The sequence below is a fragment of the Tibeticola sediminis genome, from assembly GCF_003843835.1.
GTDB classification, from domain to species: domain Bacteria; phylum Pseudomonadota; class Gammaproteobacteria; order Burkholderiales; family Burkholderiaceae_C; genus Tibeticola; species Tibeticola sediminis.
Genome location: NZ_RKQL01000004.1, coordinates 117,943 through 172,229, shown reverse-complemented (window position 1 = coordinate 172,229; position 54,287 = coordinate 117,943). Strand labels below are relative to the sequence as shown.

58 protein-coding genes (2 of these 58 only partly in view) are annotated in these 54,287 nt (G+C 68.1%); 33 read left to right on the top strand and 25 right to left on the bottom strand.

Features of this window, described 5'->3' with window-relative positions; genetic code table 11:
* From leuS to gshA, 6 genes are all read left to right on the top strand, one after another.
* A protein-coding gene (gene leuS / locus EDC62_RS09425) for a leucine--tRNA ligase (RefSeq protein ID WP_425469994.1) crosses the window boundary here: on the top strand, positions 1–1,806 show its 3' portion. The gene continues 927 nt to the left of window position 1, outside the view; the window shows 1,806 of its 2,733 coding nt (coding positions 928–2,733); its start codon lies off the left edge, out of view; it ends in the stop codon at positions 1,804–1,806.
* A 3-nt stretch (positions 1,807–1,809) separates the two neighbouring features.
* Positions 1,810–2,319: an LPS-assembly lipoprotein LptE gene (locus EDC62_RS09420; protein WP_124222996.1), complete on the top strand. Its 510-nt coding sequence runs from the start codon at positions 1,810–1,812 to the stop codon at positions 2,317–2,319.
* Between the two features lie 19 nt (positions 2,320–2,338).
* Positions 2,339–3,415, top strand: a complete 1,077-nt coding sequence (gene holA, locus EDC62_RS09415; protein WP_124222994.1) for a DNA polymerase III subunit delta — start codon at positions 2,339–2,341, stop codon at positions 3,413–3,415.
* 72 nt (positions 3,416–3,487) lie between these two features.
* A complete protein-coding gene (locus EDC62_RS09410; RefSeq protein ID WP_124222992.1) occupies positions 3,488–4,780 on the top strand; it encodes a glutamate-5-semialdehyde dehydrogenase in 1,293 nt (430 codons plus the stop codon).
* Entirely contained in the window at positions 4,777–5,166 is a 390-nt protein-coding gene (locus EDC62_RS09405) for a hypothetical protein (protein WP_124222990.1), read from the top strand. The genes EDC62_RS09410 and EDC62_RS09405 overlap by 4 nt, the downstream gene beginning before the upstream one ends.
* Before the next feature lie 150 nt (positions 5,167–5,316).
* Entirely contained in the window at positions 5,317–6,612 is a 1,296-nt protein-coding gene (gshA, locus tag EDC62_RS09400) for a glutamate--cysteine ligase (RefSeq protein WP_124222988.1), read from the top strand.
* Here gshA and EDC62_RS09395 read toward each other — a convergent pair.
* The 4 genes from EDC62_RS09395 to EDC62_RS09380 form a co-directional block, all read right to left on the bottom strand.
* Entirely contained in the window at positions 6,603–7,403 is an 801-nt protein-coding gene (locus EDC62_RS09395) for a ChaN family lipoprotein (RefSeq protein WP_170159048.1), read from the bottom strand. The genes gshA and EDC62_RS09395 overlap by 10 nt on opposite strands.
* A gap of 221 nt (positions 7,404–7,624) precedes the next feature.
* Positions 7,625–7,906, bottom strand: coding sequence for a BTH_I0359 family protein (locus tag EDC62_RS09390; protein ID WP_124222984.1), 282 nt, complete (start codon positions 7,904–7,906; stop codon positions 7,625–7,627).
* Positions 7,907–8,126: 220 nt separating this feature from the next.
* Positions 8,127–9,332 carry a DUF3108 domain-containing protein gene (locus EDC62_RS09385; RefSeq protein WP_170159047.1) on the bottom strand — a complete coding sequence of 402 codons (1,206 nt, stop codon included), beginning with the start codon at positions 9,330–9,332 and terminating at the stop codon, positions 8,127–8,129.
* A gap of 17 nt (positions 9,333–9,349) precedes the next feature.
* The gene (locus EDC62_RS09380) at positions 9,350–10,198 is read right to left on the bottom strand and encodes an IclR family transcriptional regulator (protein ID WP_245968838.1); all 849 of its coding nucleotides are present in this window, start codon (positions 10,196–10,198) and stop codon (positions 9,350–9,352) included.
* Between the two features lie 147 nt (positions 10,199–10,345).
* On the opposite strand from EDC62_RS09380, the gene EDC62_RS09375 reads away from it, so the two are divergent.
* Both EDC62_RS09375 and EDC62_RS09370 read left to right on the top strand, forming a co-directional pair.
* Positions 10,346–11,356, top strand: coding sequence for a fumarylacetoacetate hydrolase family protein (locus EDC62_RS09375; protein WP_124222978.1), 1,011 nt, complete (start codon positions 10,346–10,348; stop codon positions 11,354–11,356).
* Positions 11,357–11,492: 136 nt separating this feature from the next.
* The gene (locus EDC62_RS09370) at positions 11,493–12,689 is read left to right on the top strand and encodes a rhodanese-like domain-containing protein (protein WP_124222976.1); all 1,197 of its coding nucleotides are present in this window, start codon (positions 11,493–11,495) and stop codon (positions 12,687–12,689) included.
* An 18-nt stretch (positions 12,690–12,707) separates the two neighbouring features.
* Here the strand turns inward: EDC62_RS09370 and EDC62_RS09365 are convergent, their stop codons facing one another.
* Together EDC62_RS09365 and EDC62_RS09360 are read right to left on the bottom strand one after the other, a co-directional pair.
* Positions 12,708–13,304, bottom strand: coding sequence for a MarC family protein (locus EDC62_RS09365; protein ID WP_124222974.1), 597 nt, complete (start codon positions 13,302–13,304; stop codon positions 12,708–12,710).
* Between the two features lie 37 nt (positions 13,305–13,341).
* Positions 13,342–13,722, bottom strand: a complete 381-nt coding sequence (locus EDC62_RS09360) for a TraR/DksA family transcriptional regulator (RefSeq protein ID WP_124222972.1) — start codon at positions 13,720–13,722, stop codon at positions 13,342–13,344.
* A gap of 142 nt (positions 13,723–13,864) precedes the next feature.
* Here EDC62_RS09360 and EDC62_RS09355 point away from each other — a divergent pair, with 142 nt between their 5' ends.
* The gene (locus tag EDC62_RS09355) at positions 13,865–14,008 is read left to right on the top strand and encodes a hypothetical protein (protein WP_245968827.1); all 144 of its coding nucleotides are present in this window, start codon (positions 13,865–13,867) and stop codon (positions 14,006–14,008) included.
* A gap of 90 nt (positions 14,009–14,098) precedes the next feature.
* Here EDC62_RS09355 and EDC62_RS09350 read toward each other — a convergent pair whose 3' ends face one another.
* Positions 14,099–14,746, bottom strand: a complete 648-nt coding sequence (locus EDC62_RS09350) for a glutathione S-transferase (RefSeq protein ID WP_124222970.1) — start codon at positions 14,744–14,746, stop codon at positions 14,099–14,101.
* 128 nt (positions 14,747–14,874) lie between these two features.
* On the opposite strand from EDC62_RS09350, the gene EDC62_RS09345 reads away from it, so the two are divergent.
* From EDC62_RS09345 to EDC62_RS09310, 8 genes are all read left to right on the top strand, one after another.
* Entirely contained in the window at positions 14,875–15,234 is a 360-nt protein-coding gene (locus EDC62_RS09345; protein ID WP_124222968.1) for a DUF2946 family protein, read from the top strand.
* A gap of 75 nt (positions 15,235–15,309) precedes the next feature.
* On the top strand, positions 15,310–15,954 hold the full coding sequence (locus EDC62_RS09340) for an SCO family protein (RefSeq protein ID WP_124222966.1): 645 nt from the start codon (positions 15,310–15,312) through the stop codon (positions 15,952–15,954).
* A 129-nt stretch (positions 15,955–16,083) separates the two neighbouring features.
* Entirely contained in the window at positions 16,084–16,599 is a 516-nt protein-coding gene (locus EDC62_RS09335; protein ID WP_124222964.1) for a copper chaperone PCu(A)C, read from the top strand.
* A gap of 53 nt (positions 16,600–16,652) precedes the next feature.
* Positions 16,653–17,081, top strand: coding sequence for a DUF2946 family protein (locus tag EDC62_RS09330; RefSeq protein WP_124222962.1), 429 nt, complete (start codon positions 16,653–16,655; stop codon positions 17,079–17,081).
* A gap of 209 nt (positions 17,082–17,290) precedes the next feature.
* Positions 17,291–17,956, top strand: a complete 666-nt coding sequence (locus tag EDC62_RS09325) for a Crp/Fnr family transcriptional regulator (protein WP_124222960.1) — start codon at positions 17,291–17,293, stop codon at positions 17,954–17,956.
* Between the two features lie 44 nt (positions 17,957–18,000).
* Positions 18,001–19,527, top strand: coding sequence for a TonB-dependent receptor plug domain-containing protein (locus EDC62_RS09320; protein WP_124222958.1), 1,527 nt, complete (start codon positions 18,001–18,003; stop codon positions 19,525–19,527).
* Positions 19,528–19,662: 135 nt separating this feature from the next.
* Entirely contained in the window at positions 19,663–20,484 is an 822-nt protein-coding gene (locus EDC62_RS09315; protein WP_124222956.1) for a TonB-dependent receptor domain-containing protein, read from the top strand.
* 232 nt (positions 20,485–20,716) lie between these two features.
* Positions 20,717–21,517: a PhaM family polyhydroxyalkanoate granule multifunctional regulatory protein gene (locus tag EDC62_RS09310; protein WP_124222954.1), complete on the top strand. Its 801-nt coding sequence runs from the start codon at positions 20,717–20,719 to the stop codon at positions 21,515–21,517.
* Positions 21,518–21,559: 42 nt separating this feature from the next.
* Here EDC62_RS09310 and tgt read toward each other — a convergent pair whose 3' ends face one another.
* Positions 21,560–22,732 (bottom strand): tRNA guanosine(34) transglycosylase Tgt, encoded by a 1,173-nt coding sequence (tgt, locus tag EDC62_RS09305; protein ID WP_124222952.1) that lies wholly within the window; start codon positions 22,730–22,732, stop codon positions 21,560–21,562.
* Positions 22,719–23,825, bottom strand: coding sequence for a tRNA preQ1(34) S-adenosylmethionine ribosyltransferase-isomerase QueA (gene queA, locus EDC62_RS09300; RefSeq protein ID WP_211330975.1), 1,107 nt, complete (start codon positions 23,823–23,825; stop codon positions 22,719–22,721). The genes tgt and queA overlap by 14 nt, the downstream gene beginning before the upstream one ends.
* Before the next feature lie 236 nt (positions 23,826–24,061).
* On the opposite strand from queA, the gene EDC62_RS09295 reads away from it, so the two are divergent.
* The gene (locus tag EDC62_RS09295) at positions 24,062–25,213 is read left to right on the top strand and encodes a spherulation-specific family 4 protein (protein WP_170159046.1); all 1,152 of its coding nucleotides are present in this window, start codon (positions 24,062–24,064) and stop codon (positions 25,211–25,213) included.
* A gap of 28 nt (positions 25,214–25,241) precedes the next feature.
* Here the strand turns inward: EDC62_RS09295 and EDC62_RS09290 are convergent, their stop codons facing one another.
* Positions 25,242–25,682 carry a hypothetical protein gene (locus EDC62_RS09290; protein WP_124222948.1) on the bottom strand — a complete coding sequence of 147 codons (441 nt, stop codon included), beginning with the start codon at positions 25,680–25,682 and terminating at the stop codon, positions 25,242–25,244.
* A 119-nt stretch (positions 25,683–25,801) separates the two neighbouring features.
* Here EDC62_RS09290 and EDC62_RS09285 point away from each other — a divergent pair, with 119 nt between their 5' ends.
* The 4 genes from EDC62_RS09285 (at position 25,802) to EDC62_RS09270 (ending at position 28,901) form a co-directional block, all read left to right on the top strand.
* A complete protein-coding gene (locus EDC62_RS09285; protein WP_124222946.1) occupies positions 25,802–26,785 on the top strand; it encodes a LysR family transcriptional regulator in 984 nt (327 codons plus the stop codon).
* 85 nt (positions 26,786–26,870) lie between these two features.
* Positions 26,871–27,716 (top strand): metallophosphoesterase, encoded by an 846-nt coding sequence (locus tag EDC62_RS09280; RefSeq protein WP_124222944.1) that lies wholly within the window; start codon positions 26,871–26,873, stop codon positions 27,714–27,716.
* 131 nt (positions 27,717–27,847) lie between these two features.
* On the top strand, positions 27,848–28,393 hold the full coding sequence (locus EDC62_RS09275; protein WP_245968826.1) for a fasciclin domain-containing protein: 546 nt from the start codon (positions 27,848–27,850) through the stop codon (positions 28,391–28,393).
* 85 nt (positions 28,394–28,478) lie between these two features.
* Positions 28,479–28,901, top strand: a complete 423-nt coding sequence (locus EDC62_RS09270) for a universal stress protein (RefSeq protein ID WP_124222940.1) — start codon at positions 28,479–28,481, stop codon at positions 28,899–28,901.
* Between the two features lie 18 nt (positions 28,902–28,919).
* Here the strand turns inward: EDC62_RS09270 and EDC62_RS09265 are convergent, their stop codons facing one another.
* Both EDC62_RS09265 and EDC62_RS09260 read right to left on the bottom strand, forming a co-directional pair.
* Positions 28,920–29,549, bottom strand: a complete 630-nt coding sequence (locus EDC62_RS09265) for a TetR/AcrR family transcriptional regulator (RefSeq protein WP_245968825.1) — start codon at positions 29,547–29,549, stop codon at positions 28,920–28,922.
* A 61-nt stretch (positions 29,550–29,610) separates the two neighbouring features.
* Positions 29,611–30,522, bottom strand: a complete 912-nt coding sequence (locus EDC62_RS09260) for a LysR family transcriptional regulator ArgP (RefSeq protein WP_124222938.1) — start codon at positions 30,520–30,522, stop codon at positions 29,611–29,613.
* Positions 30,523–30,575: 53 nt separating this feature from the next.
* On the opposite strand from EDC62_RS09260, the gene EDC62_RS09255 reads away from it, so the two are divergent.
* Both EDC62_RS09255 and EDC62_RS09250 read left to right on the top strand, forming a co-directional pair.
* Positions 30,576–30,767 (top strand): hypothetical protein, encoded by a 192-nt coding sequence (locus EDC62_RS09255; protein WP_124222936.1) that lies wholly within the window; start codon positions 30,576–30,578, stop codon positions 30,765–30,767.
* 111 nt (positions 30,768–30,878) lie between these two features.
* On the top strand, positions 30,879–32,195 hold the full coding sequence (locus tag EDC62_RS09250) for a D-amino acid dehydrogenase (RefSeq protein WP_124222933.1): 1,317 nt from the start codon (positions 30,879–30,881) through the stop codon (positions 32,193–32,195).
* A gap of 25 nt (positions 32,196–32,220) precedes the next feature.
* On the opposite strand, the gene mnmE is transcribed toward EDC62_RS09250, so the two are convergent.
* From mnmE to EDC62_RS09220, 6 genes are all read right to left on the bottom strand, one after another.
* The gene (mnmE, locus tag EDC62_RS09245; protein WP_245968824.1) at positions 32,221–33,621 is read right to left on the bottom strand and encodes a tRNA uridine-5-carboxymethylaminomethyl(34) synthesis GTPase MnmE; all 1,401 of its coding nucleotides are present in this window, start codon (positions 33,619–33,621) and stop codon (positions 32,221–32,223) included.
* A gap of 56 nt (positions 33,622–33,677) precedes the next feature.
* The gene (locus tag EDC62_RS09240) at positions 33,678–34,331 is read right to left on the bottom strand and encodes a thiol:disulfide interchange protein DsbA/DsbL (protein WP_124222931.1); all 654 of its coding nucleotides are present in this window, start codon (positions 34,329–34,331) and stop codon (positions 33,678–33,680) included.
* Positions 34,332–34,581: 250 nt separating this feature from the next.
* Entirely contained in the window at positions 34,582–35,250 is a 669-nt protein-coding gene (locus EDC62_RS09235; RefSeq protein WP_124222928.1) for an SPOR domain-containing protein, read from the bottom strand.
* A gap of 4 nt (positions 35,251–35,254) precedes the next feature.
* Complete coding sequence (locus EDC62_RS09230) at positions 35,255–35,443, bottom strand: hypothetical protein (protein WP_124222926.1); 189 nt, start codon at positions 35,441–35,443, stop codon at positions 35,255–35,257.
* A gap of 55 nt (positions 35,444–35,498) precedes the next feature.
* Entirely contained in the window at positions 35,499–37,181 is a 1,683-nt protein-coding gene (argS, locus tag EDC62_RS09225; RefSeq protein ID WP_124222924.1) for an arginine--tRNA ligase, read from the bottom strand.
* Between the two features lie 47 nt (positions 37,182–37,228).
* Complete coding sequence (locus tag EDC62_RS09220) at positions 37,229–37,729, bottom strand: GNAT family N-acetyltransferase (protein WP_124222922.1); 501 nt, start codon at positions 37,727–37,729, stop codon at positions 37,229–37,231.
* Between the two features lie 39 nt (positions 37,730–37,768).
* On the opposite strand from EDC62_RS09220, the gene EDC62_RS09215 reads away from it, so the two are divergent.
* A complete protein-coding gene (locus EDC62_RS09215) occupies positions 37,769–38,770 on the top strand; it encodes a glycosyltransferase family 2 protein (RefSeq protein WP_124222920.1) in 1,002 nt (333 codons plus the stop codon).
* Positions 38,767–39,135 (top strand): GtrA family protein, encoded by a 369-nt coding sequence (locus EDC62_RS09210; RefSeq protein WP_124222918.1) that lies wholly within the window; start codon positions 38,767–38,769, stop codon positions 39,133–39,135. The genes EDC62_RS09215 and EDC62_RS09210 overlap by 4 nt, the downstream gene beginning before the upstream one ends.
* On the opposite strand, the gene EDC62_RS09205 is transcribed toward EDC62_RS09210, so the two are convergent.
* The 5 genes from EDC62_RS09205 to EDC62_RS09185 form a co-directional block, all read right to left on the bottom strand.
* The gene (locus EDC62_RS09205) at positions 39,076–40,659 is read right to left on the bottom strand and encodes an ArnT family glycosyltransferase (protein ID WP_124222916.1); all 1,584 of its coding nucleotides are present in this window, start codon (positions 40,657–40,659) and stop codon (positions 39,076–39,078) included. The genes EDC62_RS09210 and EDC62_RS09205 overlap by 60 nt on opposite strands.
* A 25-nt stretch (positions 40,660–40,684) precedes the next feature.
* Positions 40,685–41,548, bottom strand: coding sequence for a ChbG/HpnK family deacetylase (locus tag EDC62_RS09200; RefSeq protein ID WP_124222914.1), 864 nt, complete (start codon positions 41,546–41,548; stop codon positions 40,685–40,687).
* Positions 41,538–41,990 carry a DUF2214 family protein gene (locus EDC62_RS09195; protein ID WP_124222912.1) on the bottom strand — a complete coding sequence of 151 codons (453 nt, stop codon included), beginning with the start codon at positions 41,988–41,990 and terminating at the stop codon, positions 41,538–41,540. Before EDC62_RS09195 ends, EDC62_RS09200 begins: the two co-directional genes overlap by 11 nt.
* A 94-nt stretch (positions 41,991–42,084) precedes the next feature.
* Positions 42,085–43,614, bottom strand: coding sequence for a glycosyltransferase family 39 protein (locus EDC62_RS09190; RefSeq protein WP_124222910.1), 1,530 nt, complete (start codon positions 43,612–43,614; stop codon positions 42,085–42,087).
* A 68-nt stretch (positions 43,615–43,682) separates the two neighbouring features.
* Positions 43,683–44,606 (bottom strand): LysR family transcriptional regulator, encoded by a 924-nt coding sequence (locus tag EDC62_RS09185; RefSeq protein WP_124222908.1) that lies wholly within the window; start codon positions 44,604–44,606, stop codon positions 43,683–43,685.
* A gap of 209 nt (positions 44,607–44,815) precedes the next feature.
* On the opposite strand from EDC62_RS09185, the gene EDC62_RS09180 reads away from it, so the two are divergent.
* The 7 genes from EDC62_RS09180 to EDC62_RS09150 all read left to right on the top strand — a co-directional run bounded on the left by EDC62_RS09180 (position 44,816) and on the right by EDC62_RS09150 (position 53,334).
* Positions 44,816–46,768 carry an AMP-dependent synthetase/ligase gene (locus tag EDC62_RS09180; RefSeq protein WP_124222906.1) on the top strand — a complete coding sequence of 651 codons (1,953 nt, stop codon included), beginning with the start codon at positions 44,816–44,818 and terminating at the stop codon, positions 46,766–46,768.
* A gap of 17 nt (positions 46,769–46,785) precedes the next feature.
* A complete protein-coding gene (locus tag EDC62_RS09175; protein ID WP_124223257.1) occupies positions 46,786–47,571 on the top strand; it encodes an ABC transporter ATP-binding protein in 786 nt (261 codons plus the stop codon).
* 15 nt (positions 47,572–47,586) lie between these two features.
* On the top strand, positions 47,587–48,516 hold the full coding sequence (locus tag EDC62_RS09170) for a branched-chain amino acid ABC transporter permease (protein WP_124222904.1): 930 nt from the start codon (positions 47,587–47,589) through the stop codon (positions 48,514–48,516).
* A gap of 66 nt (positions 48,517–48,582) precedes the next feature.
* Positions 48,583–49,659, top strand: a complete 1,077-nt coding sequence (locus EDC62_RS09165; RefSeq protein ID WP_124222902.1) for a branched-chain amino acid ABC transporter permease — start codon at positions 48,583–48,585, stop codon at positions 49,657–49,659.
* Positions 49,660–49,703: 44 nt separating this feature from the next.
* A complete protein-coding gene (locus tag EDC62_RS09160) occupies positions 49,704–51,041 on the top strand; it encodes an ABC transporter substrate-binding protein (RefSeq protein ID WP_124222900.1) in 1,338 nt (445 codons plus the stop codon).
* A 149-nt stretch (positions 51,042–51,190) separates the two neighbouring features.
* Entirely contained in the window at positions 51,191–52,000 is an 810-nt protein-coding gene (locus EDC62_RS09155; protein WP_124222898.1) for an ABC transporter ATP-binding protein, read from the top strand.
* 77 nt (positions 52,001–52,077) lie between these two features.
* Positions 52,078–53,334 (top strand): phenylacetate--CoA ligase family protein, encoded by a 1,257-nt coding sequence (locus tag EDC62_RS09150; RefSeq protein ID WP_124222896.1) that lies wholly within the window; start codon positions 52,078–52,080, stop codon positions 53,332–53,334.
* Between the two features lie 218 nt (positions 53,335–53,552).
* On the opposite strand, the gene EDC62_RS09145 is transcribed toward EDC62_RS09150, so the two are convergent.
* Together EDC62_RS09145 and EDC62_RS09140 are read right to left on the bottom strand one after the other, a co-directional pair.
* Positions 53,553–54,161, bottom strand: coding sequence for a Tll0287-like domain-containing protein (locus EDC62_RS09145; RefSeq protein ID WP_211330973.1), 609 nt, complete (start codon positions 54,159–54,161; stop codon positions 53,553–53,555).
* A gap of 27 nt (positions 54,162–54,188) precedes the next feature.
* On the bottom strand, positions 54,189–54,287 hold the end of the coding sequence (locus EDC62_RS09140) for a DUF1840 domain-containing protein (RefSeq protein WP_124222894.1). Its footprint extends 228 nt past the window's final position; the window shows 99 of its 327 coding nt (coding positions 229–327); its start codon lies beyond the right edge, outside the window — the gene reads right to left on this strand; the stop codon is at positions 54,189–54,191.

Sequence of the window (54,287 nt, the reverse complement as noted above, 5' to 3'; positions counted from 1 at the left end):
GAGGAATGCAAGAAGGGCGGCACCACCGAGGCCGAGCTTGCGCTCAAGGAAAAGGAGGGCATGCACACGGGTCTGGTGGTCACGCACCCGCTCACCGGCGAGGCGGTGCCGGTGTGGGTGGGCAACTACGTGCTCATGAGCTATGGCGACGGCGCCGTCATGGGCGTGCCTGCGCACGACGAGCGCGACTTCGCGTTTGCCAAAAAATATGGGCTGCCGATCAAGCAGGTCATCGCGGTCGAAGGCCAGACCTTTTCGACCGAGGCCTGGGCCGACTGGTACGCCGACAAAGAGCACGGCGTGTGCATCCATTCGGGCGTGCTCGACGGCCTGGGCTACGCGGCGGCGGTGGACAAAGTGGCGGCCTTGTTGGCTGAAAAAGGCCTGGGCGAAAAGAAAGTGACCTTCCGCCTGCGCGACTGGGGCATCAGCCGCCAACGCTACTGGGGCACGCCGATTCCCATCATCCACTGCGAGCACTGCGGCCCGGTTCCCGTGCCCGAGAAGGACTTGCCGGTCGTGCTGCCCGAGGACTTGGTGCCCGATGGCAGCGGCAATCCGCTGGCCAGGTGCGAGGCGTTCCTGAACGTCGACTGTCCGCAATGCGGCCAACCGGCTCGGCGCGAGACCGACACCATGGACACCTTCGTGGACTCGTCCTGGTACTTCATGCGCTACACCTGCGCCGACAACCGCGACGCCATGGTCGATGCGCGCACCGATTACTGGATGCCGATGGACCAGTACATCGGCGGCATCGAGCACGCGATCCTGCACCTGCTCTACGCGCGCTTCTGGACCAAGGTGATGCGCGACCTGGGCCTGGTGAAGGTCGACGAGCCTTTCCAGCGCCTGCTCACGCAGGGCATGGTGCTCAACCACATCTACTCGCGTCGCACCGAGAAGGGCGGCAAGGAGTATTTCTGGCCGCACGACGTCGAACATGTGCTCGACGAGTCGGGCAAGATCATCGGCGCGCGGCTCAAGCACGCCGTGGGCGACTTGCCCGCAGGCACGTCGATCGACTACGAGGGCGTGGGCACGATGTCCAAGTCCAAGAACAACGGCGTCGACCCGCAGGACCTGATCGAAAAATACGGCGCCGACACCGCGCGGCTCTACACCATGTTCACCGCGCCGCCCGAAGCGACGCTGGAGTGGAACGACGCCGCGGTCGAGGGCAGCTTCCGCTTCCTGCGCCGCGTCTGGGCCTATGGGCAGCAGCTGTACGCTACGAAAAACGAAGCACAAGGCGACCATTTCACGCTGGCTTCCGGCCAGAAAATGCCCGAACTCTCGCCGGCGGCGCGTGCGCTGCGGCTCGAGATCCACACCGTGCTGCGCCAGGTCGATTTCGACTACCAGCGCATGCAATACAACACCGTGGTGTCGGGCGCGATGAAGATGATGAACGCGCTCGAAGCCTTCCGCCCTGCCGCGGGCGACGCTGGCGACGCGTGGGCGCAGGCCGAGGGCTTCGGCATCCTGCTGCGCGTGCTCTACCCGGCGACGCCGCACATCACGCATGCGCTGTGGACGGCGCTCGGCTTTGATGCACAGTTGGGCGACCTGCTTGACGCGCCCTGGCCGCGGGTCGATGAGGCGGCGCTGGTGCGCGACGAGATCGAACTGGTGCTGCAGATCAATGGCAAGCTGCGCGGCGCCCTGCGCGTGCGCGCCGATGCCGACCGCGCGGCCATCGAAGCTGCCGCGCTCGCCAGCGCCGAGTTCGCCCGCCACGGCGAAGGCCGCACGGCGAAGAAGGTCGTCGTCGTGCCCGGCCGGCTGGTCAACATCGTCGTCTGAGCCATGCCCCGCCGCCGCACGCTCGTCCAAACCTTTGCGCTGGTGCCGGTGCTCGCGCTCGGGGCGTGCGGGTTCCGGCTGCGGCAGGCGCCGCAGATGGCGTTCGAGCGGCTGTTTCTCGATGCGACGGCGGCGTCGGCGCTTGGCGGTGAGCTGCGCCGCGCGCTCGCCGAGGTGCCGGGCCTGGCGCTGCGCACCGCTGCTGCCGAGCGCGCCGACAGCGACGCCATCCTCGAGGTGTCGCGCGAAACCCGCGAGCAGGTGGCCGTTGGGCTCAACATCTCGGGCCAGGTGCGCGAATACGAGTTGCGCCTGACGCTGGTGTTTCGGCTCCAAACCCCCAAGGGCCGCATCCTCATCGCCGATACCGAGCTGCAGCAGCGTCGCGAGCTGAGCTACACCGAAACCACCGCGCTGGCGAAGGAAGCCGAGCAGGCGCTGCTGTTCGCCTCGATGCAGCGCGACCTCGCCCGGCAGGTCGTGCAGCGGCTGGCCGCGGTGCGCCTTTCCTGACGCGGCCCGGGGTCGCGCGATGCAACTGGCCGCTGCCCAATTGCCCGCCCACCTGGGTCGGGGCCTCAAACCGCTCTACACCGTGCATGGCGACGAGCCGCTGCTGGTGCAGGAAGCGCTCGACGCCTTGCGGGCGGCGTCGCGCGCGCAGGGCTACACGGAACGCACCGTCTTCACCGTCTCCGGCGCGCATTTCGACTGGAGCAGCGTGCTCGCCGCCGGCAACGCGCTGAGCCTGTTTGCCGAGCGCCGTATCGTCGAGCTGCACATCCCCTCCGGCAAGCCCGGCAAGGACGGCGGCGAGGCGCTGCAGCAGCTCGCGCGCAACAGCGCCCAAAGCAGCGACACGCTCACGCTCGTCGTGCTGCCGCGCCTGGACAAAGCCACGCGCTCGAGCGCCTGGTTCGCCGCGCTCGAGCAGCACGGCGTGAGCGTGCCGATCGACCCGGTCGAGCGCGCGGCTTTGCCCGAGTGGATCGCGCAGCGCCTGGCCGCGCGGGGCCTGCGGGTCGAACCCGGAGAAGCCGGCCAGCGCACGTTGCAGTTCTTTGCCGACCGCGTCGAAGGCAACCTGCTGGCCGCGCATCAGGAGGTCGAAAAACTCGCGCTGCTGTATCCGGCTTCGGCCGAGGCGCCGGTGGTGCTGAGCTTCGAGCAGGTCGAGGCCGCCGTGCTCAACGTCGCGCGCTACGACGTGTTCAAGCTGTCCGAGGCGGTGCTGGGTGGTCAGCTCGCGCGCGTGCAGCGCATGCTCGAGGGCTTGCGCGCCGAGGGCGAGGCGGCGGTGCTCGTGCACTACACCCTGGCCGAAGACATCCGCGCCTTGAAGCGCGTGAAAGACGCGCTCGAAGCCGGTCGCCCCTTGCCGGTGGCACTGCGCGAACAGCGCATCTGGGGCGCGCGCGAGCGGCTGTTCGAGCGTGTGCTGCCGCAGCTCAAACCAGCAGCACTCACGCAACTGCTGCTCGACGCCCACACCGTCGACGGCATCGTCAAGGGCCTGGCCGCCCCCGACTGGCCGAGCGACCCCTGGCAGGCGCTGCAACGCCTGGCGCTGCGCCTGGCGCGGCTGTGCATGGCGCCGCGCCGCCGCTGAGGCGCAGAGGCGCTGCGGCTGGGGTCGACGTCCCCGGCGCGCGGGTTCGGGTTTCGCCGGACAATACAGGGCATGAACGCTTCGACCTCTGCCGTATCGATCAACGAACTCATGCACACGCTCGGCCAGCAGGCCCGGGCGGCTTCGACCCTCATGGCCAAGAGCAGCACCGCTGCGCGCAACGTGGCGCTGCGGCGTCTCGCCGCGCTGCTGCGCGAGCACCGGGCACCCTTGCAGGCCGCGAACGCGCAAGACCTCGAGCGCGCGGCGGCCGCGGGCCTCTCCGGCCCCCTGCTCGACCGGCTCAAGCTCAGCGACTCGGCCATCGAAACCTGTGCGCTCGGCTGCGAGCAGCTCGCGGCCATGCCCGACGTGATCGGCGAGGTCATCGGCCTCAAGCAGCAGCCCAGTGGCATCCGCGTCGGGCAGATGCGCGTGCCCATTGGCGTCTTCGGCATGATTTACGAGAGCCGCCCGAACGTGACCATTGAGGCCGCGAGCCTCTCCATCAAGAGCGCGAACGCCTGCATCCTGCGCGGGGGCTCCGAGGCCATCACCTCGAACACGGCGCTCGCGCGGCTCGTGCAGCAGTCGCTCGCCGATGCCGGCTTGCCCGCCTTGGCCGTGCAACTGGTGCCCACCACCGACCGCGCCGCCGTCGACGCGCTCATCACCGCGCCGCAGTACGTGGACGTCATCATTCCGCGCGGCGGCAAGGGCCTCATCGAGCGCATCGCAGCGTCGGCCAAGGTGCCCGTCATCAAGCACCTCGACGGCAATTGCCACAGCTACGTCGACGACCCTTGCGACCTGGCGATGGCGCTCGAGGTCGTGGACAACGCCAAGACGCAGAAATACAGCCCCTGCAACGCGACCGAAAGCGTGCTCGTCGCGCGCGGGGTGGCGGCTGACTTCCTGCCGCAGCTCGGCGCGCGCTGGGCGGCCAAGGGCGTCGAGATGCGCTGCTGCCCCGAGGCACGCGCGCTGCTCGCCACGGTGCCCGGCGCGCGGCTCGCCGACGCCAGCGAGGCCGATTGGGCCACCGAGTACCTCGCGCCCATCGTGAGCATCAAAATCGTCGCGGGCCTCGAAGAGGCGATCGCGCACATCAACCGCTACGGCAGCCACCACACCGACGCCATCCTCACGCGCGACCACATGCACGCGCAGACCTTCTTGCGCGAAGTCGATTCGGCCAGCGTCATGGTCAACACCAGCACGCGCTTTGCCGACGGCTTCGAGTACGGCCTCGGCGCCGAAATCGGCATCAGCACCGACAAATTCCACGCCCGCGGCCCGGTCGGCGTCGAGGGCCTGACCTCCCTCAAGTACGTGGTGCTCGGCCAAGGCGAGGTGCGCACATGAGCCTCACGTGGCATGCAGGCCCGGGACCGGGCCGGCTGCGATGGTCCCGGGCGGCAGCGCTCGCCTGGGGGCTGGCTGCCGCGCTCGGCATCGCCCCGGTCGCATGGGCCGCCCCGGATGCGGCGCTTGCTGCGCAGGCTGCGCAACTGGCGCTGGACAAGGGGTGCTACGGCTGCCACGGCGCGACGCCGCGCGGCAGCGCGCCCAGCATGAAGGCGCTGTCCGAGAAGCTGGGGCGCCAGCCCGGCGCAGACCCCGCAGCGCAGCAAAGCTACGCCCAGCGCCTCGTGCGCTGCGACGGCATGAGCCGCATCGGGGCCCACCAGCAACTCACACTCGAAGAAGCCACGCTGCTCGTGGGCTGGCTGGCCGCGGGCGGGCATTGAGGCTGGGGGCGATGGCCGCGCGCGGCTCGGTGGGCGGCGCCGATCCTTCGTTGGCCGCAGCCAGTTGAATCCAGTGGGTCGCGCCCCATCCACTGTCACCGTGCGTGCCTACAATCTCCGCCACACCCGCACACGCTTTCAAGGCCGCCCATGGTTCCCCATCTCGTCACCGCCCTGACCGGGCCGATCAACGAACTCGAGCAACGCATCCTCGACTCCATGCCCGCGATCGAGCGCTGGTTCCGGCTGGAGTGGATGGAGCACACGCCGCCGTTTTACAGCTCGGTGGATGTGCGTAATGCCGGCTTCAAGCTCGCGCCGGTGGACACCAACCTGTTCCCCGGCGGCTGGAACAACCTCACGGCTGAAATGCTGCCGCTGGCGGTGCAGGCCGCGCAGGCGGCGATCGAGAAGATCTGCCCCGAGGCGAAGAACCTGCTCATCATTCCCGAGAACCACACGCGCAACTTGTTCTACCTGAGCAACGTGGCGCAGCTGCGGCGCATCTTCTACATGGCGGGGCTGAATGTGCGCATCGGCTCGATCAACCCCGACATCAAGGAGACCACGGTCATCGAGCTGCCCACGGGCGAATCGCTCACGCTCGAGCCGGTCATCCGCACGCCGCGGCGGCTCGGGCTCAAGGATTTCGACCCCTGCACCATCCTGCTCAACAACGATCTGTCGGCGGGTGTGCCGGGCATCCTGGAAGACCTGCACGAACAATACCTGCTGCCACCGCTGCACGCGGGCTGGCATGTGCGCCGCAAGAGCAACCACTTCCGCTGCTATGAGGAGGTGGCCAAGCGCTTTGGCAAACTCATCGGCATCGACCCTTGGCTCATCAATCCGATGTTCAGCCAGTGCGGCGAGGTGGATTTTTCCGAGGGCACGGGCATGGAATGCCTGCGCAGCAACGTCGATGCGCTGCTCACCCGCATCCGCCGAAAATACAAGGAGTACGGCATCCATGAAAAGCCGTTTGCGGTGGTGAAGGCCGACAACGGCACCTACGGCATGGGCATCATGATGGTGCGCGACGTCAAGGAGCTCGAGGCGCTCAACCGCAAGACGCGCAACAAAATGAGCGTCATCAAGGACGGCCAGTCGGTGAGCGACGTCATCATCCAAGAAGGTGTCATCACCCATGAGCGGGTGAACGAAGCCGTGGCCGAACCGGTGGTCTACATGATGGACCGTTACGTCGTCGGCGGCTTCTACCGCGTGCATGCCGAGCGCGGCGTCGACGAAAACCTCAACGCCCCAGGCGCGAGCTTCGTGCCACTGGCGTTCGAGCAGAGCACCCATTTGCCGCAGCCCGGCATCAAGCCCGGCGCCAGCGCGCCCAACCGCTTCTACATGTACGGCGTCATCGGCCGCCTGGCCATGCTCGCGGCGAGCTACGAGCTCGAGGCCACCGACCCCGAGGCCGAGATTTACGACTGATGGCCTTGCTGCCCCCAGCGCTCGCGCAGCGCGGCGCAGGGGTCGGCTTCGGCACGCGGCGGGGTGATCCACACCGCATCGACGTCGAGCTCGGGCGGCGCATCGCCCGGCTCCGACGGTGCATAGAGCGCGATCGAGCGCACGCGCTCCGCGCCATCCAGATGCCCCGGCACGCCGAGCCGCCGGTCCACATGCGCGGACCCGGCCAGCAGCACCACGACGCGGCCCGGGGCTGCCGCTGCGCGCAGGGTTTGCGCCATGGCCGCATCGCGGGCGGTCTGCACCCGCAGCATCGGAAGCCAAGCCCGCTCGGGCAGCAGGTCGCAATGCCCCTCGCGGATCTTTTGGATCTGTTTTTGCCGGTTTGCCGGCGTCAAATGCTCGTCGAACGCTCTGTTTTTTGAAGTGATCCCGATCGATGCATCGGGCAGATTCGCGCCCACGACCGGCACGCCGGCGCGCACCGCCGCGCGGATCGCCGGGGCATAGAGCGGCCAGGGCCAGCCTGCGTCGTTCCAGGCCAGGGCCAGCCGCAGGGCATCGTCGTCGGCGTCGCGAGGCAGGCCTGCCGTGCTGCGGCCGCGCTCGGCCATCTCCAGCGCCAGCGCGGCAAGCCGCTGCTCCTGCGCCAGTACCTGCACGATCGTGGCTTCGAGCGCCTGGTGCTCCGGCGCATCGTGCCGCTCCCCCACGAGCAGCAGATCGAACGGCTCCAGAGACCGCAATGCCGGACGCACCCGCGCGACCCGATTCGCCGGGTCGTCGGCCCACGAAACGTCGAAGCGTCGCACGACCGCTTCCGGGCCAGGGCGCGATGGCGCCGGGTTGCCGCACCCCGCGAGCAGCGCTAGAGACGCGAACGCCGTCCAAAGGACGGCGTGGCGGAGGCTACGCGGGCCGCTCGCGCGCATGATCGGAGCTCACCCAAGCGCTGAACGGCCTTTGCACCCAAAACGGTTCAAACATGAACACCTTGCATTCAGCTCAAAGCGGTCAACTGCCTGATTTAGGCTCAGTGCACGACGACCGGTTGCTGGGCCAGTGCAGCGTAGCGTTCGAGCGTGTCTTCGACCTCTTCCTGGGTGGGCGTGCTGGCCTGCCAGGCGGAAATTTGCTGCTGGAACAGCTCGGCCCAGGAGCCGTCGAGGTAAATCTCCTTGCCGTGCCGCTTGTCGACGATTTCGAAGCCGTGGCGCGCCAGCACCGGCTCGCCGGGCTGGGCAGCATCGGCCGCCTCGGCATTGGCCAGCAGATGCATCACCGCAAAGCTGTCAGAGTCGTAAAGCAGGTTCATACGCGCATTCTCCTTCAAGTCGGGCACCTCGGGCGCCCCTGGTGCCCCATATTGCACCAAAGCCCCCGGGTTCAAGGCCGGCAGGGGTATTTTTGCAGAAACGGAGTGTGCACTAACTTTCCATCGAAGCCGCGCCGCTTCGGCAGGAAATCCGTCGCCCGATCGGGAAGATGGAGGGGTGCGCCGCGCGCCCGGCGGGCGCCATCGGTCGGCCGCGGCCTTACTGCGGCTCGGGTGCGCTGTCGATTTCCTGGATGAGCAGGTCGACGAAGTCGCCGTTGGCTTGCGTGAGCCGGATGCGGATCGGCAGGCCGTGCACGGGCGGCGGGCCGAGCCAAAGTTCGGCCTTGAGGTCGTAACGCCCCGAACCTTCGCGCAGCACCCGCCGCGCGCTGAGCGCGCCCAGAGGCGTGTCGAGATGCTCATCGGCGCCAAACACGAAGCGCCAGGGCTCGGCGCTGCGCGGCCCGACGACCTCGAGCGTGAGTTCGGTGCCCGGTTCAAAGCGCTCCGGCGCTGCGTTCCACCAACCCGCGAGCTGGAGGAACAGACTCAGCCGGTCCTGGGCCAGCGGGTAGAGCGGCGCATCGGGCGTATTGGCGCTGAAGACGACGCGACCCTGGGCGCGATCGAAATGTGCGGCGACCTCGCTCTTGGTGCGGTCGGCATAGCGTTCCGGGGCGAGCCCCTCGGCTTGCAGCAGGCCTTCGCTGGTTTGCACGCGCGCGCCGAGGAACAGCGCGCCGATTTCCTGCCGCGCGCGGTAGCGTCGCCCGTCGTGCTGCCAAAGAATCTCGGCCCGCGCATGAAACGGCAGGCCGCGGACCCGCGCCTCCACCGTGTAACGCGCGCGCAGCGGTGGCACGAGCTTGAAGGGCCACGGGCCCGGCGCGCCGGCACGTGCGACCGCGCCCGCCAGCATCGGCCCCTGGCGCACCGTATCGAGCGGGTCGGCCGGCGGGCGCGCCGCGCTCAGGTCCGTCGAAGGCTCGTCACGCGGCGACGCTGCCGCCACCACCTCCGAGGCCGCGCTGGCGGCGGGCACGGCAACCGGGGGCGCAGCCTCGGACGCGGCGACGGCCTCGATCGGGGGGGGCGTCGGCCCGGCATCGGGGGTGTCCGCCGCCGCAGGCTCGGGCGCCGCTGCGTCCGCAGGCTCGGCCTGTGGGGCGGGGCGGGGGGCAGGCGCCCGGGCAGGCGCGGCAGCCTTCGGCGGGGGCGCGGCCGGCGCAGCCGTCGGTGGTTGCGCGGACAGCAGGCGGGTTTCGAGCGCGACCGGCGCGGCGGTCGACGGCGCGGGACTGGGGGGGCGCGCCCCGAAGCCCATGAGCAGCGCGAGATGCGCCACGACCACGAACACGATGGCCCAGGTCGGTGGGCGGGCGCGGTCCGCCGCATCGCTTGCTGCGCGGGGGGCCAGTGGCATGGGGGGGACGCCGGCGCTCATGGGCGGGCCGCGTCGCTTGCTGCGCCCGGCCAACCGAGCTCGGCGCTCAGTGCCTGGGCTTGGGCCCGCAGCGCGCGTTCCACGGCACCGCCCCATTGCGCGTCGAAAGCGGGAACCGGCCCGAGTGCGACCATGCCCAGCGCCAGCCGCCCGTCTGCATCGAAGACCGGGGCGCAGAAGCCCGCCACACCGGGCAGCAAGGTGCCGACGACCCGCGCCATGCCCTGCTCGCGCACCCGCTGCAACAAGGCGTGCACCTCGGCGCGGGTCAGCGGCAGTTCGCCGCGGGCGTCGGGGGGCAGCGCACGGATGCGTCGCAACTCGGCGTCGATCATCGCGTCGAGCGCGCGGGCTGCGGCGCCGCGTGCCCTCGGGCGCAGCCAGGCGGCAAAACACTGCCCGGTCGCCGACCCCAGCAAGGGCATGACGTCGCCGAGGCGCAGCGTGACCGGCCGCGCGAGGGCCGATTCTTGCCAGTGCACGATGGTCGGGCCGTGGTTGCCCCAGACGGCGAGCGCCACTGTGTGTCCGAGCGTGGCGGCGAGTTCGGCGGCGCGCTCGCGCGCGAGCCGCACGGGGTCGAGCTGATGCAAGGCGGCCAGGCCCAGCCGCAGCGCCATCGGACCGAGCGCGTAGCGAGCGTTGGTCGGGTCCTGCGTCACCATGCCCAGGCGCTGGAAGCTGACCAGATACCGGTGCGCCTTGGCCGCGCTCATGTCCGCGGCGCTGGCGAGGTCGCGCAGCATCAAGGGCGCCGTGGCGCGCGCGAGGACTTCGAGCAAAGCGAAGCCAACCTCGACCGACTGGATGCCGGCACGGTCGCGGGCCGCGTTTTCGGCGGCCAGGGCGGAGCTGCTGGGGTCGTCTTCAGGGACGGGGGCGGACCGACGGCGCTGCAATAGAATCCTCGCAGATTTCGTTAGGATAAATTCGTTTACCCATTCGTAACGCGAACACCGAGCCTCGGCGCGGTGCAACCCGGAGGCAGGTCGATGAAACTGGCGACGTATCGGGACGGTTCGAGGGACGGCCAACTGGTGGTCGTCTCGCGAGACTTGAGCATGGCGCATTATGCGACGGGCATCGCCGAGCGGCTGCAGCAGGTGCTCGACGACTGGGGGTTCCTGAGCCCGCAGTTGCAGGACTTGTACGAAGCGCTCAACGGCGGCAAGGCGCGTCATGCGTTTCCGTTCGACCCAAAGATGTGCATGGCGCCGCTGCCGCGCGCCTACCAGTGGGCCGACGGCTCGGCCTACATCAACCATGTGGAGCTGGTACGGCGCGCACGCGGAGCCGAGGTGCCCGCGAGCTTTTACGAAGACCCGCTGATGTACCAGGGCGCGAGCGACGAGCTGCTCGGCCCCTGCGACGATGTGGTCGTGCCCAGCGAAGACTACGGTATCGACTTCGAGGCCGAAATCGCCGTGGTCACCGGCGACGTGCCCATGGGCAGCACGCCCGAGCAGGCGCTCGAAGGCATCCGGCTGCTGATGCTCGCCAACGACGTGAGCCTGCGCAACCTCATCCCGGCCGAACTGGCCAAGGGTTTTGGCTTCTTCCAAAGCAAGCCCGCGACCGCTTTCAGCCCCGTGGCCGTCACGCTCGACGAACTCGGAGCGGCCTGGGACCGCGGCCGCGTGAACCTCACGCTGCAATCGACCTGGAACGGGCGCAAGGTCGGCCAGTGCGAGGCCGGGCCGGAGATGACCTTCCATTTCGGCCAGTTGATCGCCCATATCTGCAAGACGCGCAACGTACGCGCGGGCTCCATCGTCGGCAGTGGCACGGTCAGCAACAAGGGGGTCGAGATCGACGGCCGGCCGCAGTGGCCCAAGGGCTACAGTTGCATCGCGGAAAAGCGCGCCATCGAAACCATCCTCGACGGCGCGCCGAGCACCGGCTACATGAAGTTTGGCGACACCATCCGCATCGAAATGAAGGGCCTCGACGGGCTGAGCCTCTGCGGCGCCATCGACCAGCGCATTGCGCCGCTGCAGCGTTGAGGGCAACGCTGAACAACTCCCTCGCGCGCGCCATCACGGGAATCTATTCAGCGTTGCCTGAGCGACGGCAAACCGATGGCCGTGGGCTTGGCCGGTGGTGGGTGACGGGCGCCAAATCTTCGATCAGAATACGCGCATGAAACCATTCGATACTTTTCATGCGCTCGGTCACCACGCACGCCGGCGCGCGCTGGTCGCGGTTTGGGTGGTGTTTGGCGCGGTGGCCGGTGCCCAGGGTGCGGATCTGCGCGGATTCATCAACCCCGGTGACCAGGGGGAACAGGCTCGTTATTCGGTCTATCAGGCCTGGAAGGCTGCGCTCGAGTCGGCGCTGAGGAAGGACAAGCTCTCGGCCGATTTGAAGCTCTCCACGGACGCGACCGCCGATCTCTCCGCGGTGCGCACTCGCATTCCTGATTTGGTGGTGGGGCCGGCGCATGTCATTGGGAGTGCGGTGCGCTACGGCTACCAGCCGGTCGTCGGCGTGGATCGCCCGGTGCGCGCGGTGCTGGTGGCACCGAAGGACAGCGCGGTCGGCAGCCTCGCGCAGGCGCAAGGCAAGAAGCTCGGCCTGCCCGCGCAGGACAGCCTCGTGACCTATCTGGTGCGCGGTGAGGTCAATGCCGCCAACACCACGCTGAAGCGGCATTTTTCAGCGATTTACGACACGCGCTATCAGGACGCGCTGCTGCTGTGTCTGCAGGTCAAGCGCTGTGACGTGGTGGCTGTGGAGCGCGCGGTGTTCGACCGTTGGGTGGCCGCGGGCGAGCCGGTGAAGCTCGTGCTCGAGTCCAAACCGGTGCCGGGCTTGGCCGTGGCGCTCAAAGACGGTGCCAAGCCCGGTGCGGACGCGCTGCGCGCGGCGCTCTCCGAGTCGCTCGGCGCGGCCGAAGGCGGCAAACCGGTCACTCTGACCAAGGCTGACTTCGATTATGTCTCCACCCTCGGCTACTTCACGCCGCGCAGTCTTGCTGGTGCGACCGTGGTCGATGCGGCGGCCGTCGCCAAGCTCGCTGCGGCCGGCGCTCACTTGATCGACACGCGCAACGCCGAAGAATTCAAGGCCGGCCACCTGCCCGGCGCGAAGCTCGTGCCCTACGTCGAGCACAGCGCCAAAGACGCCGATTTTGATGCCAGCAAAGACCAGTTCGACCTGAACCAACTGCCCGCAGACAAGAGCGCCGCGCTCGTCTTCAACTGCAACGGCCCGGAGTGCTGGAAGAGCTACAAGGCCAGCGTGGCGGCGCTCAAGGCGGGCTACAGCCGCGTGCACTGGTTCCGCGGCGGCTTTCCCGAGTGGCGCGCCGCCGGCCTCAAGGTTGCGACCGACTGAGCAAGGGGCGGCGGTCCTTCAAGCGGCGCGGAGCACGGCCTTGAAGCCGCGCAACAGCATCTCGACCGAAATGGCCACGAGGATCAGGCCCATGAGGCGTTCGAACGCCATGACCACGCGCTCGCCGACGAGCCGCAGGATGCGCTCGGCCAGCACCAGCACCACCGCGCAGACGAGCATGGTGACGGTGAGCGCCGCCACCCACTCGAGGCGGCGTTCGGGCGCCTGACTCACGAGCAGCAACACGGTCGCGAGCGCCGAGGGGCCGGCCAGCGCAGGCACGGCCAGCGGCACGATCAGCGGTTCGTGGGCGTCGGACACCTGCTCCTCGAAAGGCGGCGGGAAGATCATGCGCAGGGCAATCAAAAACAGCACGACCCCGCCCGCGATCTGCAGCGACAGGTCCGACAAATTCATCAGGCGCAGGAAACCCGCGCCCATGAACATGAAGGCCAGCAGCAGCACGAAGGCGATGAGCACCTCGCGCAGGATCACCCGCGCCCGCCGCGCAGGCTCCACCCGCTTCAGCGCATTGGCGAAGATGGGGATGTTGCCCAGCGGGTCGGTGATGAGCAGCAGCAACACCGTCGCGGAGGCGAAGTTGTACTCATTCACGACTGCCTCCCGCTTCGGCGCCGCGACGCCAGACCGATCATGCGCGGGTGCCGTGCCGGCGTTCGTAGGCTTCCTGGCACGCGACGCAGCGAGGGGTTTCGGGAGCGGCCTGCAGGCGCGCGGCGGGAATTTCGACCCCGCAGTCGATGCACGTGCCGTATTCGCCGCGATCCATGCGGGCCAGGGCGGCGTCGATGGCGCTGAGTTCGGCCAGCTCGTGTTCTTCGAGAGCGAATTCGGTTTCGCGTTCGGTCTCGCGCTGAGCGGGCGAGTCGTCCACGGAGTCGGGCTCGAAGTGCTCGGCGGCTGCTTCGACGCGGCTCTTGGTGCCGCCACGCTGGGCGCGCACACGCTCGAGCAGGTCTTCACGCATCCGCAGCAACTGGCCGCGCAGGGCTTGCAAGGTTTCGGGGTTCATTCATCGTTCTCCAAAAAGGCGAGTCCACAGGTTTGTATGCATCATCCGCGCCTGCGGCCCGAGCCGTCTTGACGGCGGTCAAGGTTGGCGCCTCCAGGACGGCACGAAAAGCCGATTCTGCACGGAACCCAAGGAGGCCCCCATGATGGCGCCCCAGCCCGACGACAGTCGCCATCAAACGCTCATCATCACCCGCCGCGGTGCGGACGGGTGCGTGCTCGACCGCTGCATACGCGCTCCCAACGGCAAGCTGCCCACCGCCGGCCACGAGGGGCACTGGGGCTGACCGAGATCTGGCGCGACGATCGCGTGCCGCGGCGCCGTGCTGCGCGGCGCGCGAGGGACTCGTGCAGCGTTGCCCGAAAAGGGTCGCCCCTCACTGGGCCTTCATGCGGGCCATCATCTGCTCGGTGTTGGTCTTGCGGTCGGCATGGACTTGTTGCACCGTGGGCCGCTCGTTCAGGCGCTTGAGGTAGTCGCGCACGGGCAGGTCGGCGAGTAGGTCGCGGCCATAGATCGTCTTGGTGGCCCCGGAGACCAGCGGCAGATGCACCGCCGCGGCGCAATCGGCCAGCGTGAAGCGCTCACCCGCAATGAAGGGGGAAAACCGGGCCAGCGTTGCGAAGGCCGCGATGTTTTTTTCGAGCTGCTCGAGCGTCTTTTGCTTCAAGCCGTCGCTGACCTTGCCGCCGAAGAAGGCCTCGGGGTAGAGGTTGCGCGCGACGAGTTCGAGATGCAGCTCGATGTAGCGCAGCAGCTCACGCACTTTGGCGGCGGCGTAGGGTTCGGCGGGCAGCAGCGGCACCTCGGGGTAGGCGGCTTCGAGGTACTCGAGGATCACGGTCGATTCGCTGATCGGCCCGTGCTCGGTGCGCACATAGGGCACCTTGCCCAGCGGGCTGGCGCTGCGGTCGGTTTCGCCGACCCAGGCCAGTTCTTCCTGGAACGGCACGCCTTTTTCGAGCAGCGCGAGCTTGACCTTGTTGTAGTAGTTGCTGGCGGCAAAGCCACAAAGGGTGAGCATGGTCGGTCTCCAAAGGGGTTGAGAACGGCCGCATCGTAGGGGCTGGCGCGGCGGCGCGGCGTCACCGGGCGGACATGCGGCGTTGATCAGCATCAATCGCTTCGGCGGAAAATGGCGATAATCCGCGGATGCTTTCGCGCCTGCGCCATGCCCGCCACCTCGCCCGCTTCGTGCTGGCGTGGTTCGTGCTGTCGCTCGGTGTGGCGGTGGCCTCGCCGCTCGTCGCGCCCAAGGCCATGCAACTGGTGTGCTCAGGCCCGGCCATGAAGATGGTGGTCGACGACGGCGAGGGGGGCTGGACCGATGTCGGCCACAACAGCCTCGACTGCCCGTTGTGCGCCACCGTGTCGGGCCCACCGGCGCAGCCCGTGCTTGACGTGCCGGCGCTGTTGGCTTTGACGCAGGTGCTGCGGCCCGTGGTGCCCGCGGGCGTGGACCTGGCCGCCTGCAGCGCCTGGCAGGCCCGAGCCCCGCCCTGCCACTCCTGAACCTCAAATTTGATAGCGGTCCAGCGCCGATTGGCGCCGGGGCCCGCCGATTTTGATGCGTATTCGGGAGCAAACATGGCTTTTTCCTCAACCATTGCGGCGACGCGCCGCCATGTCCTGAAGCTGGGCCTGCTGGCGACTGCAGCGGCGGCTTCGCCGCTGCTGGTCGGCTGCCAAAAAGTGGGCGAAAAGGCGGGCGAGGAGGCGCCGAGTTTCAAGGGCATCGACCTCACCGGCGCCCCCTACGGCAAGGACTTTCGGCTGACCGACCCCGACGGCAAAGAGCGCACGCTGGCCGACTTCAAAGGCAAGGTGGTGCTGCTGTATTTCGGCTTCACCCAATGCCCCGATGTGTGCCCGACCGAACTCACGCGCGACGTCGAGGTGCTGCGGCTGCTCGGGCCCGACGCCGATCGGGTGCAGGTGATCATGGTCACGGTCGACCCGGAGCGCGACACGCCGCAAGTGCTGCGCAACTACACGGCGGCCTTCCACCCGAGCTTCCTCGGCCTCTACGGCGACGCGCAGCGCACGCGCGAAACCGCCGACGCGTTCAAGGTCTATTACAAAAAGGTGCCCACCGGCGGCTCCTACACCATGGACCACTCCACCTTGACCTACGTCTTCGACCCCGAAGGCCGACTGCGGTTGGCGCTGCGCCACGAGCAAAGCGCGGCCGACGTGGTCCACGACCTCAAGCAAATCCTCGCGGGCAAGTAAGGGCAACGTTGAACAAGTCCCTCGCGCGCCGCGCATCCCGGCTGCGGGCGGTCTGCGTCCTTGGCTTTCCCTCTCGTCCTCGGGCGAGCCGATGCTCGCCTCCGATCCGATCTTCCATTGGAGTTCATCATGAAACGCAATGCTCTCGTCTCTTTCTTCGCCCTTCTTGCCCTGGCCACGACCGCGCACGCGGACGTCAAAGTGCAAGAGCCTTGGGTACGTGCCACGGTGCCGCAGCAGCAGGCCACCGGGGTGTTCATGACCCTGACCTCGGACAAGGACGCCAAGTTGGTCGAGGCCCGCTCGCCCGTGGCCGGGGTGGTCGAAATCCATGAAATGGCGATGGAGGGCGACGTGATGCGCATGCGCGCGCTGCCCCAGGGTTTGGAATTGCCTGCCGGCAAGCCGGTCGAGCTCAAACCCGGCGGCTACCACGTCATGCTCATCAACCTCAAGCAACCAGTCAAAGCCGGTGACACCGTGCCGGTGACCTTGGTTGTCGAGGGCAAAGATGGCAAGAAGGCGTCTATCGACATCAAGGCGCAGGCGCGCCCCCTGGGTACCGCAGCCGGTGCCAGCGCGGGTGCGCCCATGGGCGCAGGCGCTGGCATGGGCATGCAGCACCAACACGGCATGAAGCATTGAACCTGAGGCACGGCTCTGCCACCCCTCGCCATCCCTGAGCCCACCCCTTTTCCATGGTTGAGCGCAGCCGTCTGAACCGCCTGGCCGCATGGTTCGCCCTGCTGGCCATCGCATTGGCTGCGCTCATGCCGACGGTGTCGCGCACGCTGCAGTGGCGCGCCGCGGCCCACGCACCGTCGGAGTGGATGGAGGTGTGCTCGACCGCGGGCATGCAGTGGGTGTCGCTGCGCACCGGTGAGGTCTCACCGACCGACCCCTCGCGCGGCAGCACGGGCCGCCCCACGCTCGAGGCCTGCCCCTACTGCGTTTTCACCGCCGACCGGCTGGGGCCGCCGGTCGCTGCCCATCCCCCCTTGCCCGCCCTCGGCCGCGCCGTCGCGCCGGCGCTCACCCCGCCGGCCCAAGCCCTGTGGCTGGCCGCCGCCCCGCCGCACCAACGCGGCCCCCCGATCTCCGAAACCCCCGCGCCCTTGCCTGCGTAAGGCGCGCGGCGTTCGCCGGATGCGTTCCGCGTGGCTGAAGGCCCGCTGCCGTGCGGACCTGGCCGCCGCGCCGCTGCTGTCGAGTGCGCGCCGCCGCTGACCGCCCGCAGGTTTTCGCAGCACGGCGCCGGCGCCGGCGCTGGCGCGCCGCTGTCCTCGGACGGCATCCCCCCTGTTCTTGCCCGCCCCGGCGGGTTCGGAGACCTTGCATGAAACTCGTTTCTCACACCAGCCTGCATCCAGGCGGCAGCGCTGCGCTCACCCCGGCACCGCGCCCCACCGAGGGCGATGAATGGCACCTCGACGTGTCCCGCGGCCGCGCCCTGCTCGAACCTGGCCAGCACGCCACGCTGTGGCGCATCTGCAGCGGCGCCTTCCTGGTCGAGCGGCCCACGCGCGACGGCCCGGACGTGGTGGCGCTGGCGCTGCCGGGCGACCTCGTCGGCCTCGAAGCCTTGCTGGGTGAGCCCTGCACCTTTGGCGTGAGCGCCCTGCTGAGTGGCCGCGCGCGGCCCGAGTCGCTCGGCGGCGACGCCGGGCTCGCCCGCGCCCTGGGCGACGCGGTGCGCCAGCAACAGCGCCAGGCGCTGGAAATGTCGCAGCTGCGCAGCGGGCCGGTGCTCGAGCGGCTGCAGCACCTGCTGCACATGCTCTCGCGCGAGCGCGGCGGCGCCATCGAGCGCAAGGACCTGCCCACGCTCAAGGCCATCGCGCGACTGGTCAATTCCGCGCCCGAGACCGTCTGCCGCGAACTCAACCGCCTGCTGCCTGCGCGGCCGCGCGCCGCGCAACGCCGTGAGCGCGCCGCGGGCAACGCCTGGACGCTCATCGCCAGCGCCGCCATGCCGTCGGGCCGGATGGCCCAGGCCGCCTGAGGCGGCTCATCCAACGCTTTCCTCAACTCATCAGGAGACTTGCAATGAACCAAAGAACCCGATGCCCGAGCGCACGCACGCGCGTGGCCATCGCCCTGGCCCTGGCCTTGCCCGCCTGGGCAGCGCAGGCGCAGAGCACGGCCACCGTGCAGCTCCGCGACGTGAACGTCAGCGGGGACGCGGACGCACGGCTGCCGCGCGCCAGCGGCCGGCTGGACCTCAACAGCCTGGTCGGCAAGCCCAGCTATTACACCGACACCGCGCAACTGCTGGCCGAACTGCCGGGCGTGTCGGTCTATGGCGCGGGCGGCGTTTCGGCGCTGCCGGTGATCCGCGGCCTGGCCGACGACCGCTTGCGCATCACCATCGACGGCGTCGATGCGATTGCGTCATGCCCGAACCACATGAATGCGCCGCTGTCGTACATCGACCCGTCGCAGGTCGCCTCGGTGCGGGTGTACGCCGGCATCACCCCGGTGAGCGCGGGCGGGGACTCGATAGGCGGCAGCATCATCGTCGAGAGTGCAGCGCCGCAGTTTGCCGAGCCCGGGCAGAGCGCGCTGGTCAGTGGCGAGGCGGGGGCCGCGGTGCGCAGCTTTGGCGGCCAGAGCCTGCATCTGGCGGCCAGCTATGCCACCGAAAACCTCGCGCTAAGCTACCACGGCGCGACCAGCCAGGCCGACAACTACAAGGCCGGCGCCGCGTTCAAAACCTCAGACGTGACCGGCAACATCGGCCACACGCTGCCGCTCGACGAGGTGGGCTCCACCGCTTACGAGACGCGCAACCACCAGCTCGGCCTGGCGTTCAAGAGCGGCGCCCACCTGTTCGAGGCGCAGGCCAATCTGCAAGACCTGCCCTACCAGCTCTACCCGAACCAGCGCATGGACATGCTGGACAACCAGATGAAGCGCTTCACGCTGCGCTATCAGGGCCGCTACGACTGGGGCACGCTGTCGGCGCGCGCCTGGCACGAGAAGGTCGACCATTACATGGATTTCGGCCCCGACAAGCGCTATTGGTATGGCAACGGCGCGCCGCCCACCGGCTCAGGCGGCCCGATGGCGCTCAACGGCAGCCCCTGCGCGCCGCTGTCCATGACCTGTGCGGCCGGCATGCCGATGTACACCGCCAGCCGTACCGACGGCGCCGCGCTGCAGGCGGTGGTGCCGCTGCGCGAGGGTGAACTGCTGCGCGCGGGCTTCGACTTTGTGAACTACCGGCTCAACGACTGGTGGCCGCCCTCGGGTGGCGGCATGTGGCCCGGCACGTTTGAGAACATCAAGAACGGCCGGCGCGAGCGCAGCGCGATCTATGGGGAGTGGGAACGCCAGCACAGCGCGCAATGGATGACGCAGCTCGGCCTGCGGGCCGAGCGCGTGCAGATGGACGCCGACCCGGTGCGCGGCTACAGCACCGCGCCAAACGCCATGGGGATGCAGGCGCGCGATGCGGCGGCGTTCAATGCGCTCGCGCGGGGCCGCACCGACCACAACTGGGACTTCACCGCGCTGGCGCGCTACAACCACAGCGAGGCGCTGGACGCCGAGTTCGGCTTTGGGCAACGCTGAATAAGTTCCCGTGATGGCGCGCGCCCGGCCGCGGGATGGGATGCGAGGCGCAAACCGCAGCCATAGCCGAAGCTATGGCGAGGATTTGCAACGACGCAGACCGCCCGCAGCCGGGATGCGCGACGCGCGGGGGACTTGTTCAGCGTTGCCTTTGCGCACAAGACGCGCTCGCCCAATCTCTACGAGGTCTATCCCTGGTCGACCTGGCAGATGGCCGCGCTGATGAACAACTTCGTCGGCGACGGCAATGGCTACATCGGCAACCCCGCGCTCAAGCCCGAAAAGGCCAACACCCTGAGCGCCACCTTGGACTGGCATGCGGCCGACCGCCAGGCCTGGCAGCTCAGCGTGACGCCGTATTACACCCGGGTCGACGACTACATCGATGCGCAGCAGTGGGACGCCACCGCCAACGCGCCGCGGACGACGCTGCTGAAAAACCAGTTCACCGTGCTGCGCTATGTCAATCAGACCGCGCGGCTGCAAGGCGTGGACGTGGCCGGCCAGATGGCGCTCGCCAAGAACGATTGGGGCGCCTGGTCGCTTGCCGGCAAGGCCAGTTACACCCAGGGCAAGAACCTCACCACCGGCGACCACCTCTACCAAATCATGCCGCTCCATGCGCGGCTCGCGCTCACGCAAGCGCTTGGGCCCTGGCGCAACGCGGTCGAGTGGGTGGCGGTAGCGGGTAAGCGCGACGTCAACGCCATGCGCAACGAGATCGAGACGCCGGGCTACGCACTGGTCAACCTGCGCGCGAGCTACACGCACAAGAGCCTGCGCGTGGATTTCGGCGTAGAGAATCTGTTCGACCGTTATTACGTGCTGCCACAAGGCGGCGCCTACGTCGGCCAGGGCACGACCATGACCACCGGTGGCGCCAGCTCGCCCAAATGGGGCACCGGTGTGCCCGGCCCCGGACGCGCGCTGTATGCCGGCGTGACCTACAAGTTCTGACGCACCACGGCCTTCGGAGGGAGGCCAGGGGCCGGCACGGGCGTTGCAGGGCAGCCCGGGTCGGCCCTATTTACTTCCAAAAAAATAGCACTACCAGACCGGATCACGCTGGCATTCCGGCGTTTTTCTCCAATTTCGGCCGCGCCGGCCGCCGCGGGTGCGCCCCCTGCTCAAAAGTGCCGGGCTGGGGTATTCTGAGCACCACGCTATTCACCCGCGCACAGGAGCAGCCATGAACCCAGCCACCCCGTTCGAGTTCGCCAAGTTCGTCCCCGGTTTCGAGTTTCTGCAAAACCTGGCCAAGGGCGCGACGCAGAACATCCCGCAGTTGCCCAACCTCGGCAACTGGGTGGCGCCGACGATCAACGTCGAGGAGCTGGAAAAGCGCATCGAAGAGCTCAAGGCGGTGCAGTTCTGGCTCGACCAGAACGCCGCGGCGCTCAAGGCGACGATCCAGGCGCTCGAGGTGCAGAAGATGACGCTGGCCACGCTGCAAGGCATGAACTTCAACATGGGCGATGTGGCCAACGCCTTCAAGCTCAAGGCCGCCGACACGGTGATGAGCGGCGTGCAGAAGGTCACCGAGACCGCCGCCGGCGCGGCCGGCACCGCAGCCGGTGTGGCCAGCGGCGTCGCCTCGGGCGTCGCCAACTTGGCGTCCGATGTGGCGCAAGCCGCGACGGGGGGTGGCAAGAAAGCCGCGGCCAAGCGCTCGGCCAGCCGGGCGAGCACCGCCAAAAAAAGCACGCCGGCGCCGACGGCGCCCGCTGGAGGCGTGATCGACCCGATGCAGTGGTGGGGCGCGCTCACCCAGCAGTTCCAGCAGATCGCCGCCAACGCCATGAAAGACGCCGCGCGGCAGACCGCGGTCGACACGACCAAGAACATGGCGACCGGATTGGCGCGCGAAGCCGTCAAGGCCGCCACCGCGCCGGCCCGCGCCGCCACCGCGGCCGTCAAAAAAGCCACCACGGCCGCGCGGCCGCGCAAGACGCCGGCGAAAGCCGCATCCCGTTCCAGCACGCGACGCTGAGTTGGCGAACAGCGGCGCGCGCTGGGGGCCGGCCGCCGCCAGTCAGATCCCGCGGGCGCGGTCGGCGGCGAAGCGCTGGCGGAATTCGGTGTAGCCTCCGGCGTCGAGCGCCGCACGGATTTCGCGCATCAGGTTCAGGTAGTAGTGCAGGTTGTGCACCGTGGTCAGCATGGGGCCGAGCATCTCGCCGCAGCGGTCGAGGTGGTGCACATAGGCGCGCGAAAAGCCTTCGCGGCCGCCTGCCTCCCAGGGCACGCCGCTCGCGCCCGCGCAGGCGTAGCAGGTGCACGAGGGGTCGATCGGCTGTGGGTCGGTCTTGTGGCGGGCGTTGCGGATCTTGAGGTCGCCGTAGCGCGTGAACAGCGTGCCGTTGCGCGCGTTGCGCGTGGGCATGACGCAGTCGAACATGTCCACCCCGCAGGCCACACCTTCGACCAGATCCTCGGGCGTGCCGACACCCATCAGATAGCGCGGCTTGTGCGCGGGCAGGCGGTGCGGGGTGTGCGCCATGATGCGGCGCATCTCGTCTTTGGGCTCGCCCACGCTCACGCCGCCGACGGCGTAGCCGGGGAAGTCCATGGCCACCAGCGCTTCGAGCGATTCCTGCCGCAGGTGCTCGAACATGCCGCCTTGCACGATGCCAAAGAGCGCGTTGGGGTTCTCCAGCCGTTCGAATTCGGCCTTGGATCGCGCGGCCCAGCGCAGGCTCATCTCCATGCTGGCGCGCGCCTCGGCCTCGGTGGTGACGTGGCCCGAGGTCTCGTAGGGCGTGCATTCGTCGAGCTGCATGACGATGTCGGAGTTGAGCACCGTCTGGATCTGCATGCTCACCTCGGGCGACATGAAGAGCTTGTCGCCGTTGACGGGCGAGGCGAAATGCACGCCTTCCTCGGTGATTTTGCGCATCGCGCCGAGGCTCCAGACCTGAAAGCCGCCGCTGTCGGTGAGGATGGGCCGGTGCCACTGCTCGAAGCGGTGCAGCCCGCCGAAGCTGCGCACCACATCGAGGCCCGGGCGCATCCACAGATGAAAGGTGTTGCCCAGGATGATCTGCGCGCCCATCTCGTGCAGGCTGCGCGGCATCACGCCCTTGACCGTGCCGTAGGTGCCCACCGGCATGAAGATGGGCGTTTCCACCACGCCGTGGTTGAGCGTGAGGCGGCCGCGGCGCGCGTGCGAGGCGGGGTCGGTGGCGAGCAGTTCAAACGTCAGCATGGGCAGCAGCAGGTTCGGGTGGGCGCGCGCGCTCGAGCAGCATCGCGTCGCCGTAACTAAAAAAACGGTAGCGCTCGGCGATCGCATGCCGGTACAGCGCCCGGATGTGCTCGTAGCCCGCAAAGGCGCTCACCAGCATCATCAGCGTGCTTTTTGGGAGGTGGAAGTTGGTGATGAGCCGGTCCACCACGCGAAAGCGAAAACCCGGGGTGATGAAAATCGTGGTGTCGCCACGGGCTTGGCCGCTCGCCGCCCAGCTTTCGAGCGTACGCACCGTCGTCGTCCCCACCGCCACCACCCGGCCGCCGCGGGCGCGGCAGGCGGCGATGGCGGCCTGCGTGGCTTCGGGCACGTCGTACCACTCGGCGTGCATGCGGTGCTGCGCGAGGTCCTCGGTCTTGACCGGCTGGAAGGTCCCTGCGCCCACATGCAGCGTTACGGCGGCGCGCGCGACGCTGCGGGCCTCGAGTGCGGCCAGCAGCGGCTCGTCGAAGTGCAGCGCGGCGGTCGGCGCGGCGACCGCGCCCGGCGTGCGCGCGAACACGGTTTGGTAGCGGCGCTCGTCCTCGGCGCTGTCGGCGTGGGTGATGTAGGGTGGTAGCGGCACATGGCCGTGGCGCTGCATCAGCGTCCAAGGGTCGTCGGAGAAGCGCAGGTGAAACAGCGCGCCCTCGGCGTCGGGCCAGCGCCCGAGCAGCGTGGCGGTAAAGCCGCCGCCCTCGATGCCGCCGGCCATGTGCAGCACAGCGCCCAGCGGCGGCTTCTTGCTGACCTTCATGTGCGCGACCACCTCATGGCCGCCGAGCACCCGCTCGATCAGCAGTTCGAGCTTGCCGCCGCTGGCTTTTTCGCCAAACAGCCGCGCTTTGACGACCTGCGTGTCGTTGAACACCAGCAAATCGCCGGGTGCGAGCAAGGACGACAGATCGCGAAAAATCCGGTCCACCGGCGTGGGCCTCGTGCCGTCGAGCAGCCGCGATGCGCTGCGCTCGGGCGCCGGGTGCTGGGCGATCAGCGCCTCGGGCAGCGCGAAATCGAAATCAGAAAGCGTGTAGCGCCGTGGCGAGGCGCCGGAGGCTGAAATCACAGTCATGGCACTGGGCTGGACAGGCCCGGGTGAGGGTGAAGCAAGTGGCGCGAAAGCGCCCCTCATGGACGCGGCGGAGCCGGCGTGGGAGGCCGCATTGTTTCATAAGCCGACGGGGGGAGGGGCCCTGTGGAGGTGGGTAGGGATGCCTTGCGCTTTCGATGCCTCAGAGGCTGAGAGGGAATTGGGCGTGCCCGAAGGGGCGCCCAATTCCCTCTAAGCCTCTCAGGCACAATCGCGGCATGAACACGAGCGCGCCACGTTTTGCGATTGTCGCAGCCCTCGTCGCCAGTCTCATGGCTTGTGGCGGCGGCTCGGACAGCCCGCCGCCGCTGACCCTGACCATGGTGATGCCCGCGGCGCAGGATGAGATTTACACCGTTGGCGTGCCTGTGTCTTTGGCCGCACAGGTGTCGCTCGGCGAGCAGCCGGTACCCGATGGCACCACCGTATCTTGGCAGGCGGCACGAGCGGTTTTTTCTCCAACGGCCAGTCCGACCCTGAAGGGGCAGGCACAGACCCGCATGACCGCCACCAGCCCTGGCGTGGTTTCGCTGACGGCCGGCGCGAGTGTGGGGCTTCGGAGTGTTGCGGCGAGCCAATCGCTGACGTTTCGACCGCCCCCCGAACCGATGGCGGTGTTGGTGCCGGCGTATTTCTACCCACTGGCGGAGGGGTCGCCCTGGGATGATCTGATTGACGGGGTAAAGAGCCATCCCGAGGTTCGGGTGGAAGCCATCTTCAACCCGGACGATGGCGCATTGACCTCGGTCGACCCCTACGAGGTCGAAGCCTTGGGGCGCTTCGTCGCAGCCGGAGGGCGGGCACTGGGCTATGTCGCGACGGGTTACGGGAATCGTTCGCTCGACGCGATCAAGCTCAACGTCGACCGCTATTTGCAGCTGTACGGACGAGGCCTCATCAGCGGCTTCTTCTTGGATGAGATGGCGGACGGCTCAACGTCGTTACCGCTTTATCAAGCGCTGGCCGCGTACATCCGCAGCATCGATCCGACACTGCGCGTGGTGGGCAACCCGGGTCTCTTGCCAGAGGCGGGCTACGCAAATGTCGCAGACACCTTAGTCGTTTACGAAGGGCCGCTCAGCACGTACGCGGGCTTCGATCCGCGAGCCTCTGCGCCCTGGGTTTATGAGCGCACGAACAGCGGTTTGGCCATGCTGGTGCACGACAGCGTCGGCTGCGCCACCATGCAACGCGCCCTTCAGTCGGCGGCAACGGCCCGCAACAACACGGGCTGGGTCTACGTGACGGATTTGCAGTACGACCCCGTGACCGATACGGGCAACCCCTGGGCGCGGTTGCCCATTTATTGGGGCAGCCTGTTGGACACCGTGGCGGCACTCAATCGGGGCGCGCCTCTGCCAGGCTGTTGAGCGCCCCGCGCGCCTTCCGCTCGGTGACTCAGTAGTGCGGAAACGGCGTCCGATGCGGCTCGGCGCCGGTTTCTTTGCGGGCGTAGGCTGCTTGCAGGTCGGCCATGATGCGCGGGTCGCGCTGGGCGATAGCCCACAGGCGGGCGTCGGCGCGGCGCTGCGCGCGTGCGCGGGCCCATTCGTCGAGCAGTTCGGTCAGGCGCTGCGCGAAGCGCCGCACGGTGCCGCCCAGCAGCACGATGGCGGCAAAGCCGAGTGCCCACAGGCCCGCCCAGGCGAGCAACAAATGGCCGTCAGACCAGGTTTCGATGATCTGATCGGCGACGACCAGCATGGCGGACACGATGGCCGCGAGCAGCAGCGCCGCCAGCGCCCGAGCGGTCGTGCGGCTTGCGGGCAGCGGTTCGCGACTTTCGGGCAGGTCAGCGGTCGAGCGCAGGGTCAGCGGGGTGTCGGGAGAGGGACTCATGATCTTCATCCTTGAAAAGCCCGGTAGGGCTGGAGGCGAAGATTAGGGTTTCCACGGGTGTTTTTCTACTTTATATTGATGATGTTGAACATTCATCATCGTGATGATGTAATGGCGTGATGAGCCCTGCCGACAGCACCGTCAACTTCCGCACTTTCGACTTGAACCTGCTGCGGGTCTTTGACGAAGTCATGGCCGAGCGCAGCCTCACGCGCGCCGCGCGCAACCTGGCGTTGACGCAGCCGGCGGTCAGCAATGCCTTGCGGCGGCTGCGCGATGCCTTGGGGGACGACCTCGTACGGCGCAGCGGGGCGGGGGTCGAGCCCACGCCGCGCGCGCTCGCCCTCTGGCCCGGCGTGCGCGAGGCGCTGCAGAGCCTGGAGCAGACGCTCGCCCCGAGCCGCTTCGACCCGGCGGCGGCGCGGGACCAGTTCGTGCTGGCCATGGCCGACGCGACCGCTGCAACGCTCGCGCCCGAACTGGAGCGGCTCGCCTCGGTCGAGGCGCCGGGTGTGACCCTGCGCATCGTGCCCTTGACCACCCGCGATCCGCGGCGCTGGCTCGAGGAAGGTCAGGTCGATCTGGCGGTGGGCTATTTCCCCGCGGTGCTGGCCGACCTGACGGCGCGCACCCAGGCGGCCGAGGCGGTGGCATACGCGCACCAGCGGCTCTATACCGGCAGCTATGTCTGCGTCATGCGCCGCGGGCATCCGCTGGCGAAAGGGCCGCTCACCTTGTCGCGCTATTGCGCGGCGCGCCATTTGCTCGTGAGCTTTTCGGGCCGACCCTGGGGCTTCATCGACGAGGCGCTGGCCGCGCTGGGGCGCAGTCGGCGGGTGGTGCTGACCGTGAACCAGTTCTTCACCGCTGGCCGGGTCGTGGTTCAGTCGGACCTGCTCACCGTGCTGCCGCGGCATTTCGTGCCCCAAACCGGCATGGCCGATGAACTCGTGATGCGCCCTCTGCCCTTCGAGGTGCCGCCGGTCCATGTCGAAGCGCTCTGGGCCCGTCGCAGGGACCGCGATGCGGCGCACCAATGGCTGCGCAGCAGCGTGCTGCGGGCGGCCGAGGCCGTACAAGAGTTCAAAAATGAGAGCGATTGAGCGCCATTTCCTGCCGGCAAGCGCCCACTTTTTTAAAAATGATCCGGATTTGGGTTGAAGCGGGCCCGCCATCCACCCAGCCCCGATGAAGATCCAGCTGCTCTCCGACCTTCACCTCGAGGCCGACCCGGGCTTTCAGCCGCAGCCCTCTCCCGGCGCCGACGTGCTGGTCCTGGCCGGCGACATCGGCTCGTACCAGCGCGGCTCCAAGCTCCCGCTCCAGGCCGATGCCGATTTCGGGCTCGCGCGCTTTAGCCCGCAGCACGGCTGGCCCACGCCGGTGGTGTTCGTGCCCGGCAACCATGAATACGACGGGCTGGACTTCGACGCCGCCCACGCCCGCCTGCAAGCCACCTGCGAACGCCTGGGGCTGATCTGGCTCGAACGCCGCAGCGTGCGCATCGGCGGCGTGCGCTTCATCGGCACCACCTTGTGGAGCGACTTCGACGCGCTGTTGCCCGAGCGCGCGTCACGCGGCCACACGCGGACCCAAGCCCGCGCGCAAGCCCGCCAGAAAGCTTTTCGCGCCGCCGACTTCTACCTGTGCAAGACCGGCACCACGCGTGGCGGCGCACCGTTTCTGTCCGAGGCCGTGCGTGGCCAGGCGCTGGTGTGTGAGCAGTGGCTGCGCAGCGCACTGGCGCAGCCCTTCGATGGGCCGACCGTTGTGGTCACTCACTTCGCCCCAAGCCTGCGCAGCGCCGACCCGCGCTACGGCCTGGTGCCGGGAACCGCCGGTTTTTGCAATCGCCTCGACGAGTTGCTGGGCGCCGCACGGCTGTGGCTGCATGGCCATGTGCATTGCCGCGTCGATTACACCGAAGCCGGCTGCCGCGTGGTGGCCAACCCGCGCGGCTATGCGCACAAACACGAGCAGGAGGGCTTCGATGCGCAGCGGCTGATCGACTTCAAACCCGCAAATTCAAGCTGAAGAGTATCCATGGCGAACGAATGGATACACAAGCAATACCGCAAAGACCTTATAGTGACTCTGCAGTCACATCGCAATCTTTCCGGTCTATGCGTCTTGCTGCGGTCGCCCCGGATCTTCAGGAGAGTCCCATGGATCAAGCCGACACGTCCTGGTTTCATGCTGCCTTGCCCAAGCGCAGGTTTCTTCAATGGAGCGCGGCCGCCGTCACGCTCGCCGCGTTGAGCGCCTGCGGCGGTGGCGACGACGACCATCCGCCCGACATCGTCGAGCTGGCGAAATCCGAGGCCGACCTGAGCATTCTCGTCGAGGCGGTGGTTGCCGCGGGCCTGGTCGACACGCTCAAAGGCCCCGGCCCGTTCACCGTGTTCGCGCCGACGAATGCGGCGTTTGCTGCGCTGCTGGGCGAGCTCGGCGTCACCCAGGAGGCGCTGCTGGCCAACAAGCCGCTGCTCACCGCGGTGCTGACTTACCATGTGGTGCCGGGCCGTGTGCTCAAGGCCGACGTGCCGATCAACACCGCCATCCGCACGGCGCAGGGCCAGACCTTCAGCATCGACGCCATGCTCAGGATCACCGACCAGCGCGGCCGCATGGCCAGCATCGTCGCGACCGACGTGTTCACCAGCAACGGGGTGATCCACGTCATCGACAAGGTGATTCTCCCGTCCGCTTGAGGAAAAACCGGCGCAGCAGGGGCTGCCGCGCGACCATGTGCCGCTAGACTGTGCGCCACCATCCCAACCCACGAGGAGAGGCGCCATGAACATCCTGCTCGCCGTCGACGGCAGCCCCTACACCAAGAAGATGCTGGCCTACCTGGTCACGCACAACGAAATCTTCAACGCCAGTGCGCAGTACACCGTGCTGACGGTGCAGCCGCCACTGCCGCCGCGGGCGCGGGCCGCGGTCGGCAAGGACGTGGTCAACGCCTATTACGCCGAGGAGGCGGAAAAGGTGCTCGCGCCGGTGCGCAAATTCCTCGAGCGCCACGGCGTGACGGCTCAGTCGACCTGGAAGGTTGGCCCGGCGGGCGAAACCATCGCCAAGTTCGCCGAAGACGGCCAGTTCGACCTCATCGTCATGGGCTCACACGGCCACGGCGCGCTGGCGAGCCTGGTGCTCGGGTCGGTGGCCACCCAGGTTCTCGCGCACTGCAAAGTGCCCGTGCTGCTGGTGCGCTGAGCTCGTCGCGCGCACCGCTCAGCGCGCTTCGAGCCCTTCGAAGCAGGTGCTCATCACCAGTTCGATGATCTGCGCGTCGCTGAACTGGCCCGAGGCTTTGAGGAACTCCAGCACCGGGTCGCAGGCGCGCGCATAGAGCGTGTAGAGCACGGCCAGCGGCGGCAGCGCGGGGTTGATGCTGCCTTCGCTCTGGGCCGCTTCGATCCAGCGGCCCAGGCGGTCGCTGATCTCAATGAGGCCGTTCATGTAGTCGGCGCTGTTCATCAGCGTTGCGCGCAGGCTGGAGTTTTGGCTCGGCAGCGAGGGCATCTCACCGGCGAGCTGCAGTTCCATGGTCCAGCGCGCCACCGCTTTGATCTGCTCGAGCGGCCGGCCATCTGCGGGCAAAGACGCCAAGAAAGCCTGGGCGCGGCGCATCACACGCACCATCGCGGCGCAGGCCAGATCCTCCTTGCTGGGGAAGTGCTTGTAGAGGCTGGCCTTGGCGATGCCCACCTCGGCGGCGACTTCGTCCACCGTCATGGCGTCGAAGCCTTTTTCGGCCAACAGCCGGTTCACGGCGGCGATGATGGCGTCCTCGCGCGCCTGCAGCATCTGTGCCTTGAACGAGGGTTTGGTGCGCACGGGCGCAAGAGCGGTTTCGGTCATGATGACCTCATTCTAGAACCGCGCGTATAACCCTTGTTTGATCCGGCCAAAACGCGACCCATCAGTCACCCGCTGGGGCCAGCACTCGGGAAGCGGCGTCGACGATGGCCTTGGTGAGCGCGTCCAGCACCTCGGAGGCAAGGTTCCAGCAATGCCAATACAGCTGCACCGGCAGGCTCCGGCCCGGCAGCAGATCCACCAGTTCCCCCGCGGCGAGCGCCTCACGCACCAGCAGTTCCGGCACCACGCTCGCGCCCCAGCCCGAGCGCACCGCGCGCACCTGGCCTTGCGAGCTCGGCACGAAGCTGCGTCCCACGGCCACGCGTGATAGGCCGAAGGCCTGCTGCACGAATTCGGCCGGGATGTCGTCCTTGCGGTTGAAGGCGACGAAGGGCAGGCGGCTGAAGTTGTGCGGCGTGAGCCCTTGTGGGGCGTGGGTGCGCGCGTAGTCGCGCGACGCCACGGCCACGTAATGCATGGCCCCGAGCGGCACGAGCTTGCAGCCGCGCAAGGGCTGCGCGAGCGTCGTGACGCACCCGAGCACCTGGCCCGAGCGCAGCCACTCATGGGTGAAGTCCTGGTCGTCGGTGATGATCTCCAGCGCCAGGCCCTCGCGCACGAGCGGCCCCAGGGGATCGAGCGCCCAGGTCGCGATGCTGTCGGCGTTGATGGCGATGGCCACGCGCTCGTGCTCGCGGGCGCCGGCGCGGTTGCCGGGCGCGAGTTCGCGCAGGTCGCGCTCCAGATCGGCGCGCAGCAGTCGCATCTGCTGCGCATGTTTGAGCAGCAATCGCCCCGCCGGCGTCGGCTTGAGCGGCCGGCTGCGCACGATCAGTACCGTGCCCACCTGGGCTTCGAGCGCGCGCAGTCGCTGCGACACCGCGGATTGGGTGATGTGCAAGCGCTGCGCCGCGCGGTCGAAGCCGCCTTCCTCCACGATGGCGGCGAGGCATTCGAGCGCGTCGGTGTCCATGCGTCGATCATCCTAAATCCGGCAGTTGACCGCTTTTCGCTGAATGCAAGGTGTTGGCGTCTCAACTATTTTCGGTGCGCAGGCCGTTCAGCGTTTGGGTGAGCGCTGCGCACCCGTTCGAGCCGCCCTCGGGCGCGGGGGCGGCGTTGCAAATCCTCGCCATGGCACCCGCCATGTCTGCGGTTTGCGCCTTGCCCGCGCGCCCGATGACGACCCGCCCAGGCGCGCCCAACTGCCGGATTTAGGATTATCAGCCAATCTAATCCGCCTGCAGATACTTGAATCCCGCTTTTCAAAGGCGAGGTCGAGGCCGACACTGCGGTCCATCGCATTTCGCTTTTCTTTGGAGCAGAGTCATGAAGGTCCTCATCCTCGGCGCGGGCATCATTGGCGTGAGTACCGCCTGGCATTTGCTCGAGCGCGGGCACGAGGTCATCGTCGTCGACCGCCAGCCCGACGCCGCGCTGGAGACGAGCTTTGCCAACGCTGGCCAGATCTCGGTCAGCTACTGCGAGCCCTGGGCCAACCGCGAGGCGCCGCTCAAGGCGCTCCGATGGATGTTCAGTAAGGAGGCGCCGCTGCTGTTCCGCCCCACGCTGGACCCCGCGCAATGGGCCTGGGGCCTGCGCTTCCTCGCCCAATGCAACGACGCGGCCTTCGAGCGCAATGTGCGCCAGCTCGTCGCGCTCGGCGCTTACAGCCACGCGGCGCTCAAAGATCTGGTGCGCCGCACCGGCATCGAATACCACCGGCTCGAACGTGGCATCGCGCACTACTACACCGATGCCCGCGCCTTCGAAGCCGCGGCACGCGCCGCGGAGCTGATGCAGCGCTACGGCGTCGCGCGCCGGGTGGTGGGCCGCGAGGAACTGCTCGCCATCGAGCCCGCGCTGGCGTACAGCCAGGAACCGATCGTCGGCGGCACGTACACGCCCAGCGACGAATCCGGCGACGCGCGGCTGTTTACCCAGGCTTTGGCGTGCCGCTGCGCGGAGCGTGGCGCGCAGTTCCTGTGGCAGCACGCGGTCGAGCGCCTCGAGACCGAGGGCGGCGCGCTGGCCCGCGTGCATCTGCGCGACACGCTCGGCGGCGGGCGCCGCACGCTGCAGGCCGACGCCACGGTGGTGGCTTGCGGCAGCTTCAGCGCCCCGCTGCTGCGCCAGGTGGGCGTGCGCCTGCCGATCTACCCGGGCAAGGGCTACAGCGCCACCTTCCGCTTGAAGCGGCCCGAGGCGGCACCCACCGTGAGCCTGCTCGACGACAGCGTCAAGTGCGCGATGAGCCGGCTCGGCGATACGCTGCGCATCGCCGGCACCATCGAGGTCGGTGGCTGGGATGCTTCGATCGACAGTCCCTTGTCGCAGGCGCGCTGCGCGATGCTCGCGCGCCGGGTCGAGCAGATCTTCCCCGGCGTGTGCGACCTCTCGGAGCCCAACTACTGGGCCGGCCTGCGCCCGGCCACCCCGACCAACATCCCGTTCATCGGCCGCACGCGCGTGGAGCGGTTGTGGGTCAACGCCGGCCACGGCACGCTGGGCTGGACGCACGGCGCAGGCTCGGGCAAGGCCCTGGCCGAACTGATCAGCGGCGAGCGGCCGGCGCTGGATTTTGGCTTTCTGGGCGACGCGGCTTCCACCGCTGCCGCAGTCACCCCGCGGCCCTTGACCTCCTGAGCAGTGGTCGACCGGCCTGCGCCGCTCACTTGCCAATGCAAAAGCGGCTGAAGATGACCCCCAGCAAGTCGTCGGCGCCGAAGGCGCCGGTGATTTCGTTGAGTGCGTTTTGGGCCAGGCGCAGCTCCTCGGCCAGCAGTTCGAGGCTGGGCATGGGGGCTTGCAGCAGGGCACGGGCGTGGTCGAGCTGGGCTTGGACCTGCCGCAGGGCTTGCACGTGGCGCTCGCGCGCGAGGTAGAGGCCCTCCTGGCCGCTTTGCCAGCCCGCGACTTGGAGCAACCGCTCGCGCAGGCGCTGCAGCCCCTCGCCGGTGCGCGCGGAGAGCACGAGCGCATCGTGCGCGTCGGCGGGGCCCGGCAGCGCGTGGGCGTCGGGCCAGGCGTCGCGCTTGTTCCAGACATCGATCACAGGCACGTTTGGACCGAGTTTTTGGCTCAGCGCCCGCGTGATCCGGTCTTCTTCCGCTTCATATTCAGGAGCACCGAGGCGCGTGAGGTCGTGCAGGAACAGCACCGCGTCGGCGTTTTCGATGTGGCTCCACGCGCGCTCGATGCCGATGCGTTCGACCTCGTCCTCGCTGTCTCGCAAGCCAGCGGTGTCGAGCACATGCAGCGGTACCCCTTCGATCTGGATCGTCTGCTGCACCACGTCGCGGGTCGTCCCGGCCACGGGCGTCACGATGGCGAGCTCGGCCCCGGCCAGCGCGTTGAGCAGGGAGCTTTTGCCGGCATTGGGCTGTCCAGCAATGACGACCTTGATGCCTTCGCGCAGCAGAGCGCCCTGGCGCGCGCTGCGCAGCACCGCGTCGACACCGGCCTGCAGCGCTTCGAGCTGCCCGGCGGCATCGGCTTGTTCGAGGAAGTCGACCTCCTCTTCCGGAAAGTCGAGCGTGGCCTCGACCAGCATGCGCAGTTGCACCAGCGCTTCGCGTAGGCGCTCGATCTCGGCCGAAAACACGCCGGCGAGCGAGCGCGCCGCCAAACGCGCAGCCGCCTCGGTGCTGGCGTCGATCAGGTCTGCGACCGCCTCCGCCTGCGCGAGGTCGAGCTTGTCATTGAGAAACGCGCGTTGGGTGAATTCGCCCGGCCGCGCGAGCCGCAGCCGAGGCAAGCGCGGCGCGCCCGTGGCGGGGTCGATCTCGGCGGCGGCTTCGAGGCAACGCGCCAACAGCAACTGCAGCACCACCGGCCCCCCATGTGCTTGCAGTTCGAGCACGTCTTCGCCGGTGTAGGAGTGCGGCGCTGCGAAGTACAGCGCGAGTCCCTGGTCGATGATGCCGCCCGCGGCGTCGCGAAACGCGGTGTAGGTCGCCACGCGCGGCTCGAGGCGGCGGCCGCAGAGCCGTTCGGCCAGGCCAGCCAGCGCCGGGCCCGAAACCCGAACGATGCCGACCGCGCCGCGTCCCGGGGCGGTTGCGATCGCCACGATCGGATCGGCCGCGAGGGACCCACGCCCCTGCGAGGCCGACAGCGGCTCCACGCTCACGCCGGCTTACGTGCGACCACGATCAGCGCGTCCACCACCTGCAGCGCGCGCTCCAGACTGCCTGCCAGCGTTCCGTCCGTGTAGTAGCGCCCGCCGACGCCGAACGCGGGCACGCCTTCGACACGGTAGGCGTCGGTGAGCTGCGTGGCGCGGCGCAGCTTGCCCGCGATCGAGAACGACTTGGCGATTTCGCTGTACTTGGCTGTGTCCACGCCCTGCTTGGCGAGCCAGTCCAGGGTCGCCTTCTCGCCCGAGAGGTTGATGCGCTGCCGGTGGATCGCGTCGAACACCTTGCCATGCAGCTCACCGAGCTTGCCCATGGCTTCGAGCGTGTAATACAGGCGCTGCTTGACCTCGGCGTCGCCGATGAACGGCACCGGAACGCGGCGCAGCACGGCGTCTGCCGGCAGTTTCTTAGACCAGGCCTCGAGGCTCGGCTCGAGCGCGGCGCAATGCGGGCAGTTGTAGGAGAAGAATTCCAGCACCTCGACTTTGCCTGCGGGCACGTCGGTGGGCGCGGGCGTGCGCAGGGCCAAGTAGTCCTTGCCTTCACGCAAGCCGGTGGGTGCGCTGCCCTGCGCCCAGGCTTGCCAGGTCGGTACGGTCAGCAGCGCGGAGCCCAGGCGGAGCACACAGAGTCGGCGGTTCATCAATCAATCTCCTGGCGTTGGTTGGGTTCGGGGTCGGTCGGGCCTACCCGGCGGTAGATCCTCGCGCGGGGCCTTCGGTTCCGCCTTAGGGCAACGCTGAACAAGCCGCCCGCGCGTCGCGCATCCCAGCTGCGGGCGGTCTGCGTCGTTGCAAATCCTCGCCATAGCTTGGGCTATGGCTGCGGTTTGCGCCTCGCATCCCATCCCGCAGCCGGGCGCGCGCCCTCGCAGGAACTGATTCAGCATCGCCTTAGCGTTGCACGCGCACGATGGCGGCGTCGAAGCCGCCCGCGTCCAGGCGTTGCTTCAGGCGTTCGGCGGCGTCGCGCGTGTCGAAGGGGCCCACGCGCACCCGGTAGACGGTGCGGCCAGCCTGTTCGCGTTCACTCACTTTGGCTTCGATGCCTTGCAGACCCAGTTTCGCGCGCTGGGCTTCGGCTTCCTCGGCCGAGCGGAAGGCGCCGGCCTGCACGAAATAGCTGAAAGGCTCGGCAGCAGCACCCCGCTCGCGAGCAAGCTCGCCAATCGGATCTCCGCCGGGGGCGGGCTTGGCGGCGGGCGGGCTCGCGCTCTCGCGCGGCGTCGTTTCCTTGTCTTTCCTGGCGGCTGCCTCGGCTGCGGGCGGCGCGGCTGGTGGGGTGACCGGCGCGGCAGCGGGCGCGGGCGACGCTTGGGAGGGATCCGCAGCCGAGGCTGGTGCCGCCGGCGTGATGGCTCCGGCGCGCCCGGCCAGCGGCGCGTTGGGGTTCCAGTTGGGCGCCTTGGGCGGCTCGGGCTCGGCTTTACGGACCACGCCCCGATCGACGAACGGCACGGGCACGCGCATCACGTACACGGCGACGGCCAGCGCCAGCCCAAGGCCGACGACCACGCCGACGATGAATCCCAAAACGGTTCCGCCACGCTGCGTCACGATCATGATCCTAAATCCGGTAGTTGGGCGCGGCCGGGCGGGCCGTCATCGGGCGCGCGGGCAAGGCGCAAACCACAGCCATGGCGGCTGCCATGGCGAGGATTTGCAACGCCGCCCCCGGGCCCGAGGGCGGCTCGAACGGGTGCGCAGCGCTCACCCAAGCGGTGAACGGCTTTTGCACGAAAAACGGTTGAAACATCAACATCTTGTATTCAGATCAAAGCGGTCAACTGCCGGATTTAGGATGATTGCCCTCACATCCGCGTCGGGGCCGACACGCCCAGCACCGCCAGGCCATTGTGCAGGACCTGCGCTGTCGCGGCGACCAGCGCGACGCGTGCGTTGCGCACACGTGCATCGTCGACCAGGATGCGCTCGGCGTCGTAGTAGCTGTGGTAGCTCGCGGCGAGCTCGCGCAGATAAAACGCCACGTCGTGCGGCGCGTAGCCCTCGGCCGCTGCGGTGAGAACGTCGGGGTATTTGGCCAGTTGCAGCATCAAGGCCTGCGCCGCGGGCGTGTCGAGCGCGCTGAGGTCGACCTGCGCCAGGGTGGCGGGGTCGCCGCCCTGCTCGCGCCAGGCCGCCAGCACCGAGTGGATGCGGGCGTGGGCGTATTGGACGTAATAGACGGGGTTGTCGTTGTTTTTCTGCACCGCCAGATCGACATCGAAGGTGTATTCGGTGTCGGGTTTGCGGCTGAGCAGGAAGAAGCGCACCGCGTCCTTCGAGGTCCACTCGATCAAGTCGCGCAGCGTCACATAGGAACCCGCGCGCTTGGAGATCTTCACCTCTTCCCCGCCGCGCACGACCCGCACCATGGTGTGCAGCACATAGTCGGGGTAGCCCGGCGGGATGCCGATCCCGAGCGCTTGCAGGCCAGCGCGCACGCGGGCGATGGTGCCGTGGTGGTCCGTGCCCTGGATGTTGACCACGCGGTGAAAGCCCCGCTCCCATTTCGTGACGTGGTAGGCCACGTCGGGCACGAAATAGGTGTAGCTGCCGTCGGACTTGCGCATCACGCGGTCTTTGTCGTCCCCGTATTCGGTGGTTTTCAGCCACAACGCGCCGTCGGCTTCGTAGGTCTTGCCCGACGCGATCAGGCGTTGAACCGTCTGCTCCACCCGGCCGCTGGTGTAGAGGCTGCTCTCCAAGTAGTACTGGTCGAAGCGCACGTCGAAGGCCTTCAGGTCCAGGTCCTGCTCGTGCCGCAGGTAGGCCACGGCGAACTGGCGGATGCCCTCGAGGTCCTCAACGTCGCCACTGGCAGTGAAGCTGCGGTCGTCGGCATGGACGGTCTTACGTGCGAGGAAGTCGGCGGCAATGTCGGCAATGTAGTCGCCGTTGTAGGCCGCCTCGGGCCACTCGGGGTCGCCGGGCTTGTAGCCCATGGCGCGCAGCTGCACCGAGCGCGCGAGCGTCTGGATCTGCACGCCGGCGTCGTTGTAATAAAACTCGCGCCACACATCCCAGCCCTGCGTCTGCAGCAGGTTGCAGATGGCGTCGCCCAGCGCGGCCTGGCGGCCGTGGCCCACGTGCAAGGGGCCGGTCGGATTCGCCGAGACGAATTCCACCAGCACCCGCTGACCCCGCGCCGGCCGCTGGCCGAAGGCGGCACCCGCGTCGAGCACTTCGCGAACCACTTGTTGCTTGGCCTCAGGCTTCAAGCGAATGTTGATGAAGCCGGGGCCGGCGATTTCCACCGCCTGCACCCAATGCGCAAATTCGGGCGTGGCGAGCAGCCGTTCGCGCAGCGCCTCACCGAGCTCACGCGGGTTGCGTTTGAGCGGTTTGGCCAGTTGCATGGCCGCCGTGCAGGCGAGGTCGCCGTGAGCGGCCACCTTGGGCAGCTCGAAAGCCGCACGCGCAGCGGCGCCGGGCGCAAGCACCTCGAGCTCGCGCGAGAGCGCCGCGAGCAGTTCTTGTTTGACGGAAAGCATCGGCGGATTTTACGAGGCGCGCCCCGCGCGGGGCCTGCGGCGTTGCTCTACAACTTCTTCTGCAGAAACTCTGCCGTGCCCAGGGCGGGGTCGAGCGCGTAGGGCGCAAAGCCCACGCGGGCGTAGAGCCGGCGCGCTGCCTGGTTGCCGCTGAGCACTTCGAGCGTGAGCTTGCAGGCGCCGCGCTCGCGGGCGATGCGCTCGACGGCTTCGAGCATGCGCTCGCCGATGCGCTGCCCGCGGTGGCTGGCAAGCACCACCACGTCGTGCACATTCACCAGCGGCCGCGCGGCGAAGGTGGAGAATCCCTCGAAGGCATTGACCAGGCCCACCGGGGCGTCACCGTCGTAGGCGAGGACGCTGAAGGCATCGGCCCGCGCGGCCAGCGCGCGTACCAGGTGTTCGCGGGCATAGGCCGACAGCGGCATGCCGCCACCAGCCGGGTCGCGGGCGTAGGCGTCGAGCAGGCTCAGCAGGTCGCGCGCGTGGGTGGGGTTGGCATAGTCGGCGCGAAGAATGCGCAGCGCAGGGGTCGAGGACGTGGTCATGGGTGCGGAGTGTCGCTGCTTTTTGGCATGATGCGCGCCATGTCTGCGCCGCGCACCCTCGCCCCGTCGATTTCCTGCGTCATGCCCGCCTACAACGAGGCGGCGAACCTGCCGCGTGTGGTGCCGCAGGTGCTGCAGGCGCTGCGCGCGCTGAGCCCGCAGGTGGAGCTGATCGTGGTGGACGACGGCAGCCGCGACGACACGGCGGCGGTGGCGCGTGCGCTGTGCGCGCAGCATGCGGAGCTGGTGTTCGTGCAGCTCTCGCGCAACTTTGGCAAGGAAGCCGCGCTGACTGCCGGGCTGGATGCAGCGCAGGGCGAGGTGGTGGCCTTGATCGACGCCGACGGGCAGCATCCGCCGGCGCTGCTGGCCGAGATGCTCGCCAAGTGGCGCGAGGGCAGTGACGTGGTGTACGCCGTGCGGCGCACGCGCGAGGACCAGACGCGGTTGCACGCGGGCCTCACAGACGTGTTCTACCGGCTCATCAACTGGGGCAGCCGCGTGCACATTCCTCCCCATGCGGGCGACTTTCGCCTCATGGATCGAAGGGTGGTCGAGGCGCTCAAGCGCCTGCCCGAGCGCAACCGCTTCATGAAGGGGCTCTATGCCTGGGTGGGTTTTCAGAGCACGGCGATCGACTACGAGCCGCTGCCGCGCGCGACGGGCAGCAGTCATTTCGGGCTGCGCGGCTCGTTTGCCTTGGCGCTCACGGGCATGCTCGCGTTTTCCACGGCGCCGCTGCGCGTGCTCACGCTCGCGGGGCTGGTGCTGTCGCTGCTGGCGCTGGGCTACGGCGGCTGGGTGGTGGTCGAGTATTTCGCCTGGGGCATCCGGGTGCCGGGCTATGCGACGCTCGTCGTCGCGCTGATGTTTTTCAGCGGGGTGCAGCTGTTCTCGATCGGGGTGCTGGCCGAGTACGTCGGCCGGATTTACGACGAGGTCAAGCAGCGGCCCAATTACCTGGTGCGTGAGCAGACCGGCACGGGGTTGGCCGCGGAGCCGGCCGGCCGGGCCTCGGCGCAAGCACCGCTCGGGTCGTGAAGCGCAGCCTCGTCTGGTTCCTGCTGGTGGGCGTGGCCGCAGCGCTCACGCACATGGGCGTGTTCGCCTGGGCGCAGCCGCACCTGTGGCCGGAGCTTGCGAACGCGCTGGGATTTGCCGTGGCCTTCTTCGTGAGTTTTGCCGGCCACCGGCTGCTGAGCTTTTCGGATGCGGGCACCACCGTGGCGCAGAGCTTCAGGCGCTTTCTGGCCACGGCCCTGGCGGGCTTTGCGACCAACGAACTGGTGTTCATCGCGCTGCTGCGCGGCCTAGGCTGGCCGGGCCTGGCCGCGCTGTTCGTCGCGTTAACGGTGGCAGCCGCGCAGACTTTCGTGCTCAGCCGCTACTGGGCGTTCCGGCGCTGAGCGGTACAGCGACCAGGCGCGGCCGCGCTGCACCAGCACCCAGCCGTGCTTCCAGTCGCCGTCGGGGTGGTCATGCGGCACCAGCAGCCACTGTCCGGGTCGGCGGGCAGCGTCGGGCAGCACCTCGGGGCTTTGCAGCACCTGCGCGGCCGTGGCGGGCTCGAAATCCCCGGCCTCGAACAGCTCACGCGCCCAGTTGTCGCCCGCGGTGCGGCGCAGCGCGGGCCAGTCCTGCAGCACCACGAACGGTTTGGGCGTGCGCACGTAGAACGGCAGGTCGTAGGGGTAGCCGCCCAGCACGTAGACCGTGTCCTCGGGACTCGCGGCGCAGGCCAGCGTCTGGGCCAGGTCGTATGCGCGCTTGTCGCGGGTGAGGCGCGTCGACAGCGGCTCGAGCACCGCGGCGAGTGCGACCGCCGCGAGGCAGAGCGCGGCAAGCAGCCGGGGCGCGCCAGCGCGCGCGCCAAACATCCGCTCCCAACCCAGCGCCGCCAGCAGCGCGAGCGGCGACAGCACGGGCAGCACATAGCCGACCAGCTTGGAGCGTGGGATGGAGAAGAAACCGACGATCAAACCGACCCAGATCAGGCACAGCAGCCAGATCTGAAACGCTTTGTTTTCCGTAGCAACAGATGACGATTTCACGCCGGGCTTCGCCGCAAAAAACACCCAAAACAGCCAGGGAAAAAAGAGGGCAAGCAGCGCCACGCCGTAGAACCACCACGGATGCGCGTTGTTGAAGCCGCCGGCGGTGTATCGGCGGAACTGCTGGTCGCCAAACAGGTAATCGAACAAGCCCGGATAGAGGCGTTGCTCCAGCACGAACCACGGCACGGCCACCAGCGCGAACAACGCGAGGCCGCTGAACCAAGGCAAGCGCGGCATCTTGCGCCACTGCCCGGTCGCGAGCAGCCAGAAGAAAATGACGCCCCCCGGCAGCACCACGCCGATCAGCCCCTTCCCGAGCACGCCGAGCGCACAGGCGACGAAGCCCAGCCGCGCCAGTCCCGCATGCGGGCGCTCGCCGTGCAGAAACGCGAACGCGAACAACCAGATCGCCGTGGCGATCCACGCCGCCACCAGCATGTCGTGGTTCACATACTGCCCGCCGAGCAGAAAGGCCAGGCTGGTGCCGAACATCAGCGCGGCGCGGCGCGCGAACGCCTCGGCGCTGGCCTTCGGTGCCAGCGCTGGCGCGAGCGCGCGCGACGCCAGGTACACGCCCAACAGCATCAGCCCGGCGTGCAGCGCGGGCACCAGGCGCGCGGCCCAGGCGTTCTCGCCGAACACGGCCATGCTCGCTGCCTGCAGCCAATGCAGCAGCGGCGGCTTGTGGAAAAACGGCAGGCCATTGAGCCGCGGCGTGAGCCAGTCGCCGCTCTGCAGCATCCAGCGTCCCACCTCGGCATAGCGCCCCTCATCGGGCACAGCCAGCGGCCGCAGCGCCGCCAACACCAGCAACAGCCCCCAAAGCCCCGCCAGCAGCCACCCCGTTCGGCGGCGCTCCAACCTTTGATCCGTCATGGCGCGCGAGTGTACGGGCTGCCGATCAGGGCAACGCGGAACCCGCCCCTCGCGCGTCCTCACACGCCCGCCCCCGAACCAGCTGCACGCCCAGGCGCGCGAGCGTCTCCGGGAACGCGGGTCCGCTGAGCCAGGCGTATTCGGCCTCGCGCGCCCGGGCGATGCCGTCCAGTGGGTCGTGCGGGTGTTCGGGGCTGCCCGGGTGGCACATGCAGACGCTGCCGTCGGGCACGTGGGCGAGTCCGTGCGCCAAGCGCGCGCCAAATGGTGTGGCGTCCGCCGCGAAATCCGAAATGCCGATGAGCCAGGGCCGGAAGGGCAGACCGGCTTCGCGGGCACGGCACCGCAGCCGCGCCGCGCCGAGGGCGGCAATCACGCGGCTCTTGGCGTCGCGCAGCGGCGCAGGTGCTTCGGAAATGCGCAGCCACGGTGGGCGCGCGCCGTAGCGTCGGGACAGCACCTCGACCAGTGCCTCGGCGATGCCCGCGAACTGCTGCACGTGCTGGTGACCGTCCACATGGTCGGGCGGCGCGCCCCAGTGCGCCTCGAAGGCGTCGAGTTGGCGTTCGATCACGGCACGCGCCGTCCGCGGATCGTAAGCGCCCAAAACCGCGCGCAGCATCGCCACGGGCAGCGACACGCCATGCCCGGCCGCGCGGGCGTAGGGGCTGGTCCAGTCCAGATGCAGGCCGACGTCGATGGCACGATCCGCCACGCAGGCACGCAGCCGGGCGGCGTCCTGCGGCCAGCGCGGGGCGAGCACCATCACGCTCGTCGCGCTGAGCCGCCCCTGGGCCGCGAGCGCTTCGATGCCGCGCGAGACGCTGGCGCTCAACGCATAGTCGTCCGCGCACAGCACGACCCGGCGTGGGGAGGACTCAATGCCCATAACCACGCGCCAGGAACACCGCCGCCAGCGGAATGAGCGGCATCAGATGGGCCTGAATCATCACGAGCCGGCGCACGCGGGCGACCTCGTTCGCAGCGGGCAGTGTGCCTTCGGCATCAAGCGCGCGGCGCCAGCGGCGGAAGGCGAGCGTCGGCGGCAGGGACAGCCCCGCCATCACCAGGAACAGACCGAGCTTGACGTGCAGCAGCGGGTTGGCCCAGTACCAGGCGCTGCCTTTGACGCCGAAGTAGACGCGCAGCAGCCCGGTGGCGAGCACCAGCAAAGCAGAGAGACCGTAGATCACATCCACCCGCACCAGGCGTCGCACCACCGCCGCGTTGAGCCATTCGGCGCGGCACAGCGCGGCCTCGCTGCTGAGGAACACCACGAGTGCGAGGATGGCGAGCAGATGCGCGTAAGCGAGCAGGGCTTCGAGCGTCATGGTGGCGAGCTTAGCGCGGGTCGGGCGGGGCGCGCAGCCCCCAGTGGGCTTGATGAACCGAGCGCGCAGGGTTCGAGCACCTTTTTTCAGCTTCTCAGGGCAGCGGCGCATCCACCGGCCCGACGATCTGCCAGCCCCAGCCCTGCGAGGTGCGCGGCAGGTCGTGCGGCCCTTGGCCCGGCGGCCAGAGCTCGAGCACCGGCGTGTCCGCCAGCTCGCCGGGCGCAACCCAGGGGCTGAGCGCGGGATTACGCTCGATCAGCACGCGCGGCCAACCCGGCAGGTGCAGCGCCAGTGCCTGCATCGGGGCGGCCGGCCCGCTGATGAGACGGACCCGCCCACCGAGCGCGGGCAGGGCCTGCGCGCGCAGTTCAGCGGCCAGCGCCTCGGCGGGGAAGCGGCACCAGTGCTCGGGCCCGAAGGGGTGCAGGCCGCGCGGCGAACGGTCCCAGGTGTGGGCCATCAGCAGCGCCTGCACCAGCACGAAGGCGGCCACGGCAGCGCGGCCGACCCGTGGGCGCCGCAGCCGGTTCTCGTCGAGGCGCAGCGCCAGCAGCACTGCGGGCGGGGCGAGGAAGGCAAAGCCCGCCGCCCACTGCGTCTGTAGCTGCGCGCCCCCTACGAGGCCGAGCGCGAGCATGACCAGCGGCGGCAGCAGCGCCCAGCTGTAAAGGAACACGCGCGTCGCAACCGGCGGCGGCGGCGCGGCGCTCCCCACGGTGCGCTCCTGCGCATGCGCTGCGGTGTCCGGGCGGCTGCGGGAGAACACCGCCAGCGCCAGCAGGAACAGCCAGGCCGGCAGCGCGCGGTTGAGGCCCCAGTCCGCCGCCCAGCGGGCGACCGCGGCAGCGCGTGCGAGGCCGCCCGTGTTGGCGGCAAAGGCCACGTCGCGCGCATAGTCCAGCGGGGTGTGCGCCGCCTGCGCCAGCCACCACAGGTGCGGCGACACCACCAGCAGCGCGACGCCAGCCGCCAGCGCCGCGCCCACGCGGTGCAGCGGCGAGCGCCACATCTCCAGCGCGAGAAACAGCCAGCCCACGCAGGCGGCGGCCAGCACATACTGGTATTTGGTGAGCAGACCCAGCCCCGCGACCAGCCCCAGCAGCGCCCAGTCGCTCAAGCGCGGCCGGTGCAGCAGCCGCCAGCTCAGCCAGGCGCTCACCGCCACCCACAGCATGAGCAAGGTGTTGTGGTTGTAGTAGTGCAGCCGCTGACTGTAGAAGGCCATGCAGAGCGCCGCCGCCACCGCCACCTGCGCGCTGCGCGGGCCCAGCGCCTCCCGAACCATCGCGGCCAGGAAGCTCAGCGCCACCAGCGTGAGGGCTGCGCCCAGCACATAGGTCAGCGCGGCCGAGGGGCCAAAGACCTGCACCGCAGCCCAGGCGAGCCAGGTCGGCAGCGGCGGGTGCTTGTAGTAGCCCCACTCCAGTGAGCGCAGCCAGCTCAGTTGTTCGAGGTTGTCGTAGGGCGGGGTTTCCGCCACATAGGCGCGCAGCGCCAGCCAGGTCGCGGCCCAGGTGGCGAGCGCCAGCGCCCACAGCCAGGGGCGCGTTGTGTGCCCATCGGCGCGCGGCCAGGCAAGCGGCCGTGCGGGCGGCAGGGCGGCGCCCGCACGGGGTGTCATGGACGGTTCCGACACGATGCGTACACGGTTGTCACAAGATGAAACCGCGCGATGCTAGCAGCATGCGCTTACCCGCGTGTGAAAAAGTCAGGCTGCGCGTAGTGGTGGCGCAGCCAGTCGATCCACAGGCGCAGGCGCAGCGGCAGGTGCTTGCGCTGCGGGAACATGACGTAGATGCCGTTGGGCGGGGCGCTGTAGTCTTCGAGCACGGGCTCGAGCAGGCCGGCCTGGATTTCGGCGTCGACTTCCCAGGTGCTGCGCCAGGCGATGCCATAGCCGGCCAGGCACCAGTCGTGCAGCACCTGGCCGTCGGAGCAGTCGAGCGGGCCGCTGGGCTTGAAGTGCACGACTTCGCGGCTGTCGTCCTCGCGCGGCACGGTGAAGGCCCAGCCGCGGGTCTGCGAGGCGTCGCTCGAGAGCGTGAGGCAATCGAAGCGCGCCAGCTCTGAGGGATGCCGCGGCACGCCGTGCTGGCGCAGGTAGCGCGGCGCGGCCACGCAGCGGCGTCGGTTGTCGGCCAGGCGCACGCTCACCAGAGACGAGTCGGGCAGGTCGCCCACGCGCACCGCGCAGTCGTAGCCTTCGGCGGCGAGATCGACCACCCGGTCGGAGAGGTTGAGCGAGATCGTCACCTCCGGGTGCAGGTCGCGAAAACGCGGCACCAGAGGCGCCACATGCCGCCGCCCGAAGCCCGCAGGCGCCGTGATGCGCAGGTGGCCGCTGGCTTTGACGCCGCCAGCCGACACGCTCGCCTCGGCATTGGCCACGTCGGCGAGCAGGCGCTGGCAGTCTTCGAGAAACGCGCTGCCTTCGTGCGTGAGCGTGATGCGCCGCGTGGTGCGCACCAGCAGCTTCACGCCGAGGTGCGCTTCCAGCGCGTCGAGCCGCCGCCCGATGATGGCCGGCGCCACGCCCTCGGCACGCGCCGCTGCGCTCAGGCTCCCGCGCGTGGCCACGGCGACGAAGGTTTCGAACGCGCGCAGTTTGTCCATCGGGACGGATTATCGCGGCCCCGAAGCCGTCTTTCGTGCGCCCGCGCCCGCGACTGCGCCGTCGCTTGCGCGTCGCCACGGGACCTGATTTCGCGTTGCCCTAGGGAAACCCCCCTCGGGGCTGACCCTTACTTTGTCGTCGAAAAGACAAAAAAACGTCAAAGGGCGGCCTAGAGTGCGGTCTCGAAGTCAACCGACACGGATCGTCCATGCCCTCGTTGAGCACCTTTCCCCGACTGCTGCTGAAGCATGCCGCCGAGCGGCCCGAGGCCACGGCCATGCGCGAGAAAGCCTACGGCATCTGGCAAACCTTCAGCTGGGCCGAGCTGCGGCGGCTCGTGACGCAGATGGCCTGCGGTTTGCACCAGGCTGGGCTGACGCGTGGCGAACATGTGGCCATCGTCGGATCGAACCGGCCGCGTCTCTACGCCGCGATGATCGCGGCCCAGTCGCTCGGTGCGATTCCGGTGCCGCTGTATCAGGATGCCGTGGCTGCCGAATTCGTCTTTCCGCTCACCAACGCCGAAATCCGCTTTGCCATCGTCGAAGACCAGGAGCAGGTCGACAAGATGCTCGAGGTCCGCGAGCGCGTGCCGGGCCTGACGCACATTTACTACGACGATCCGCGGGGCCTGCGCAACTATGTCGAGGACGGGCTCGGCTCGATCGACGAACTGCTCGCCGCTGGGCAGGTTCATGCCGCGCAGCATCCCGATTTCTTCGAAGAACAAGTCGAGCAAGGGCGGCCCGAGGACGTGGCGGCGATGTTCTTCACTTCCGGCACGACCGGGAACCCCAAGGGCGTGGTGCACACGCATGCGACCCTGATCGACCGGGCCCAGGCCGGCGCCGAGTTCGACCGCCTCACGAGCGAGGAGGACGTGCTCGCCTACCTCCCGATGGCCTGGATCGGCCAGAACATTTTTTCGTATGCGCAGTGGCTGGTGTGCGGCTACAAGGTGAACTGCCCCGAATCGGCAGCGACCGTCACGATCGACATGAAGGAGATCGGCCCAACCTACTACTTCGCGCCGCCGCGGGTGTTCGAGGGGCTGCTCACCAACGTGATGATCCGCATGGAAGATGCAGGGCGCTTCAAGCGCTGGCTGTTCCACCGTTTCATGGACGTGGCCCGACGCGTGGGGCCCGACCGCATGGACGGCAAACCGCTCGGCCTGGCAGACCGGCTGCTCTACGCGCTGGGGGACTTCGTCATCTATGGCCCCTTGCGCAACAACCTGGGCATGAGCCGTGTGCGGGTGGCCTACACCGCGGGTGAGGCGATCGGCCCGGATTTGTTTTTGTTCTACCGCAGCATCGGTATCAACCTCAAGCAGCTCTATGGCTCGACCGAGACCGCGGTGTTCGTCTGTCTGCAGCCCGACCACGAGGCGCGCGCCGACACCGTGGGCGTGCCCTGCCGCGGCGTGGAGATCAAGGTGGCCGAGAACGGCGAGATCCTGGTGAAGTCGCCGGGTCTGCTCAAGGGCTACTACAAGAACCCCGAAGCCACCGCCGAGGTGCTGACCAACGATGGCTGGTACCACACCAGCGACGCGGGCTTCATCGACGCGCACGGCCACTTGAAGATCATCGACCGCGTCAAGGATGTGGGCCGCTTGCAGGGTGGCGCCTTCGACGGCGCGATGTTCGCGCCCAAGTACGTGGAGAACAAGCTCAAGTTCTTCCCGCAGATCAAGGAAGTCGTCGCCTACGGCGACCGGCGCGAGAAGGTCTGCGTGATGGTCAACATCGACTTCGACGCCGTGGGCAACTGGGCCGAGCGCCGCAACCTGCCCTACGCCGGCTACACCGACCTCGCGCAAAAACCCGAGGTATATGAAATGGTCAAGGAGTGTGTGGAGAAGGTCAACGCCGACCTCGCGCAAGACGCCTTGCTCGCGGGCAGCCAGATCAGCCGCTTTCTCATCCTGCACAAGGAGCTCGACGCCGACGACGGCGAACTCACGCGCACCAACAAGGTCCGCCGCGGCTTCATTGCCGAGAAATACCAGCCGCTGGTCGACGCGCTCTACGGCGGCAAGACCGAGCAATACATCGAAACCGCGGTGAAGTTCGAGGACGGTCGCACGGGCAAGGTCAGTGCCACGCTCAAGATCGTCGATACCCGCACCTTTGCGCCGGTGAAGGCTGCCGCCTGAGACCCACGCACCCACGCATCATGAGCAAGAAAATCGGCGACGTCATCCTCGATGTGCAGAACATCAGCCTGCGCTTTGGCGGCGTCAAGGCGCTGACCGACATCTCCTTCAACGTCCGCGAGCACGAGATCCGCTCCATCATCGGTCCCAACGGCGCGGGCAAGAGTTCGATGCTCAACTGCATCAACGGCGTCTACACGCCGTCGGAGGGCACCATCACCTTTCGGGGCAAGACCTTCGACCACATGAACTCGCGCCAAGTCGCTGAGATGGGCATTGCGCGCACCTTCCAGAACCTCGCGCTGTTCAAGGGCATGAGCGTCATCGACAACATCATGACCGGGCGCAACCTCAAGATCAAAAGCAACCTGTTCTTGCAGGCGCTGCGCATCGGCCCGGCCGAGCGCGAGGAAATCCGCCACCGCGAGTTCGTCGAGCACATCATCGACTTTCTCGAAATCCAGGCGTACCGCAAGACGCCGGTGGGCCAGTTGCCCTACGGCCTGCAAAAGCGCGTCGACCTGGGCCGCGCGCTGGCGATGGAGCCACAGATGTTGCTGCTCGACGAGCCGATGGCGGGCATGAACGTCGAGGAAAAGCAGGACATGAGCCGCTTCATCCTCGACGTCAACGACGAGTTCGGCACCACCATCGTGCTCATCGAGCACGACATGGGCGTGGTGATGGACATCTCGGACCGGGTGGTCGTGCTCGACTACGGCAAGAAGATCGGTGACGGCACGCCCGACGAAGTGCGTCACAACGAGGAGGTCATCCGCGCCTACCTCGGCACCACCCACTGAACGCGAGGAAGATCGATGGCATTCTTTCTGGAAACCCTGCTCGGCGGCCTGATGTCGGGCATGCTGTATTCGCTGGTGGCGCTGGGCTTCGTGCTGATCTTCAAAGCCAGCGGCGTGTTCAACTTCGCCCAGGGCGCGATGGTGCTGTTTGCCGCGTTGGCGATGGCGCGCTTTGCCGAGTGGATTCCCGCCTGGACGGGCCTGCCGTACAAGGCGCTCAGCGACCTGCTGGCGTTTGGCATCGCCGCAGTGATCATGTTCGCCATGGCCTGGCTCATCGAGCGGCTGGCGCTGCGCCATCTGGTGAACCAAGAGGGCACGACGCTGCTGATGGCGACGCTCGGTATCACCTATTTCATCGAGGGGCTCGGGCAGACGCTGTTTGGCAGCGACATTTACCAGATCGACATCGGCATGCCCAAGGACCCGGTATTCCTGCTCGAATCGGTTTACCAGGGCGGCATCCTCGTCAACAAGGAAGACCTGATTGCCGCGCTGATCGCGGCCGCACTCGTCGTGGCGCTCTCGCTGTTTTTCCAGAAGACCGCCACCGGCCGGGCGCTGCGGGCCGTGGCCGACGACCACCAGGCCGCGCAGTCGATCGGCATTCCGCTCAACCGCATCTGGGTCATCGTGTGGTCGGTCGCTGGCATCGTGGCGCTGGTGGCCGGGATGATCTGGGGCTCCAAGCTCGGCGTGCAGTTCTCACTGGCGACGGTCGCGCTGCGGGCGCTGCCGGTGATCATCCTCGGCGGACTCACCTCGGTCCCGGGCGCGATCATCGGCGGGCTCATCATCGGCGTGGGCGAGAAGCTCTCGGAAGTTTATCTCGGCCCCTATGTCGGCGGCGGCATCGAGATCTGGTTTGCCTATGTGCTGGCGTTGGTGTTCCTGCTGTTCCGCCCGCAGGGCTTGTTCGGCGAAAAAATCATCGACCGCGTGTGAAACCCGCATGTCGGTGATCGTTCAGCGCCACGTGTCGTAGCCCCAAAAGTTGTTTGAGGACCCTCGATGTTCTACAGAGAAAACGGCCAGTTCAAAACCTCCTATGCGGCCGACATGCAGATCTTTCCGATCGCACAGGACCGCTGGGCCATCCTCGCGCTCGTGGCGTTTGCTTTCATCGGCGTACCCTTCCTCGTCGATGAATATCTGTTTCGCGCGATTCTGATTCCCTTCGTCATCCTGTCGCTGGCTGCGCTCGGGGTGAACATCCTGGTGGGCTACTGCGGCCAGATTTCGCTGGGTTCGGGGGCCTTCATGGCGGTGGGGGCCTACATGGCCTACAACACCTACGTCCGCATCGACGGCATGCCTTTGATCGTGGCCTTGCTGTCGGGCGGTTTCTTCGCCACCCTGGTCGGCATGTTCTTCGGCATCCCGAGCCTGCGCGTCAAGGGCTTGTATCTGGCGGTGGCGACGCTCGCCGCGCAGTTCTTCTGCGACTGGGCGTTTTTGCGCATCGGCTGGTTCACCAACAACAACTCCTCGGGCTCGGTGTCGGTGTCGAACCTGCAGGTGTTTGGCCTGCCGATCGAGACGCCGGTGCAGAAATACGTGTTCTGCCTCACGCTGCTGGTGCTGTTCGGTCTGGCGGCCAAGAACCTGGTGCGCAGCGCCATGGGCCGCGAGTGGATGGCCATTCGCGACATGGACGTGGCGGCGGCGGTCATCGGCATCCGGCCGATGTACGCCAAGCTCAGCGCGTTTGCGGTCAGCTCCTTCATCGTCGGCGTGGCCGGTGCGCTCTGGGGCTTCGTGCACCTGGGCTCCTGGGAGCCGGCGGCGTTCTCGGTCGACCGTTCGTTCCAGTTGCTGTTCATGGTCATCATCGGCGGCATGGGCTCGATCATGGGCAGCTTTTTCGGCGCGGCCTTCATCGTCGTGCTGCCGATCTTTCTGAACCAGTTCCTGCCCTGGCTGGGCTCGCTGGTGGGTTGGCAGGTCGACACGGCGCTGGTGTCGCATGTCGAACTCATGGTGTTTGGCGCGCTCATCGTCTGGTTTCTCATCGTCGAGCCGCATGGCCTCGCCAAGCTCTGGTCCACGGGCAAGCAGAAGCTGCGGCTGTGGCCCTTCCCGCATTGATTTCGGTTTCCCCCGCGCTTCAACCACTCAACAGGAGACACACCATGAAGCTTCGTCAACTCGCTCTCGCCACGGCCATCGCCGCCGCTGGATTCTCGGCGGCGCTGGGCTCGACCGCCGCCTTCGCGCAGGCGAAGGAACAGTTCTTCCCGGCGCTCGTCTACCGCACGGGCGCCTACGCGCCCAACGGGGTGCCGTTCGCCAATGGCTACATCGACTACCTCAAGCTCACCAACGCGCGCGGCGGCATCAACGGCGTGAAGGTGTCGTTTGAAGAGTGCGAAACCGGCTATGCCACCGACCGCGGCGTCGAGTGCTACGAGCGCCTCAAGGGTAAGAACGGCGGCGCGACGGTGTTCCAGCCGCTCTCGACCGGCATCACCTTCGCGCTGACGGAAAAAGCACCCGTCGACAAGATTCCGCTGATCACCGCGGGCTACGGCCGCAGCGAGTCGCAGGATGGCGGTGTCTTCAAGTGGAACTTCCCGATTGCGGGTACCTACTGGGTCGCTGCCGATGTGCTGATCCAGCACATTGCCAAGAAGGAGGGTGGCTTCGACAAGCTCAAAGGCAAGAAGATCGCGCTGGTCTATCACGACAGCCCGTTTGGCAAAGAGCCGATCCCGCTGCTGCAGGAGCGCGCGAAGATGCACGGCTTCGAGCTCGAACTGCTGCCGGTGACCCACCCGGGCGTGGAGCAGAAGGCCACCTGGCTCAAGATCCGCCAGAGCCGTCCCGACTACGTGCTCAACTGGGGCTGGGGCGTGATGAACTCCACCGCCCTCAAGGAGGCGCAGGCCACGGGTTACCCGCGCGAGAAGATGTACGGCGTGTGGTGGGCCGGCGCGGAGCCCGACGTGAAAGACGTCGGCATGGGCGCCAAAGGCTACAACGCCGTGATGATGCAGCACGGTGCCGAGAAGAACGCCCCAGTGGTCAAGGAAATCCTCGAGAAAGTGCATGCCAAGGGCCAAGGCACCGGACCGAAGGAGGAGGTGGGCGACGTGCTCTACATGCGTGGCCTCATGAGCGCGATGTTCGCCGTCGAAGGCGTGCGCGCCGCACAAGAGCGCTTCGGCAAGGGCAAGGTCATGACCGGTGAGCAGGCGCGCTGGGGCTACGAAAACCTCAACCTCACGCAGGCCAAGCTCGACGCACTGGGCTTCAAAGGCGTGATGCGGCCGATTTCCACGAGCTGCCAGGACCACATGGGCGCGGCCTGGGCGCGCATCCACACCTGGGATGGCACCAAGTTCGTCTGGAGTTCCGACTGGTATCAGGCGGATGAGCAGATCTTGAAGCCGATGGTGCGCGCTGCGGCCGACAAGTACGCGGCGGAGAAGAAGATTCAGCGTCGCGCTGCGTCCGACTGCGACAAGTAACCCTAACCGGCCTCGCCTCCAGCCTGCCGGGCCCGACGCAAGGGCCGGGCGGGCGCGGGCTCCCCGCGGGAGAGCCCGCAGCTGCAAGCCCTCGGGCGCCGTGCGCGGCGCGCGGTCGAGGCCTTGCACCTGGTCCGAAAGGCAAGCCCATGCAAACACCATCCATCGTTCTCAACGTCAACGGCATCGAGGTCATCTACAACCATGTGATCCTGGTGCTCAAGGGCGTGTCGCTGCAGGTGCCCGAAGGCGGTATCGTTGCGCTGCTGGGCGGCAACGGCGCGGGCAAGACCACGACGCTGCGCGCGATCTCCAACCTGCTCAAGGGCGAGCGCGGCGAGGTCACGAAGGGCAGCATCGAGCTGCGCGGTGAGCGCATCGAAAACCTCACACCGGCGGACCTGGTCAAGCGCGGCGTGGTGCAGGTGATGGAGGGCCGGCACTGCTTCGCCCACCTCACGATCGAAGAAAACCTGCTGACCGGCGCCTACACCCGCCACGACAAGGCCGAGATCGCGCGCAACCTCGAGAAGGTCTACACCTACTTCCCGCGCCTCAAGACCCGCCGCACCAGCCAGGCCGCCTACACCTCGGGCGGCGAGCAGCAAATGTGCGCCATCGGCCGCGCGCTCATGGCCAACCCCAGCGTGGTGCTGCTCGACGAGCCCTCGATGGGCCTGGCGCCGCAGATCGTCGAAGAGGTGTTCAACATCGTCAAAGACCTCAACGACAAGGAAAAGGTCACCTTCCTGCTGGCCGAGCAGAACACCAACATGGCGCTGCGCTACGCGGACTACGGCTACATCATGGAGTCGGGCCGCGTGGTGATGGACGGCCCCGCCGTGGAGCTGGCGAACAACGAGGACGTCAAGGAGTTCTACCTCGGCATGGGCGGCGGTGAGCGCAAGAGCTTCCGCGACGTCAAGAGCTACAAGCGCCGTAAGCGTTGGCTGGCCTGATTTTTTGGCCGTACCCCAGCGCCAAACGGTCATACATTGCTATCAAAAATAGATCAACTAAACCGACGAGCCAAGCGATGAGTGAGTTTTACGACGCGCTGGAATGCCGCGACCCCGCCGCGCGCGAGGCCACGCTGTTGGCCGCGCTGCCCGCGCAAATCGCCCATGCGCAGCAGCGCGCGGGGGCTTTTGCGGCGGCGCTGCGCGGGGTGGACCCGGAGGCGATCCGCTCGCGCGAGGCGCTGGCGAAGCTGCCGGTGGTGCGCAAGCATGAACTGCTCGAGGCGCAGGCTGCGGCGCGCGAGGCCGGGGGCGACGTGTTCGGCGGCTTTGCGACGATCGGCTTCGGGCCGGCGATGCCGCGGGTGTTCGCCAGCCCCGGCCCGATCTACGAGCCCGAGGGCCGCGGGGCCGACTATTGGCGCATGGCGCGCGCCATCTTCGCGGCGGGTTTTCGGCGCGGTGAACTCATCCACAACAGCTTCAGCTACCACTTCGTGCCCGCGGGTTCGATGATGGAAACCGGCGCCCACGCGCTGGGCTGCACGGTGTTTCCCGGCGGCACCGGCCAGACCGAGCAGCAGGTGCAGGCGATGGCGCAGCTCAAACCCGCGGGCTACATCGGCACGCCGAGCTTTTTGCGCATCATTCTGGAAAAGGCCGCCGAACTCGGCGTGGCGCTGCCCAGCGTGAAGAAAGCCATGTTCGGCGGCGAGGCCTTTCCGCCGAGCTTGCGCGACTGGTTCGCCGAGCGCGGCGTCACCGGCTACCAGTGCTACGCCACCGCCGACCTCGGGCTCATCGCCTATGAAACCGCCGCGCGCGAAGGGCTGGTGGTCGACGAAGGGGTGATCGTCGAGATCGTGCGCCCCGGCACCGGCGACCCCGTGCCCGAGGGCGAGGTCGGCGAGGTGGTCGTGACCACGCTCAACCCGGACTATCCGCTGATCCGCTTTGGCACCGGCGACCTCTCCGCCGTGCTGCCCGGCACCTGCCCCACCGGCCGCACCAATCTGCGCATCCGGGGCTGGATGGGCCGGGCCGACCAGACCACCAAGGTGCGCGGCATGTTCGTCCACCCCTCGCAGGTGGCCGAGATTGCGCGGCGCTTTCCCGAAATCCTGCGCGCCCGCCTCGTGGTGCGCGGTGAAATGGCCAACGACACCATGACGCTGCAGGTTGAGACCGCCTGCAGCGGCCCCGACAGCCTGGTGCCCCGCGTGGCCGAGGCCATCCGCGACGTGACCAAGCTACGCGGCGAGGTCGAAGTGCTCGCGCCCGGCAGCCTGCCCAACGACGGCAAGGTCATCGAGGACGCGCGCAGCTATCGGTAATGCCGCGCTGAACGCGCCCTGCGCGGCGCGCGAGGGACTGGTTTAGGGCAACGCTGAACAAGTCCCCCGCGCGTCGCGCATCCCGGCTGCGGGCGGTCTGCTTCGTTGCAAATCCTCGCCATAGCTGCGGCTATTGTCTCGGTTTGCGCCTCGCATCCCATCCCGCGGCCGGGCGCGCGCCATCACGGGAACTTATTCAGCGTTGCCTTAGCGTTGCCTCAAAGCGGCTTGCGTACGCTCACGGCGCCGCGGATTTGGCCTTCGCTGAAGCCGGTGCCGTGGTCGTTGGGGTAGTACTTGGCCAGGGTTTCGCGCACGGCGGGGCTGAGTGACTCGACCGGGCCGTGGCACTGCAGGCAGAGCTTTTGCGTGGGCAGCGCTTTGACGTAACGGTATTCGTTGCCCACGCGTTCGCCTTTTTCGAGTTCGCCGGCCGGCGTGCCGGCTGCAGCGCGACGTTCGAACTCTTCGAGCGCGGCGCGCTCCCAGGCGTCGGGGGTGGCGCGCTGCTCGTTGCGGGTCTTGAGGCTGACGCGGCGGATCTTCCAACCGGTTTTTTCCATCGCTTCAGCGGCCATCTTGGGCGCCAAGTCGCGGCAGACGGGAATCGCCCCCTCGGGGCCGGACTGCTTGATTTCGGCCTGCAGAGCGGCGAGCAGCTTGGGCGGCAGGCTCATGGCGACTTTGCGCGCTTCATCCTGCAAGGCTTCATCGGGGTTTTGCGCTTGGGCCACGAGCGGCAGCAACGCGGCAAAGCCGAGCGCGAGCGCGCGCTGCGTCATGCGGGGTTGGAGGCGGGAGCGGGATGGTGCAGTGAGGAGCTTCATGTTTGGAAGGATGGAGGGTTTAAGAAATCAAACGCCCCAGACGACCGGCGCTTCGGCCTCGAGGCTGCGGCGCAGCAAATCGAGGAAGGGCACGATGCGCTGACGCAGCAGCACCGGGTCGGCGCG

What these genes read in the sequence shown, in the direction of transcription:
- EDC62_RS09420 (WP_124222996.1), top strand. Translation starts at nt 1,810, where the DNA reads ATGCCCCGCCGCCGCACGCTCGTCCAAACCTTTGCGCTGGTGCCGGTG.
- holA (WP_124222994.1), top strand. Translation starts at nt 2,339, where the DNA reads ATGCAACTGGCCGCTGCCCAATTGCCCGCCCACCTGGGTCGGGGCCTC.
- EDC62_RS09410 (WP_124222992.1), top strand. Translation starts at nt 3,488, where the DNA reads ATGAACGCTTCGACCTCTGCCGTATCGATCAACGAACTCATGCACACG.
- EDC62_RS09405 (WP_124222990.1), top strand. Translation starts at nt 4,777, where the DNA reads ATGAGCCTCACGTGGCATGCAGGCCCGGGACCGGGCCGGCTGCGATGG.
- gshA (WP_124222988.1), top strand. Translation starts at nt 5,317, where the DNA reads ATGGTTCCCCATCTCGTCACCGCCCTGACCGGGCCGATCAACGAACTC.
- EDC62_RS09390 (WP_124222984.1), bottom strand. Translation starts at nt 7,906, where the DNA reads ATGAACCTGCTTTACGACTCTGACAGCTTTGCGGTGATGCATCTGCTG.
- EDC62_RS09385 (WP_170159047.1), bottom strand. Translation starts at nt 9,332, where the DNA reads ATGCCACTGGCCCCCCGCGCAGCAAGCGATGCGGCGGACCGCGCCCGC.
- EDC62_RS09375 (WP_124222978.1), top strand. Translation starts at nt 10,346, where the DNA reads ATGAAACTGGCGACGTATCGGGACGGTTCGAGGGACGGCCAACTGGTG.
- EDC62_RS09370 (WP_124222976.1), top strand. Translation starts at nt 11,493, where the DNA reads ATGAAACCATTCGATACTTTTCATGCGCTCGGTCACCACGCACGCCGG.
- EDC62_RS09360 (WP_124222972.1), bottom strand. Translation starts at nt 13,722, where the DNA reads ATGAACCCCGAAACCTTGCAAGCCCTGCGCGGCCAGTTGCTGCGGATG.
- EDC62_RS09355 (WP_245968827.1), top strand. Translation starts at nt 13,865, where the DNA reads ATGATGGCGCCCCAGCCCGACGACAGTCGCCATCAAACGCTCATCATC.
- EDC62_RS09350 (WP_124222970.1), bottom strand. Translation starts at nt 14,746, where the DNA reads ATGCTCACCCTTTGTGGCTTTGCCGCCAGCAACTACTACAACAAGGTC.
- EDC62_RS09345 (WP_124222968.1), top strand. Translation starts at nt 14,875, where the DNA reads ATGCTTTCGCGCCTGCGCCATGCCCGCCACCTCGCCCGCTTCGTGCTG.
- EDC62_RS09340 (WP_124222966.1), top strand. Translation starts at nt 15,310, where the DNA reads ATGGCTTTTTCCTCAACCATTGCGGCGACGCGCCGCCATGTCCTGAAG.
- EDC62_RS09335 (WP_124222964.1), top strand. Translation starts at nt 16,084, where the DNA reads ATGAAACGCAATGCTCTCGTCTCTTTCTTCGCCCTTCTTGCCCTGGCC.
- EDC62_RS09330 (WP_124222962.1), top strand. Translation starts at nt 16,653, where the DNA reads ATGGTTGAGCGCAGCCGTCTGAACCGCCTGGCCGCATGGTTCGCCCTG.
- EDC62_RS09325 (WP_124222960.1), top strand. Translation starts at nt 17,291, where the DNA reads ATGAAACTCGTTTCTCACACCAGCCTGCATCCAGGCGGCAGCGCTGCG.
- EDC62_RS09320 (WP_124222958.1), top strand. Translation starts at nt 18,001, where the DNA reads ATGAACCAAAGAACCCGATGCCCGAGCGCACGCACGCGCGTGGCCATC.
- EDC62_RS09310 (WP_124222954.1), top strand. Translation starts at nt 20,717, where the DNA reads ATGAACCCAGCCACCCCGTTCGAGTTCGCCAAGTTCGTCCCCGGTTTC.
- tgt (WP_124222952.1), bottom strand. Translation starts at nt 22,732, where the DNA reads ATGCTGACGTTTGAACTGCTCGCCACCGACCCCGCCTCGCACGCGCGC.
- queA (WP_211330975.1), bottom strand. Translation starts at nt 23,825, where the DNA reads ATGACTGTGATTTCAGCCTCCGGCGCCTCGCCACGGCGCTACACGCTT.
- EDC62_RS09295 (WP_170159046.1), top strand. Translation starts at nt 24,062, where the DNA reads ATGAACACGAGCGCGCCACGTTTTGCGATTGTCGCAGCCCTCGTCGCC.
- EDC62_RS09290 (WP_124222948.1), bottom strand. Translation starts at nt 25,682, where the DNA reads ATGAGTCCCTCTCCCGACACCCCGCTGACCCTGCGCTCGACCGCTGAC.
- EDC62_RS09285 (WP_124222946.1), top strand. Translation starts at nt 25,802, where the DNA reads ATGAGCCCTGCCGACAGCACCGTCAACTTCCGCACTTTCGACTTGAAC.
- EDC62_RS09280 (WP_124222944.1), top strand. Translation starts at nt 26,871, where the DNA reads ATGAAGATCCAGCTGCTCTCCGACCTTCACCTCGAGGCCGACCCGGGC.
- EDC62_RS09275 (WP_245968826.1), top strand. Translation starts at nt 27,848, where the DNA reads ATGGATCAAGCCGACACGTCCTGGTTTCATGCTGCCTTGCCCAAGCGC.
- EDC62_RS09270 (WP_124222940.1), top strand. Translation starts at nt 28,479, where the DNA reads ATGAACATCCTGCTCGCCGTCGACGGCAGCCCCTACACCAAGAAGATG.
- EDC62_RS09265 (WP_245968825.1), bottom strand. Translation starts at nt 29,549, where the DNA reads ATGACCGAAACCGCTCTTGCGCCCGTGCGCACCAAACCCTCGTTCAAG.
- EDC62_RS09260 (WP_124222938.1), bottom strand. Translation starts at nt 30,522, where the DNA reads ATGGACACCGACGCGCTCGAATGCCTCGCCGCCATCGTGGAGGAAGGC.
- EDC62_RS09250 (WP_124222933.1), top strand. Translation starts at nt 30,879, where the DNA reads ATGAAGGTCCTCATCCTCGGCGCGGGCATCATTGGCGTGAGTACCGCC.
- EDC62_RS09240 (WP_124222931.1), bottom strand. Translation starts at nt 34,331, where the DNA reads ATGAACCGCCGACTCTGTGTGCTCCGCCTGGGCTCCGCGCTGCTGACC.
- EDC62_RS09235 (WP_124222928.1), bottom strand. Translation starts at nt 35,250, where the DNA reads ATGATCGTGACGCAGCGTGGCGGAACCGTTTTGGGATTCATCGTCGGC.
- EDC62_RS09230 (WP_124222926.1), bottom strand. Translation starts at nt 35,443, where the DNA reads ATGTTTCAACCGTTTTTCGTGCAAAAGCCGTTCACCGCTTGGGTGAGC.
- argS (WP_124222924.1), bottom strand. Translation starts at nt 37,181, where the DNA reads ATGCTTTCCGTCAAACAAGAACTGCTCGCGGCGCTCTCGCGCGAGCTC.
- EDC62_RS09220 (WP_124222922.1), bottom strand. Translation starts at nt 37,729, where the DNA reads ATGACCACGTCCTCGACCCCTGCGCTGCGCATTCTTCGCGCCGACTAT.
- EDC62_RS09215 (WP_124222920.1), top strand. Translation starts at nt 37,769, where the DNA reads ATGTCTGCGCCGCGCACCCTCGCCCCGTCGATTTCCTGCGTCATGCCC.
- EDC62_RS09205 (WP_124222916.1), bottom strand. Translation starts at nt 40,659, where the DNA reads ATGACGGATCAAAGGTTGGAGCGCCGCCGAACGGGGTGGCTGCTGGCG.
- EDC62_RS09200 (WP_124222914.1), bottom strand. Translation starts at nt 41,548, where the DNA reads ATGGGCATTGAGTCCTCCCCACGCCGGGTCGTGCTGTGCGCGGACGAC.
- EDC62_RS09195 (WP_124222912.1), bottom strand. Translation starts at nt 41,990, where the DNA reads ATGACGCTCGAAGCCCTGCTCGCTTACGCGCATCTGCTCGCCATCCTC.
- EDC62_RS09190 (WP_124222910.1), bottom strand. Translation starts at nt 43,614, where the DNA reads ATGACACCCCGTGCGGGCGCCGCCCTGCCGCCCGCACGGCCGCTTGCC.
- EDC62_RS09185 (WP_124222908.1), bottom strand. Translation starts at nt 44,606, where the DNA reads ATGGACAAACTGCGCGCGTTCGAAACCTTCGTCGCCGTGGCCACGCGC.
- EDC62_RS09180 (WP_124222906.1), top strand. Translation starts at nt 44,816, where the DNA reads ATGCCCTCGTTGAGCACCTTTCCCCGACTGCTGCTGAAGCATGCCGCC.
- EDC62_RS09170 (WP_124222904.1), top strand. Translation starts at nt 47,587, where the DNA reads ATGGCATTCTTTCTGGAAACCCTGCTCGGCGGCCTGATGTCGGGCATG.
- EDC62_RS09165 (WP_124222902.1), top strand. Translation starts at nt 48,583, where the DNA reads ATGTTCTACAGAGAAAACGGCCAGTTCAAAACCTCCTATGCGGCCGAC.
- EDC62_RS09160 (WP_124222900.1), top strand. Translation starts at nt 49,704, where the DNA reads ATGAAGCTTCGTCAACTCGCTCTCGCCACGGCCATCGCCGCCGCTGGA.
- EDC62_RS09155 (WP_124222898.1), top strand. Translation starts at nt 51,191, where the DNA reads ATGCAAACACCATCCATCGTTCTCAACGTCAACGGCATCGAGGTCATC.
- EDC62_RS09150 (WP_124222896.1), top strand. Translation starts at nt 52,078, where the DNA reads ATGAGTGAGTTTTACGACGCGCTGGAATGCCGCGACCCCGCCGCGCGC.
- EDC62_RS09145 (WP_211330973.1), bottom strand. Translation starts at nt 54,161, where the DNA reads ATGAAGCTCCTCACTGCACCATCCCGCTCCCGCCTCCAACCCCGCATG.